We start from the raw sequence: 56834 nt of genomic DNA on the forward strand, positions 1-56834 counted from the left end.
CCACATCGAAGGTTTCAGTGCCGTCGATGCCCAGGGTCTTGCGGTCCGTGCCCGGCTTGAACTCCAGCGGCAGCACGCCCATGCCGACCAGGTTGGTGCGGTGGATACGCTCGAAGCCTTCGGCAGCGATGGCCTCGACACCGGCCAGGCGCACGCCCTTGGCCGCCCAGTCACGGGACGAGCCCTGACCGTAGTCGGCGCCGGCAACGATGATCAGCGGCTGCTTGCGCTCCATGTAAGTTTCGATGGCTTCCCACATGCGGGTGACCTTGCCTTCCGGCTCGATCCGCGCCAGCGAACCCTGCTTGACCTTGCCGTTTTCCTGCACCATTTCGTTGAACAGTTTCGGGTTGGCGAAGGTGGCGCGTTGCGCGGTCAAATGGTCACCCCGGTGAGTCGCGTAAGAGTTGAAGTCCTCTTCCGGCAGACCCATTTTCGCCAGGTATTCACCCGCCGCGCTGTCGAGCATGATGGCGTTGGATGGCGACAAGTGGTCGGTGGTGATGTTGTCCGGCAGCACGGCCAGCGGACGCATACCCTTGAGGGAACGCTCACCGGCCAGCGCACCTTCCCAATACGGCGGACGACGGATGTAGGTACTCTGCTCGCGCCAGTCGTACAGTGGGCTCACTTGTGCGGCTTTCTCGCGGGTGATGTCAAACATCGGGATATAGACCTGGCGGAACTGCTCCGGCTTCACCGACGCCTTGACCACCGCATCGATCTCTTCGTCGCTCGGCCAGATATCCTTGAGGCGGATTTCCTTGCCGTCGACCACGCCCAGCACATCCTTCTCGATATCGAAGCGGATGGTACCGGCGATGGCATAGGCGACCACCAGCGGCGGCGAGGCGAGGAACGCCTGCTTGGCATAGGGATGGATACGCCCGTCGAAGTTCCGGTTACCCGACAGTACGGCGGTGGCGTACAGGTCGCGGTCTATGATTTCCTTCTGGATCACCGGGTCCAGCGCGCCAGACATGCCGTTGCAGGTGGTGCAGGCAAAAGCCACCACGCCGAAGCCCATTTGCTCAAGCTCATGGGTCAGCCCGGCTTCATCCAGGTACAGGGCGACGGTCTTGGAACCCGGGGCCAGGGAGGATTTGACCCATGGCTTGCGAGTCAGCCCCAGCTTGTTGGCATTGCGCGCCAACAGGCCGGCGGCGATGACGTTGCGCGGGTTGCTGGTGTTAGTGCAGCTGGTGATGGCGGCAATGATCACGGCACCGTCGGGCATCTGCCCGGGCACTTCTTCCCATTGGCCGGCAATGCCCTTGGCAGCCAGGTCGCTGGTGGCCACCCGCGCGTGAGGGTTACTTGGGCCGGCCATGTTGCGCACGACCGAAGACAGGTCGAACTGCAGCCCACGCTCATACACGGCGGTCTTGAGGCTGTCGCCCCACAGGCCGGTCAGTTTTGCGTAGTTCTCGACCAGCTGCACTTGCTCGTCTTCACGACCAGTCAGCTTCAGGTAGTCGATGGTTTGCTGGTCGATGTAGAACATCGCCGCAGTGGCGCCGTATTCCGGGGCCATGTTGGAAATGGTGGCGCGGTCGCCCAGGGTCAGGGCCGAGGCACCCTCGCCGAAGAACTCCAGGTAAGCTCCGACTACCTTCTGCTTGCGCAGGAACTCGGTCAGTGCCAGCACCATGTCGGTGGCAGTGATGCCGGGCTGCAGCTTGCCGGTCAGCTCGACACCGACGATTTCCGGCAGGCGCATCCAGGAAGCGCGGCCGAGCATGACGTTCTCGGCTTCCAGGCCGCCGACACCGATGGCGATCACACCCAGCGCGTCGACGTGCGGGGTATGGCTGTCGGTGCCCACGCAAGTGTCGGGGAAGGCCACGCCGTCACGGGCCTGGATGACCGGCGACATCTTCTCCAGGTTGATCTGGTGCATGATGCCGTTGCCCGGCGGGATCACGTCGACGTTCTTGAACGCCTGCTTGGTCCAGTTGATGAAGTGGAAACGGTCTTCGTTGCGACGGTCCTCGATGGCGCGGTTCTTGTCGAACGCATCCGGATCGAAACCGCCACATTCCACGGCCAGCGAGTGGTCGACGATCAATTGGGTCGGTACCACCGGGTTGACCATGGCCGGGTCACCGCCCTGGTCGGCAATGGCGTCACGCAGGCCGGCAAGGTCCACCAGTGCGGTCTGGCCGAGAATGTCGTGGCACACCACCCGGGCCGGGAACCACGGGAAGTCCAGGTCGCTCTTGCGCTCGATGAGCTGGCGCAGTGAAGCATTCAGCGTGGCCGGATCGCAACGGCGTACCAGGTTTTCTGCCAGCACCCGCGAGGTATACGGCAGTGTGTCGTAGGCGCCGGGCGTGATTGCATCGACTGCCGCGCGGGCGTCGAAGTAATCCAGCCGGGTGCCGGGCAGTGGCTTGCGGTTTTCAGTATTCATGGCGCTGGGACTCAATCACGGTAGGGTCGGAGGGGAGCAGGCTTGCCCTCCCCTGTGGGGGCCGGCTTGCCTCTCCTGTGGGAGCTGGCTTGCCAGCGATGGCATCGACGCGGAGCATCAGTCAGACCGCGTCGTCAGCATCGCCGGCAAGCCAGCTCCCACAGTGGAGACAAGCCAGCTCCCACAGGAGTTGACAGCCCCTCCCCCGGCAAATCAGCGTTGTTCGATTGGCACGAACTTGCGCTGTTCGACGCCGGTGTACTCGGCGCTCGGGCGGATGATGCGGTTGTTGGCGCGCTGCTCGAACACGTGAGCGGCCCAGCCGGTCAGGCGCGAACACACGAAGATCGGCGTGAACAGCTTGGTCGGGATGCCCATGAAGTGGTACGCCGATGCATGGTAGAAGTCAGCGTTGGGGAACAGTTTCTTCTGTTCCCACATGGTCTTGTCGATGGCTTCGGAGACCGGGAACAGCACGGTATCGCCAACTTCTTCAGCCAGCTTCTTCGACCAGCCCTTGATCACCTCGTTACGCGGATCGCTGTCTTTGTAGATCGCGTGGCCGAAGCCCATGATCTTGTCCTTGCGCTCAAGCATGCCGAGGGTGCCTTTGATCGCCTCTTCGGGTGAGCTGAAGCGTTCGATCATCTCCATCGCCGCTTCGTTGGCGCCGCCATGCAGCGGGCCGCGCAGCGAACCGATAGCGGCGGTCACGCAGGAGAACAGGTCCGACAGAGTCGATGCGCAAACGCGTGCGGTGAAGGTCGAAGCGTTGAATTCGTGTTCTGCGTAGAGAATCAGCGAAACGTCCATGACCTTGCGGTGCAACTCGCTCGGCTTCTTGTCGTGCAGCAGGTGCAGGAAGTGCCCGCCGATGGACTCTTCGTCGGTCACGCAGTCGATGCGTACGTTGTCGTGACTGAAGCGATACCAGTAGCACATGATCGCCGGGAACGCGGCCAGCATCCGGTCGGTGACGTCGTGCTGACGGGAGAAATCCTGCTCCGGCTCGATATTGCCCAGGAACGACGCGCCAGTGCGCATCACGTCCATCGGGTGCGCATCGGCAGGAATGCGCTCGAGCACTTCCTTCAAGGCTTGCGGCAGGTCGCGCAGGGTGCGCAGCTTGCCCATGTAGCCAGCCAGTTGCGCCTTGCTCGGCAGGTCGCCGTACAGCAGCAGATAAGCGACCTCTTCAAAGCGCGCGTCGGCGGCCAGTTCACGCACGTCATAGCCGCGGTAGGTCAGGCCGGCACCGGCCTGGCCGACTGTCGACAATGCGGTCTGCCCGGCTACCTGGCCACGCAGGCCCGCGCCACTCAAAACTTTTGCTTCGGCCATTGCTTTCTCCAATCTTGAATTTGTTATGGGGAACGGCGCCCGATTTACTTTTTCGACGCGAACAACGCATCGAGCTTCTGCTCGAAGGTGTGGTAGTCGATGCGATCGTAAAGCTCCATGCGCGTCTGCATGGTGTCGATGACGTTCTGCTGGGTGCCATCGCGGCGAATCGCGGTGTAGACGTTTTCCGCTGCCTTGTTCATGGCGCGGAAGGCCGACAATGGGTATAGCACCAGGGAAACGTCGGCAGCCCTGAGCTGATCGACGGTGTACAGCGGGGTCGCGCCGAATTCGGTGATGTTGGCCAGGATCGGCGCACGCACGCGGGCCGCGAACAGCTTGTACATGTCCAGTTCGGTGATGGCTTCCGGGAAGACCATGTCGGCACCGGCTTCGATGCAGGCCTGGGCGCGCTCCAGGGCAGACTCCAGGCCTTCGACCGCCAGGGCGTCGGTACGCGCCATGATCACGAAGCTGTCATCGGTACGGGCGTCGACGGCGGCCTTGATGCGGTCGACCATTTCCTGCTGCGAAACGATTTCCTTGTTCGGACGGTGGCCGCAACGCTTGGCACCCACCTGGTCTTCGATATGGATGGCCGCTGCGCCAAACTTGATCATCGACTTGACGGTACGCGCCACGTTGAAGGCCGAGGATCCGAAACCGGTATCCACGTCGACCAACAGCGGCAGGTCGCAGACATCGGTAATGCGGCGCACATCGGTCAGCACGTCGTCCAGGCCGGTGATGCCCAGGTCCGGCACACCGAGCGAGCCGGCAGCGACGCCGCCACCGGACAGGTAGATAGCCTTGAAACCGGCCCGCTGGGCGAGCAAGGCGTGGTTGGCGTTGATGGCGCCGACTACCTGCAAGGGGTGCTCACTGGCAACTGCATCGCGAAAACGCTGGCCGGGGCTGCTCTTTTGACTCATGACTCACCTCGTGGTCTGGGAAGCGTCCAGGTAATGACGCTCGATATTGCGTTTAGAGGCGCCGATGTGACGGCGCATCAACAGCTCGGCCAGCTCGCCGTCTCGGTCGGCGATGGCATCGAGAATACGGTGGTGTTCGGCAAACGCCTGGCGCGGGCGATTCGGCGTTGCGGAGAACTGGATGCGGTACATGCGCACCAGTTGATAAAGTTCGCCACAAAGCATCTGGGTCAGCGTGCGGTTGCCGCTGCCCTGAATGATCCGGTAGTGGAAGTCGAAATCGCCTTCCTGCTGGTAGTAGCCCAGGCCGGCCTGGAACGTCGCATCGCGCTCATGGGTGTCGAGTACGCGGCGCAGCTCATCGATCTCGGCCGTGGTCATGCGCTCGGCGGCCAGCCGACAGGCCATGCCTTCCAGGGATTCGCGAATCTCGTAGAGCTCGATCAGTTCGGCATGGCTGAGCGAAACCACGCGGGCGCCCACATGCGGCACACGCACCAGCAGGCGCTGGCCTTCCAACCGGTGGATCGCCTCGCGCAGCGGGCCGCGGCTGATACCGTAGGTGCGGGCCAGCTCCGGCTCGGAAATCTTGCTGCCCGGCGCGATCTCACCCTTGACGATGGCCGCCTGAATGCGACGGAAGACGTTTTCGGAAAGGGTTTCCGAATCTTCCTGGCCAGCACTGGTTGCTTGCGCTGCGTCCAACATATTGTCGACACCTTATTTTTCAATGACGCTAAAACTAGCCAAATCCTTTGCAGCAGTCAAAGAAAAAATGAACATTGTCGACAATCGTCTTATAACGAACTTAAAGGGAGCTGCTGTTGTCTGACAGCGCAGCCGCTGGCGTCATAAAGCCAGCGTGATAGAATGCCGCGCCTCTGCCCACGAGGCACCCATACCTTGCCCGTCATCCGTTGATGCCAGGCACCCGAGGAAGCTTGCGCAATACTGCCAGTCGCCTTGCCCAAAAGATCGCACAGCACCGCGCCCAGGATTTATGAGACTCAAGCCCTTTCCACTGCTGCTCTGCCTAGGTTTTCTCTCCAGTGCAAGCATGGCTGCCGACAAGACCGTTTACGGCCTTAATGAATATGCCAGGCTTGCCGATATCGATCTGGAAGTTGCAGCCAAGCTCGACACCGGCGCCAAGACCGCCTCGCTCAGTGCCCGCGACATCAAGCGCTTCAAGCGCAATGGCGAGTCCTGGGTGCGTTTCTACCTGGCAATTGACGCGGCCCACTCCCATCCGATAGAACGGCCCCTGGCACGCGTCAGCAAGATCAAGCGGCGCGCCGGTGACTACAACCCGGAAGAAGGCAAGAACTACACCGCACGCCCCGTGATTGCCCTGGATATTTGCATGGGGACCACATTACGCAGCATCGAAGTGAACCTGACCGACCGCAGCGCCTTCCAATACCCGCTGCTGATTGGCTCCGAAGCCCTGAAGCGCTTCGATGCGCTGGTTGATCCAAGCCTTAAATACGCTGCTGGCAAACCTGCCTGCGCCACTGACGCTCAAATTGCAGAGTAATTCCAATGCGCTCTCTTACCCTTCATCTGAAAGCCCTTATCACCGTCCTGGTGACCCTGGGCATTCTGATCACGGCCTATCAGATTTTCATCCTCGGCATTCCGGTGACCGAAGATGAGACCGACGACTTGTGGAACATCGATGCCAAGGTCGAATTCGTTGCCAGCGCCAAAGACCCGGTCAAGGTGCAGATGTTCGTGCCGCCGTTGAGCCGCGACTATGTCAGCCTGAACGAAAGCTTCATCTCCAACAATTACGGTGTGAGCGTCAATCGCGTCGATGGCAACCGCAAGGTGACCTGGTCGGCGCGCCGCGCCAACGGTAACCAGACCCTCTACTACCGTCTGGTACTGACCAAGCGCTATACCGGCGAGAAGCCGAAGGTCAAGGGCCCGACCTTCCGCGACAGCCTGGCTGTCGAAGGCCCGGACAAGATCGCCGCCGAAGCCTTGATGGCCCCTATTCGCCAGCACTCGGCGGATGTGGAGACCTTCGTCGGCGAAACCATCAAGCGTGTCAACAATCTGAACGACGACAACGTCAAGCTGCTGCTGGCCGGCGACACCACGACCCAGAACAAGGCCAGGGTCATCGACCTGCTGCTGTCCATTGCCCACGTGCCGATCGAGAAAGTCCATACCATCCGCCTGGTCGCCGACCAGCCACAGACACCGGAACTGTGGCTGCGCAGCTTCAACGGCACGGACTGGCTGTACTTCAACCCCGACAACGGCGAACAAGGCCTGCCCGCCGACCGCCTGCTCTGGTGGACCGGCGATGACCCCCTGATCACCGTCGATGGCGGCAAGAAGGCCACCGTCAGCTTCAGCATGAACAACAGCGAAATGAACGCGATTCGCCTGGCCAAGCTGACCGACGAAAACACCGACGCAGACTTCCTCGAATACTCGCTGTACGGCTTGCCCCTGCAAACCCAGCAGACCTTCATGATCATGGTGATGATCCCGATCGGTGTATTGGTGATCCTGGTCCTGCGCAACCTGATCGGCCTGCAGACACTCGGGACCTTTACCCCGGTACTGATCGCCCTGGCCTTCCGCGAAACCCAGCTGGGCTTCGGCATCATCCTGTTCACCATCATTACCGCCCTGGGCCTGTCCCTGCGCTCCTATCTGGAACACCTCAAGCTGCAGATGCTGCCGCGGCTGTCGGTGGTCCTGACGTTCGTGGTGGTGCTGATTGCCGCAATCAGCCTGTTCAGCCACAAGCTGGGACTCGAACGCGGGCTTTCGGTCGCCCTGTTCCCGATGGTGATCCTGACCATGACCATCGAGCGCCTGTCCATCACCTGGGAAGAGCGCGGCGCCAACCATGCCATGAAAGTCGCCGTCGGCACCCTCTTCGCCGCGACCCTGGCACACTTGCTGATGAGCGTCCCGGAAGCGACCTATTTCGTCTTCACCTTCCCGGCCGTGCTGCTGATCCTGGTGGGCTTCATGCTGGCGATGGGGCGCTACCGCGGCTACCGCCTGACGGAGCTTGTGCGCTTCAAGGCTTTCCTGAAGGCTGAATCCTGATGTTTGGCTTCTGGAAGACCTGGAAAGCCCTGGAAGCCCGGGGCATCATGGGGATCAACCGGCGCAATGCGGACTATGTCCTCAAGTACAACAAGCGCCACCTGTACCCCATCGTCGATGACAAGATCATCACCAAGGAGCGCGCGATCAAGGCCGGCATTCATGTGCCGGAGATGTACGGGATCATCTCCACGGAGAAGGAGATCGACAAGCTCGGCGAAATCATCGGCGGGCGCAGCGATTTCGTCATCAAGCCGGCCCAGGGTGCCGGCGGTGACGGCATCCTGGTGGTCGCCGACCGTTTCGAAAGCCGCTACCGCACCGTCTCGGGCAAGATCATCAGCCATGAGGAAATCGAGCATCAGATTTCCAGCATCCTGACCGGCCTGTACTCCCTGGGCGGCCATCGTGACCGGGCGCTGATCGAGTACCGGGTAACGCCCGACCAGATTTTCAAGAGCATCAGCTACGAAGGCGTGCCGGACATCCGCATCATCGTGCTGATGGGCTACCCGGTGATGGCCATGTTGCGCCTGCCGACCCGCCAGTCCGGCGGCAAGGCCAACCTGCACCAGGGCGCCATCGGCGTCGGCGTGGACCTGGCGACCGGGCTGACCCTGCGCGGCACCTGGCTGAACAACATCATCAGCAAGCACCCCGACACCACCAATGCGGTGGACGGCGTGCAACTGCCGAACTGGGACGGCTTCATGAAGCTCGCCGCCGGTTGTTACGAACTGTGCGGCCTGGGCTACATCGGCGTGGACATGGTACTGGACCAGGACAAGGGCCCGTTGATCCTCGAACTCAACGCCCGCCCCGGCCTGAACATCCAGATCGCCAACGACTGCGGCCTGACGCTGCGCACCCATGCGATCGAGGCGCGCCTGGAAGAACTGGCCAGGAACGGCGAGAAAGAAACCGTGGAGCAGCGGGTGAAGTTCACCCAGGAACTGTTTGGGCATGTGCCGGTGCAGTGACCTTTAGGGCCCTATCGCTGGCAAGCCAGCTCCTACAGAGATCGCGCAAAACCTGTAGGAGCTGGCTTGCCAGCGATGAGGCCAGCAGCCATACATAGAATTTGTATGGTCGTTGAATGATGCCCCCCACTAGGAGCATTCCCTACAGAGGACTACAATCGCCCACCTCGCCCTGCTGGCCGACCATTGCCCCAATGTCTACTTGCACCATTCACCCACTGCCCTACCGCGCCAACCCCGTCGACTGGTTCGCGCGCATTCGCCACGCCCCCGGCGCCGTGCTGCTCGACAGCGCCCGCCCGGTCGCCGAGCGCGGCCGCCATGACCTGCTCAGCGCCTGGCCACAGGAAGAACTGGCCGTGGCAGCCAACGAGAGCGGCAACAGCTACCTGCAGCGACTACGCGCCAGCCTCGAGCAGCTCGGCCGGGCCGAGCTCCCGACCGGCCTTGAACTGCCATTCGCCGGCGGCCTGATCGGCTACCTCAGCTACGATTTCGGTCGTCGCCTGGAGCAACTGCCGCAACACGCCACCGACGACCTCGGCCTGCCCGACGCACGCCTGGGCCTGTACGCCTGGGCGCTGATCAGCGATCACCTGCTCGGTACCAGCCAGCTGGTGTTCCATCCGACCCTGGCCGATGCCGAGCGCCAGCGCCTGATCCAGCTGTTCAGCCAGCCTGCGGACGAGTCGACGCAGGCATTTCGCCTGACCACCCCGGTGGCCACCGATATCAGCGCCGATGACTACCGTCAGGCTTTCGAACGTATCCAGCAGTACATCCAGGCCGGCGATTGTTACCAGATCAACTTGACCCAACGCTTCCGCGCGCAATGCCAGGGCGACCCGTGGGCCGCCTACTGCGCCTTGCGCAAGGCCTGCCCTACTCCGTTCTCGGGCTTTCAGCTATTGGCCGACGGCAGCGCTCTGCTGAGTTTCTCTCCGGAGCGGTTTATTCGTGTCTGTGACAATCAGGTCGAGACTCGCCCGATCAAAGGCACCCGCCCACGGGGCAAGAACCCGGCAGAAGATGCAGCCTTTGCCGCCGAACTGCTGGCCAGTGCCAAGGACCGCTCGGAAAACCTGATGATCGTCGACCTGCTGCGCAACGACCTGGGGCGCAGCTGCAGGATCGGCTCGGTCAAGGCACCCGAACTGTTCAGCCTGGAAAGCTACCCAAATGTGCACCATATGGTCAGCAGCGTGACCGGTGAACTGGCACCGGGCAAGGACGCCCTGGACCTGATCGCCGGCAGCTTTCCCGGCGGCTCGATCACCGGCGCACCGAAAATCCGCGCCATGCAGATCATCGACGAACTGGAGCCCAGCCGCCGGGCGCTGTATTGCGGGTCATTGTTGTATGTGGATGTGCGCGGCCAGATGGACAGCTCGATCGCCATCCGTAGCCTGCTGGTCAAGGATGGCCAGGTGTCCTGCTGGGGCGGTGGCGCGATCGTCGCCGATTCGGACTGGCAGGCCGAGTATCAAGAGTCGATCACCAAGGTCAAAGTGCTGCTCGATACCTTGCAGCAACTCTGATCCAACGCCAGCGGACGCCTGTAGCCGCTGCCGAAGGCTGTCGCAGTGGCGCACCAGCTCGACCGTGAAACGGTCGCAGGATTTTAGATCGAATGAAAGTCCTACGGACTTTAGCGCAGCCTGCGGCAGCGGCTACATGTACTTACAGTGCCAGTTCGCGGTTCGAGGCTTTGATGAACTCTTGCTTCAAGGCCTCGAAATCATGCACCGCCGGGAACTGCGGGAATTCGCGGATCACATTCTCCGGCGCATGGAACAGGATGCCCGCATCGGCTTCACCGAGCATGGTGGTGTCGTTGTACGAATCGCCCGCCGCGATCACCCGGTAGTACAGGCTCTTGAACGCCAGCACCGACTGGCGCTTGGGGTCCTTCTGGCGCAACTGATAGCTGACCACCCGCCCGGTCTCGTCGGTGATCAGGCGATGGCACAGCAGCGTCGGGAAGCCCAGCTGGCGCATCAATGGCTGGGAGAACTCGTAGAAGGTGTCGGAGAGGATCACCACCTGGAAGCGCTCGCGCAGCCAGTCGACGAACTCGATGGCGCCCTCCAGGGGCTTGAGGGTGGCGATCACTTCCTGAATGTCAGCGAGCTTGAGGCCGTGCTCATCGAGAATACGCAGGCGCTGCTTCATCAGCACGTCGTAGTCGGGAATATCCCGAGTCGTTGCCCTGAGCGATTCGATTCCGGTTTTCTCTGCAAAGGCGATCCAGATTTCCGGGACCAATACGCCTTCCAGGTCGAGACAGGCAATTTCCACAGCACACTCCTCGAGAACTTTAGAAAGAAGCGGCACTCTAGCGACTGATCCAACAGGGCGCAACGCGGGAAACCGGCCGAAACCGGGCATTTTTTTGATAAGATCCAAGGATACAGAGCGCCAAGCGCCACCATCCAACAGGAAGCCGCCTGATGAGCCACCCCTTCGATGTCGCCGAACTCGCCGCGACATACGCCAACAAGTCTGCCCAGGACATTCTCAAGCTCGCCTTTGCCCACTTCGGCGATGACCTGTGGATCTCCTTCAGCGGCGCTGAAGACGTCGTACTGGTCGACATGGCCTGGAAACTGAACAAGAACGTCAAGGTCTTCAGCCTCGACACCGGGCGCCTGCACCCGGAGACCTATCGCTTCATCGACCAGGTCCGCGAACACTACAAGATCCAGATCGAAGTGATTTCGCCCGACCACAGCAAGCTGGAACCCTTCGTCAAGGAAAAGGGCCTGTTCAGCTTCTACAAGGACGGCCACGGCGAATGCTGCGGCATCCGCAAGATCGAACCGCTGCGTCGTAAACTCTCGACCGTCAAGGCCTGGGCCACCGGCCAGCGTCGCGACCAGAGCCCGGGCACCCGCAGCCAGGTCGCCGTGCTGGAAATCGACAGTGCCTTCTCGACGCCCGAGCACACCCTGTACAAGTTCAACCCCCTGGCACAGATGACCAGCGAGGAGATCTGGGGCTACATCCGCATGCTCGAGCTGCCGTACAACAGCCTGCATGACCGCGGCTTCATCAGCATCGGCTGCGAACCCTGCACCCGTCCGGTCCTGCCCAACCAGCACGAACGCGAAGGCCGCTGGTGGTGGGAAGAAGCCACGCAAAAGGAATGCGGCCTGCATGCCGGCAACCTGATTGCCAGGAAATGATCGGCATTGCCCCATAAAAAAACCGGCTCACAAGGCCGGTTTTTTTGCAGCTGCCAATTGTCAATGGACCGGCAACTCGACACCGTCGAACAGCTCTTCGAGCTCTTGCTTGTTGTGGCACTGGATGGCCTTGGCCATCACTTCACGCGTCAGGTGCGGGGCGAACTTCTCGATGAAGTCGCACATGAACCCACGCAGGAAGGTACCGCGACGGAAGCCGATCTTGGTCACGCTGGACTCGAACAACTCACTCGCATCGAGCACCACCAGGTCGCTGTCGAGCTTCGGATCGACCGCCATTTTGGCGACGATGCCGACACCCAGGCCCAGGCGCACGTAGGTCTTGATCACGTCGGCATCGGCGGCCGTGAAGACAACCTTGGGCGTCAGGCCGCGGTGGCTGAAGGCTTCATCGAGTTTGGAACGCCCGGTAAAACCGAAGACGTAGGTCACGATCGGGTAATCGGCGAGGACTTCCAGGGTCAGCTTCGGCAGCTTGGTCAGCGGGTGCCCCTGGGGCACGACAACACAGCGGTTCCAGCGATAGCACGGCATCATCACCAGATCGCCGAACAGTTCCAGCGCCTCGGTGGCAATGGCGAAATCAACCGTACCGTCGGCGGCCATTTCGGCGATCTGCATGGGCGAGCCCTGATGCATGTGCAGGGCCACGTCCGGGTATTGCTTGATGAAATTGCTGATCACCGGTGGCAGTGCGTAGCGCGCCTGGGTGTGGGTGGTGGCGATCGACAGGGTGCCCTTCTTCTCGTTGGAGAATTCCTGGGCGATTTGCTTGATGCTTTCGACCTTGCGCAGTATTTCGCCGGCGGTGGTAATGATTCGCTCGCCCGCCGGGGTGACTCGGGTCAGGTGTTTGCCGCTTCGTGCAAAGACCTCCACGCCCAGCTCGTCTTCCAACAGGCGAATCTGCTTACTGATCCCGGGCTGGGAGGTATAGAGACTCTGCGCTGTAGCGGAAACGTTGAGGTCATGGTGCGCTACTTCCCAGATGTAGCGCAATTGTTGAAGCTTCATAGGTATCCCTCAAATCAGCTGGACGCCACATGCATCAGCGACGATTTATAACTATATTAATGGTTTGAAGAATAAATCTAGAACTTTTTATAAAATCTTCGCACAACCTCCAGGCTATGCACCTACGCTTTCCTGCGCCCCAAGTGCTGGGAAAGCGGAACCATATACACCGGCACCGTCGACAACTGCAGCACGCGAGCCGCGGTACGCCCAAGAGGCGTTCCCACGCTCGCCCCGCGACTGTGGCTGCCGACGATCAACAGGTCCACGGAAAGGCGCTGGGTCTGATCGAGAATCACGTCCGCCGGATCTCCCTGGCGAACCCTGACCGCGCTGATCAATGCCAGGTCCTGTTGCCCATCGCCCAACTCTTCGCGAAAACCATCGAGCACCCGTCGCTCGATATTGGCCATGACCGTATTGACCCCCTGGCTTTGCAATTCGGTGAGCGTTTGCTCATCCAGGTAGCCTTGCAGCACCGACTCGGCAAACAGCCCCATCGGCTCGACAGCGTGAATAACATACAACTCGGCGTTGAAGGTGCGAGCCAATGCCAAGGCGTGTTGCATGACATAAGGAGCGTACAGACCGAGGTCAGTGGCATACAGCATGGAGCGAATCATACGACCTCCCGGGCTGCCAAAACGGCAGAGCTTGCTTCAGCTTAGCAGCGACATCGGCAATCAGCCGCCGGGCTCATGCCAACCCAAAAGCCCCCTTAACGATTCTGTTCGTTACTGATCCCGTGAGGCACATGGCCAGTCGCGACGAACTCGCGCGCCTTCTCGCAATGGCCGGGCTGGTCATCGAAAAACACGTCGGCGGCGAAGGCTTCGAGGAAGGCGGATTTCTCCAGGCCACCCAGAAACAGCGACTCGTCCAGGCGGATGTCCCACTCGCGCAAGGTTCGAATGACCCGCTCATGGGCCGGCGCCGAGCGCGCTGTCACCAGGGCAGTACGGATGGGGCAGGCGCCCTCGGGAAACTCCTTCTGGAGCAGATTGAGCGCCGCCAGAAAGGGTTTGAATGGCCCGCCACGAAGGGGTTCGCGCGCCGACTCGCGCTCACTGGCCTGGAAGGCTTCCAGCCCGCCCAACTGATAGACTCGCTCGGATTCGTCGGAAAACAGTACGGCGTCACCATCGAAGGCGATCCGCAGTTCGGCACTGGCCGCCCGCCGCGCACCGCCACTGAGAATGGTCGCTGCGGCAAAGCCCGCGTCCAGCGCGCTGCGCACGTCATCGGCGTGGGTGGACAGGAACAAATGGCAGCCAAAAGCCGCCAGGTAGGGGTAAGGGCTGCGCCCGCCGACAAAGGCTGCACGAGAAATACCCAAACCGTAATGCTGGATCGAATTGAAAACGCGCAAACCGGTATCGGCGCTATTGCGCGAGACCAGCACCACCTCGACCCGCGCCTGGCCGAGACTGGCATTGAGGCTCAGTAGCTTCTCCACCAGCAAAAAGGCATCGCCGGGGTCGAGGATCTCCTCCTCGTGCTCGATCTGGTATTGACGATACGCCTCGACGCCCTGATTCAGATAAACCCGGTGGCTCTCACTCAGGTCGAACAGCGCCCGCGAAGAAATCGCCACTACCATTTTGTCGCCCAGTCCTTTCCCCATGCTGCCCTCCAGGCCGTTTCACGCATTGATCACTCGTCATGGCAACTCTTCTGGCCGACGAGCCAACGCCAGGCGCACCCCCTCGCCGGCTTCGGACAGAGTGAGTCTAGCCTGCAATACGCCATGAAAAGCGCCATCGCGCACCACGAACAGCGCTGGCAGGTGGAACACTTCATAACGCTCGACAGCGCCGCCATTGCGGCCTGCATCGATCCAGCAGAGGCGATCGATCGGTAGTCCCATACCCGGTAACCGTTGTCGCGCAAAGCGACAACTGGCACAGCCATCACTGGTGAACACCAGCAAGGAAGTGCCCGGCAAATTGAGCAACGAATGATCCACATTCAAATCAGTGAGTTCCATTTCCCTCACTATACTGGTGGTAGGACTGTCAATTAGTCGACACTCGGAGTCAGTGTTCATGAATCGCTTTCTTCCTCATCCAGCCGATGTTCCGGTAGAGCTGACGGTACGCAAACTCCCCCCCCTCTATCGGCAACGATTGCACACTATCAGCCTGGGGGGCGTGGCATGCAATCACTCACGCGCCTTTCGACGCGGCACCGCCATCGAGATGTACATCCCCACGCTAGGTGAAGACGCACGCTACGCAGGCTATGTCGCCTGGTGCTGCAGACAGGAAAACGGCTACCTGGTCGGCATTGTCTTTACCGACGAGCAGACCCTGTTTGGCGCCCGCATGGGCGAGCAGGTCTGTCAGATCAAGCATTACTGCGAGGAGCACAACGACACCTGCGACAGCATCGATGAACTGGCCCGGGAGTGGGTGGAACAACACGCCACCGAGTTTTCCCATGCCAGCCTCAGCCAGGCACAAGAGCAGCGCTCGGCCCCCTCAGAGCCGCCAAGGCAGTTTTAAGCGCCGCCAGCGCCCGACAATCGCGGCCAACACTCAGGAAATCAGGCCCTGCCCATTGTCGAGCCACGGTGTAACGCGCTAAGGTTCCAATCCCCGCTGCGCTCAATCATGCTGTGCTCCGCCGCACGGGGATCGCTGGCGGCCGGCACCCGTGACCTGACGAGTAACACGATGGCTGATTTACCGATCGACGACTTAAACGTTGCCTCCAACGAGACCTTGATCACTCCCGATCAGCTCAAGAAGGACATTCCACTGAGCGAAGCTGCGCTTCGGACCGTCACCGGCGGCCGCGAAGTGATTCGCAATATCCTCGACGGCAAGGATCACCGCCTGTTCGTCGTGATCGGCCCTTGCTCGATCCATGACATCAAGGCCGCTCACGAATATGCCGAGCGCCTCAAGACCCTCGCTGCAGAAGTCTCGGACACCCTGTATCTGGTGATGCGCGTCTATTTCGAGAAGCCACGCACCACGGTCGGCTGGAAAGGCCTGATCAACGACCCTTACCTGGACGACTCCTTCAAGATCCAGGATGGCCTGCACATCGGTCGCCAGCTGCTGCTCGACCTGGCCGAGATGGGCCTGCCAACCGCCACCGAAGCCCTGGACCCGATCTCGCCGCAGTACCTGCAAGACCTGATCAGCTGGTCGGCAATCGGCGCCCGCACCACCGAATCGCAAACCCATCGGGAAATGGCCTCGGGCCTGTCCTCGGCGGTCGGCTTCAAGAACGGTACCGACGGTGGCCTGACGGTCGCCATCAACGCCCTGCAATCGGTTTCCAGCCCGCATCGCTTCCTGGGCATCAACCAGGAAGGCGGCGTCTCGATCGTGACCACCAAGGGCAATGCCTACGGTCACGTCGTGCTGCGCGGCGGCAATGGCAAGCCCAATTACGATTCGGTCAGCGTCGCCCTGTGCGAGCAAGCCCTGAACAAGGCCAGGATCAAGCCGAACATCATGGTCGACTGCAGCCACGCCAACTCCAACAAGGACCCGGCGCTGCAACCGCTGGTCATGGAGAACGTCGCCAACCAGATCCTCGAAGGCAACCAGTCGATCATCGGCCTGATGGTCGAGAGCCATTTGAAATGGGGCGCCCAGGCCATCCCCAAGGACCTGTCGGAGCTGCAATACGGCGTATCGATCACCGACGCCTGCATCGACTGGGCCAGCACCGAAAACACCTTGCGCAGCATGCATGCCAAGCTCAAGAATGTTTTACCCAAGCGCGTGCGCAACTAACAAACTGCACACACAAAAACGCCGGGCATGTCCCGGCGTTTTTGTGTGTGCGTTTCAAGAGCGGGGAGCGTCTGGCATCGATGGCCCGATTTCAGCCCCCAGCCCTTCAGACCTTTGCCATATGACGCTTGTGCCGTTCCATGTAGCGTTCGACATAAGAGCATGAGGGAATCACGGTGTAGCCCATGCGATCGGCATACTCGAGCGCCTGCTCGGTAAGTGCAGCGGCAATGCCGCGGCCTCGCAGCGCATTGGGCACGAAGGTGCGATAGATATCCAATGTCTGCTTACCCAGATCCATGTAGGTCAGGTAGGCACGATGACCGTCCACATTGGTCTCGAACTGATGACCAGCCTGGTCATGGTGGATGGACAACGCCTCGCTCATCACTACTCCTCGCGGGTCTTGGTTTATGACCCCTACCTTACCGATGTTTTCCCGGCGAAGGAACCTCTACGCCACCTCGTGCCTGATTGGACACCGAGAAGAGCCTGGTCGTTCTCTATCAAATGAGCACGTACCAAATAGTAGGCGCCAATGCCGCTGATGCTCAAGGCATGCGCTCACAAATCGTGCACGAAAGCGTGGCCGAACATCTGGTGAGCGCTCGCCGGAACATTGCAGAATGTTGTAGCGTGAGACGAGCGATGGCACTTCAAGTCACTATTAGTTCACAAAAACTGTAGAAAATTTGTGTACTTCCGTGCTAAGAGCACATCAGGCGAACATCTAAGCCGCAGGCTACGCTGGAGTCTCGGGGCCGACAGTGCTGGCGCTTTAGCTCCGCGGTCGCCAGCACATGACGACTGCACATTTTTTATACAGATGCATGATCGGTAGTGTGCGCTGACTTACAAAAAGGAGATTTTTTTTTGCTTCTTGCGCTATGTCAGTTTACTTACTACAAGTAATGGGTACTATGTACGCCGGCTAGTTTCTCATTCACGAGAGATGGCTATTAATTGAAAGTCCTTGAAGGGGAACACGATGAACAACGTTCTGAAATTCTCTGCTCTGGCTCTGGCCGCAGTTCTGGCTACCGGTTGCAGCAGCGTATCCAAAGAAACCGAAGCTCGTCTGACTGCTACTGAAGACGCAGCAGCTCGTGCACAAGCTCGTGCAGACGAAGCTTATCGTAAAGCTGATGAAGCTCTGGCTGCTGCTCAAAAAGCACAACAGACTGCTGACGAAGCAAACGAGCGCGCTCTGCGTATGCTGGAAAAAGCAAGCCGCAAGTAATAATCCTTCGGGGTTGTTATCAAGCCGATCCATTCTATGGGTCGGCTTTTTTTTACCTGATACAAAGATGATTCCACGTTGTCGGTCTTGCCCTCGACAGGCATCGCCTGCCCGACCATCCCCGCTGCAATAAATTCATACCCATAAAAAAGCCCACCCAGGTCTCCCATGGGCAGGCTTGGCAACCTTGCTGAAACCTACTGCAAATCAAACGGCGGCACGCTGGTCACCATCGGCGCCTGGCTCGGTATGGCTATTTCAATCGGCATCCCGTCCTCGGCCGCGACCACATCGCGAACCGTATCCCAGTTCATGCGCAGGTTATTGTTCAGATCCGCGCGCTTGAGCAACGCATTGATCACCGCAGTGTGCTTGTCCACCACCGACGGATCACCCTTGTCATCCAGCGGCGTATGCGCCTCCAGGTAGACCTTGCCGGCACTCAGGCCGAACTTGTAGGGATCGTTGATGATCCGTACCGGCGTACCCACTGGCGCCATCCCCGCCAGCTCCAGCACGTTGTTGTTGAACATGCGGAAGCAACCGTGGCTGGTACGCATGCCGATACCGAACTTCTTGTTCGAGCCGTGGATCAGGTAACCCGGTACGCCCAGGGTGAACTTGAATGGCCCCAGCGGGTTATCCGGACCTGCCGGCACCACATTGGGCAGCGGATCGCCATCGGCGGCGTGCTCGGCCTTGATCGAGGCTGGCGGCGTCCAGGTCGGGTTCGGCGTCTTGGCAGTGACCTTGGTCTGCGCGATCGGCGAGCCCCAGCCCTCACGGCCGATACCCAGCGGGTACGTATGCACGACGTTCTGCCCCTTGGGGAAGTAGTACATGCGGTATTCGGCCAGGTTGATCACGATGCCTTCACGAGGCCCGGGCGGCAGGATGAAACGCGTCGGCAGGACGATTTCTGTACCCGCCCCCGGCAACCACGGATCGACGCCCGGGTTTGCTGCTACCATTTCCAGGTAGCCCAGGTCATTGGCCGTGCCGATATCGGCGAACGTGTCTTCGTACTTGGCCTTGATCACCTGGACCTGGCCGATGATGTCTTCGCCCGGCGGCGGCAGTGGAAGCTCCAGGGCCGCAACAGGGCCTGTCGTCAGCAGGGCGGCAAGAGGCAGGCAACGGGTGACGGCGGGAAAGCGCGGCAACATCCGGAAAATCCTTTGCAAATTCAATTAAGTCAAGAATCCGATTGTACACCCCTGCCCGCCCGACCGGGAGGCATCCCGGCGGCACAAGCATTGCGAGAGGTGAAAAACCTTGAATGCCAACCGTTCAGAGTTCCGGCCAGACCGGCCGTGTGCCGCGGCGTTGCGCGTCCAGGATCGCCCGGCACAGCGGGCACAGCCGTTTGTCGCGAAATATCGTACGCTCGACGCCCGACCAGCGCGGTTGCGCAGGCAACAGCGTGCCGCACAAGGTGCGGTCCACCGAACCTCCCAGCTCGAGTTGACGCGCGATCAGGTGCACCCGGATCTCCTGACAGGCGAACAGGTCAAGCTGCTCGTCAGGCTCGATCAATTGATAGGCATACAGGGACCAGGCGGGACGCGGCATCGGGGGCTCCAGATCGGGGGCGCCACATTAGCCCAAAGCCCGCCTCTAGAAAAGCGTCAAAGCAGTGGTTTTAGCGTCGGCCAGACATTTTCCAGCAACTTGTCCTGGGCCCCGACCGCCGGGTGGATACCATCGGCCTGCATCAGCTCCGGAATACCCCCTACGCCATCGAGAAAAAATGGCACCAACGGTACATTCTTTTCCTCGGCCAGGTGACTGTAGACTTCGGCGAAAGCCGTGGTATAGCGCACCCCGTAGTTGGGCGGCAGGCGCATCCCCAACAGCAGCACCTTGGCACCCGCTGCCCGGGCGCTGTCGATCATCGACGCAAGATTTTGTTGCAATCCCTACCTGAGGACAGGAACCCAATAAACTCAAGGGTTCCGACTAATGACCATCTCCAAACATCCTCAAAGTGGGACAAACCTGTTACAAACCGCCCTCGCCAAGCCGTACCACTATCGTCGGTCCGGTCGCTATTACCTTCGCCTTCGCCCTCAAGGCAGCACTAAGGGCTTCTTCACGCTATCGCTCAGGACCACCGACAAGGCCACCGCTATGACCATCTCCCAAGAAATCCTCAAGACCCTCAAGGCGTACCACTTCGACAACCCTGAGGCCACTTGGGACGTACTCCGTGAGCGCCTAATAGACATCGCTGAGTCCTACCTGACGATGGCCCATGGGGATAGCTCGCTGGTGGCCTATGAGATGATCCACGATGAACACCATGTTGCCCTCCGTGAGGCGAGCGCCAAGCTACCGCTGAGCGTCAATCAGCAACGGGCAGTGAGCAAGGCATTGGAGATCCTTGAGGCCGCTCAAGAGCGCTTGGAGGGCAGGCCGGGGAAGTTGGTCGAGATCGTAAGGGACCTCAAGGGTGAGCCTTGTGGCACGCCAGTAGCCCTATCGCCGTCTCTATCTGTATTACGGTCTGATGGTCCTCTCACTTGGGACTACCTGTCCAACCAGTACCTGACTGAGCACAGCGTCAACATCAAGGAATCCACGAAGGGCAACATTCTGACGACCTACAAGGCCATCAAGGGCGCCTTCGAAGAAATCGGATTGACTGACCTACGGACCCACACTCGTGACCATATGGTGGCGCTCAGGTCCGCTCTATTGGTGGGTCGTCAACACTCAACCGTGAATAACATCCTCACAAAGATGATGACGGTCATGGACTGGGCTGTTAACAACGACTACCTGACCAAGGCCTACACCTCAAACCTCAAGCTGACCAAGGGAACCGATAGCAAGCGCGAAGGCTTCACTAAGGATCAAGTGGTTGCCCTGATGAACCATTCCGCAGAACTGCCAGCCAACTCATGGGAACGCTGGGGTCTATCCCTTTTGGCAATCACTGGGGCTCGTGTCGGGGAGATCGCATACCTGACCAAGCAGGACATCAAGCAGGTCGATGGCCTCTGGTGCATTCACATCAATGAAGATGGACCCAACAAGTCGATCAAGAACAAACACAGCGACCGGACCATTCCTCTGATTGACGGAGCGTTCAATAAGTTCGACTTGAAGGAGTTCCTACAGGCAGCCGAGTCGGGCGCTCTACCCTCTGACCATAACGTCAATCCAGTGAAGGCCAGCAAGAACCTTGGCATTCTCATGAAGAAAATCCTTGTGGAGACCCGTGAGGAGAACCAGACGCTGCATTCGCTGAGGCACTTCATGGCGTCCTCACTGCAAGCTGAAGGGGTTCCTGTGGCTTACGCTCAGGCCATCACAGGGCATTCATCGCGTACCGTCACCTTCGGGACCTATGGCTCAGCCATACCTGTAGGGAAGCTCGCTGAGGAACTGACCAAGGTGCTCAAATCGTAGCTTAAGGGGGTGAGCCTGCCAGATGCTGATAGCTGCGCCATTCTTTCCTGAACACTTTCTCGGCTTATAGCCTATTGCTTTAAGCAGTCCAAAACTGAGAAGAGTGTCGTCTGTCGGATTATGGATAAGTAAAGGGCCATCAGTCGATTCCACATTGACATCATGGATATGCGTCAGCGAAACTCACTGCAAAACCCCAAAAGCGATAGGGATATCCTGTGATGAAAAAACGCTCCTTTCTCGTACCGATGGCCACGCTCGCTGCAGCGGTAGCTACCGAACAAGCTTCAGCGGTAGCCACCCATGAAGTTATCGAACCCAGCACCGACACTACGAACACATTCCAAGCTGAAGCCCCAAGCGAAAACCTATCGGTTCGCGGTGGCAATGATATGTTTGCTTTTGTTCTGAAACGTGGGGATCAAGGTCAATTGATGGCTTACCACAGCTCTCATAGCTCCCACGCTTCACACAGCTCCCACCGCTCCCACTACTCAGGCTCGTAATGGCACTCTCGGATACCCTCGCCTTTGATGAGCGGCTTTATGACGTGCAGGTTCTGCAGAAAGCCGCTTATCGCTCGATCAATTCGCTGACGGTTGATATCACACCCTCTGGGGGGCAGTTTATCTGCGTCGTATCCTCGAATATTGGTGTTGACGAGCCTTCCTTTCGGTCTGCCGTTCAAGAGTTCAAGAAGGACGTACTCGACTACCAGCTGCGCCATCGGCTGAACGCTGAGACACAGCCGATCAAGAACCTGATCCTTGGACTGGCCTTTTCAAAAACCGGGCTGATCAGTGAGTAAATTCCAAAAGCTGGAGTTCTACGCGCAGCAACGACCCTACGAGTTGCTGCCCTTCAAGTTTGACCGCCTGAATGACGATGAGTACGTAATCACCAACATGGCAGGTGAGTTTCACGTCATACCGGTGCCGATGCTTGAGCCGATCATCAGCAGAACGCTTCCGCTCTCATCAGAGCTGATCCCTACGCTCCGATCCAAGCAGTTTATTCGCTTTGCGGATGAACAGGCACCGCTTCAGCTCCTTGCACTCAAGATCCGTACGCGATTGTCCCGGCTGGCCCAGTTCACTAATCTGCATATCTTTGTGGTGACCCTTCGCTGCGACCATAGCTGCCCGTATTGCCAGGTATCGAGGCAGTCGGAGAGCAAAGGCGAATTCGACATGACCACGGAGATGGCAGACAAGTCGTTGGATTTCGTTTTTAGGTCTCCGAATCCAGCCATCAAAATTGAATTTCAGGGTGGCGAGCCGCTGCTGAATTTCGAGATGGTGAAGTACGTCGTCCTTGAGGCAAAAAAACGCAACCTGCAGGAAGGTCGTGACCTGCAGTTCGTCATTGCGACCACGCTATCGCTCCTGAACGATGACGTGCTCGATTTCTGTAAGCAGCACAACATTGTGCTTTCATCCTCGCTCGATGGGCCAATGGATCTGCATAATGCAAATCGCCCACGGCCAGGCCGAGATAGTCACCAGCGTTTCGAGGAAGGCTTGAAGAAAGCCCGTGCAGTCCTCGGTTATGACCAAGTGTCAGCCCTGATGACAACCACAGATAAGAGCCTGCCACGAGCACGCGACATCATTGATGAATACTTGCGCCTGGGCTTTGATGGCATCTTCCTCCGCACGCTCTCCCCTTACGGCTTTGCGATCAAGACCAAGAAATTCATGTCGTATGACACCGAGCGCTGGCTGGAGTTTTACAAGGAAGGTCTTGAGTACATCATTGAACTGAACAAGTCTGGCATACGATTTGTAGAGCAGTATTCCGCGCTCGTACTGACAAAAATGCTGACATCCGGGGACCCTGGGTTTGTTGATTTGATGAACCCTGCCGGTGCTGGTATCGCAGCCATCGTGTTCAACTACGACGGATCGGTCTATGCCTCGGATGAAAGCCGTATGCTTGCCGAAATGGGTGACCATACGTTCCGGCTGGGCAACATTCTTGAGCATTCATATGAGGAGGTCATCCTCTCTGATCAGCTTCTGGACGCACTGGAAAATTCGTTCACCTTAAGCGTGCCAATGTGCTCTGACTGTGCATTTGAACCTTACTGTGGCGCTGAGCCCGTCTACCATCACGCCATCCACAAGGACGTGGTGGCAAGAAAACCTGAGTCCTCTTTCTGCAAGCGAAATATGGCGATTTTCAAGCATCTCATTGAGCTGATGGAAAGCGATGAGCAAACGAAACGGATTTTTATGGGTTGGGCCAACCGATGCTGAAACTCGGCGGAAAGATTATCCGCATCCATGCGGTGGATGTTCACAAGGACCTCACCTTGGTCAAGGTGTCGACCAGCCGGAATCTGCCTGAAGTCTTGCGACGGGAAATGGCCTATCTGGTTTCCGATCACCAGATCCCCCGAGGATTCGCGCACTATCTTCTGCTTGAAAAGCATCGGCAGTTGGTTGAGATGCTGCCTTCCGACTCTGATTACTCAGTCCTACCGAATGACTACAGCTACATCGGCGATAGCGACGTTGTCCGGCTTTCAGCAGATCGTCAAAGCATCCGCGTGCTGTTTCGGGCATCGTCGCCGCACAACAGCATCCTGGTCACCGAGCAGTGCAATCATTACTGCCTTATGTGTTCGCAACCGCCTAAGGCAGCTGATGATTCGTGGATACTTGACGAAGTCGAGAGCCTGATTCCGCTCATTCCAAAATGATACCCGCGAGCTGGGGTTTACTGGGGGCGAGCCGACGACCAACCGGGAACGTTTCCTTAAGATCATCAGCCTGACAAAAAGTTATCTGCCAAGGACCGCAATCCACATTCTCTCGAACGGGCGCAGCTTTAAGGACCCAGCGTTCGCTGAAAAGTATGCGCAGATTGAATTGCCCGACGCGATGATCGGAATACCTGTCTATTCGGACGATCCGACGCTGCATGACTACATCGTCCAGGTCCAAGGCGCATTCGATGAAACCATTCAGGGCATTCTCAATCTGAAGCGCTTGGGCCAGAAGGTTGAGATCCGAGTCGTCATTCACAAGCTATCTGTGCAGCGCCTGCCTGAACTGTGTGAGTTCATCGCACGCAATCTGCTGTTTGTTGACCATGTGGCGCTGATGGGCCTTGAGATGATGGGCTTCACCAGGGCCAATCTCGATGAGCTGTGGATCGACCCAATCGAGTACAAAGACACACTCAGCAAATCAGTTGGCATTCTGGCCAAGTACGGCATGAATATCTCGGTCTACAATCATCAGCTGTGCTTGGTGAATCCGGACATTCAACCCTACTACCGCAAATCAATCAGCGACTGGAAGAATGAGTACGCGCCTGAGTGCCAGAGCTGCACAAAACAGCGCGAATGCGGGGGCTTTTTCGCATCAGGTGTTAAATTCGGCTACAGCAAGCACCTAATCCCATTCTGACTTTGGCTTCAAATCTGTCAGCCGCAGAACGTCCTCGATGCAAGCGGCTGGCTTACCCATAGCGTTCGCGCAGGCGATTTTGGGGCATGCTTTGCCGTTGAGAAGACCAACGGGGCCATTTCCCCAGCCCTGCGCTGACTGCCAGAAAAATCGACCTCGAATAACGCTCGCCACGCGACGATCCTCACCCAGGCAATGCCAATGGGTGGGATTCCAGTTGCATCGAACCTGCGCAATCTGACGGGCTTCGAAAAACCCTCACTATGTCAGTCGTTCCGAGCTTTACCTGACCACCCAGCGCGGTCTTTCCTCCGATCACCCGAAAAATCGACCTTCTGTGACGCTCACCACGCGACGATTCCAACTCAGGTAATGCCGATGGGATGGGGTCGCGCTTGCACCTCTCCTGCGGTCCTCTGCTGGGCTTCCAAAAACCCTCACTGTATCCGGCTGTGCAAAACCCCTCACTATGGCAACAGGCACTCCCGCTTGTTGATCAGCCAGCAGGAGGGGCCAGTCATGACAATCACGCTACTCACACTCAAACAGCTTGCCGAACTGGACCAGCGAATTGCAGCCCGAGCCGATGCTTTGATTGCAGCCCGAACGGGGCGCATCCAGATCCAGCCCAAGCCATCCAAGGAAATCACCACCAGCAACCGAGGCAGACCGCCCAAGTCAATCGCCAATCCTTTCTATTTATTCATCGGTGCAACCACCAATTATGGTCGTTATCCCTTGTTCGCAATGGACATTATTGTGGGCATCGCACGGCTGGACTGGCATGACCGGCGAATTGGTACTGGCGGGAAATCCATGCCGTTGTCAGTTCGGAATCTCGTGGTCATTCTTGAGATGCTCGAAAAGGTGACATCGGAATCTGTCTGCCAGACTCTACGCTTAGCGGAAAGACACGCCCAAAGATATGTCAAGGCAATCGAACTAATCATCCCGCACATGATGAGGGCCAGACCCAAATCGCTGATTCTCGACATGGAGGAAATCCACGAACCTGGCAACCACGACCACGACTGGGAAGACATCGACGAACTGATCCAGCCGGACCCCGATGAGTTAGCCAAGTTGCATCACGACCTTCGGACTTTGGGAGTCGATTGAATTACCGCCGCATATATAAAGAACCTTGAAGATGAACCCTTGCGGACCAGTTCGATCAACTTGGAGACCCCTTGATGCAAAGCATCGTAAGGAGGGAGGTTGTGATGAATATCACCTCCCCTCGATAAGGACATCTTGAAGGAACCTATCCGCTTCACCTCAACGAGCCCAAGTCTGGGCCGATGAACCCTCTCGCCCGTCGCTGGGCAATTGTCAGCTTGATACTGGCAGTCAACCAAACAGAGTCTTTCTGATTGTTCCCTGTGCCACTCGCCAGAACCCTTGTCGTGGGTCTCTGTGCTGGCCCGTGGGAGCGAACTCAGGGAGCAATCAAAAGGAGAACCGACACTATGTTAACCAACACCCAAACCGAGCTGCTGCCTATCGTTATCGAAGGGCACACCTTCAAGCCGAACGCTGAGGGCCAGTGGGACCATAACGAAATCCACCGTGGATTGGGACTGCCTGAATCCAAACGACCGTCCGAGTGGCGCAACGCTATTGCCGCTGAGTTACGAACCTCCGGAGATTTGCGGAGCTTTGACGGTAGCGGGACCTTTGGTACTGAGGCCGGGACCATCGCCTACGCTATGTGGGTCTCAACCGAGTTCTACCGGATGGTCATACACGCTTTCGTGACCATGCGTAACGACTCCATCCTGAGCGCCCGTATGGCCCTGCTGGCCGCCGCTGAGGCAGACACCAAGCTCGCCAAGGCCGTCCCTAAGGCTGACCTGATCGACACCCGCCTGACTGGCCTCGGGATCACCTGGAGCCAAGCCTGCAAGCTGGCCGGAGTGACCAAGCCTCAACTGGCTAAGCAGTATCTGGTCTACATCGAGCGGTTCATCTCCAAGGATCACCCGACCGAATACCGCAAGATCCTCAAACCGTCCCCTACAGGCTTCTCGCTGGGCTACTTCAAGTCCTGCTCCCTGAGCTTCGGTAATGAAGATGGCTACCGTGTCACCGCCAAAGGTCTTGCATGGCTCCAAGGGAAAGCTCAAGAGATCAATACGGCTATCGCTGAGAGGGCTCGTAGAGAGGCCGCTGTGCGCCGCAAGAAGTAACCCCAACAGGAGAACCCAATGGACAAGCTACAGGCTGTCTATTGGGTCCTGTGGCTGTGGACGCATAGGCGCCATCGACCACCGTAAGGACCCCCAATGGGAAAATGCAGAAAATTTGGGGATGACCATCTCATTAAGAAATCCCGCGCGGGTTCCCCCGTATGCCCTCGCGCAGGCCCTCACAGGCGCCATAAGGCCCCCTCGCAGGTGCGCGATAAGGACCCCTGACATATGGGACAAAGGTGGGCCAAAGCTGTTACAAAACGCTCTGGACAGGCTCAACGACTGCTCCCTACAATTGAGTCTTCCTGATCCTCTCAGGGATTACTTCAAAGCAGCGGCTTCAGCATCGGCCACACGTTATCCAGTAGTCGGGGCTGAGCTTCAGCGGTAGGGTGAATTCCATCACTCTGATTCATGGAAGGCACGCCACCTATTCCCTCCAGCAAGAAAGGCACCAAGGGAATGTCATTCTCTTTGGCTACTTTAGGGAACACTTCAGCGAAAGCCGTTGTGTAGCGAACACCGTAATTTGGCGGTAAGCGCATACCCAAAAGCAGCACCTTGGCCCCTGCCTTCTTCGACTGCTGAATCATCGACGCAAGATTTTGTTGCAATTGCGTGGGAAGCTGCCCACGCAGCCCGTCGTTACCGCCCAGCTCCAGGATCACCAGTGCCGGCTTGTGCGCTGCAAGCAGCGCCGGCAGCCGCGCCTGGCCCCCGGCACTGGTGTCGCCACTGATCGAGGCATTGACCACCTTGTCGTCGAAACCCTCGCGCTCAAGGCGTTGCTGCAGCAGCGATACCCACCCTTGCCGGGTATCCAGGCCGAAAGCCGCGCTGATACTATCGCCAACGACCAGGACAGTACCCGCCGCTGCGCCTTGAGCCATGCACATCAATGCCAGGCCAGCACTTATCAACCACACTCGCATCGGACTCTCCATGGCAATTCTGTCAGCGCGCAACCTTAGCAAAGTGGTCCCCAGCGCGGAAGGTGAACTGACCATCCTGCACCGGTTGTCCCTTGAGCTCAAACAAGGCGACAGCCTGGCCATCGTCGGCGCCTCGGGCTCGGGCAAGTCGACCCTGCTCGGCCTGCTCGCCGGGCTGGACCTGCCCAGCGCCGGGAGCGTGACCCTGGCCGGCCAGGACCTCGGCAGCCTGGACGAGGACCAGCGCGCACGGGTACGCGCCGAACACGTAGGCTTTGTGTTCCAGTCCTTTCAGCTGCTCGACAGCCTCAACGCCCTGGAAAACGTCATGCTGCCGCTTGAACTCGACGGTCGCAAGGATGCCCGCGAGCATGCCCGCAGCCTGCTCGAGCGAGTCGGCCTGGGCCAGCGCCTGAGTCACTCGCCACGCCAGCTTTCCGGGGGCGAGCAACAGCGGGTGGCCATTGCCCGGGCATTCGCCGCCGAGCCGGCGGTGCTGTTCGCCGACGAGCCGACCGGCAACCTGGACAGCCACACCGGTGAGCGCATCAGCGACCTGCTGTTCGAGCTCAACCAGGAACGTGGTACCACCCTGGTACTGGTGACCCACGACGTGCGCCTGGCCCATCGCTGCCGGCGCCAGATTCGCCTGGATGCCGGCCATCTGGTCGCCCCGCTGGAGGCCTGATGGCACGCTTGCCGCTGTTGCGCCTGTTGAGTCTCGCCCTGCGTCAGCTGCTGCGCGATGCCCGCGCCGGCGAATTACGGGTTCTGTTCTTCGCCCTGCTGGTGGCGGTCGCTGCAAGCACCGCCATCGGCTACTTCGGCGCCCGCCTCAATGGTGCGATGCTGCTGCGGGCCACCGAATTCCTCGGCGCCGACCTGCTGTTGCAGGGCTCCTCGCCTGCCCGCCCGGAACAACTGCAGGCCGGTCGAGACCTGGGCCTGGAGCATGCTCGCGTGGTCGAGTTCTCCAGCGTGGTGGCCGGCGACAATGGCATCCAGCTTTCCAGCATCAAGGCCGCCGATGCGGCCTACCCGTTGCGCGGGGAGCTCAAGAGCGCCGCGCAACCGTATGGCAGCGAAGGGAGCGGCGGCGGCCCCGGGCCAGGCGAGGCCTGGGTCGAACCGCGCCTGCTGGCGGCGCTGAACCTGAAAATCGGCGACAGCATCGACGTCGGCATGAAGACCCTGCGCATGACCCGGGTGCTGACCTACGAGCCCGATCGCACCGGCAACTTCTATAGCCTCACCCCCAGAGTACTGATCAACTTCGCCGACCTGGACGCCACCGGCGTAGTCCAGCCCGGCAGCCGGGTGACCTACCGCGAGCTCTGGCGGGGCACTTCCGAAGCACTGGCCGACTATCAGAAGGCGGTGAAACCCAGCCTTGAGGCCAACCAGAGCCTGCAGGACTCGCGCGATGGCAACCGCCAGATCGGCGGCGCCCTGGGCAAGGCCGAGCGCTACTTGAACATGGCCAGCCTGGTGGCGGTGCTGCTGTCCGGTGTTGCCGTCGCCCTGTCGGCCAGTCGTTTCGCCAGCCGACGCTTCGACGCCAGCGCCTTGCTGCGCTGCCTGGGCCTCTCGCGCCGGCAAGCCTTGCTGCTGTTCAGTTTGCAACTGGCCATGCTCGGGCTGCTGGCCAGCCTCAGTGGCGCACTCCTGGGCTGGCTGGCGCAGTTGGGGCTGTTTTACCTGCTCGCCGGGCTGCTGCCGACAGTGGTCCCGGCCGGTGGCGTAATGCCAGCCCTTGCCGGGATCGGCACCGGCCTGGTCGCGCTCGCCGGGTTCGCCCTGCCGCCCCTGGCGGCGCTCGGCCGGGTACCGCCGCTGCGGGTGCTGCGTCGCGACCTGCTGCCCGTGCCGCCCAGCAGCTGGCTGGTCTATGGGGCCGCGCTGCTGGCGCTGGCCCTGATCATGTGGCGCTTGAGCCTGGACCTGTTGTTGACCTTCGCCCTGCTCAGCGGCGGCCTGCTCGCGGCGCTGCTGCTCGGCGGCTTGCTCCTGCTCGGCTTGCAAAGCCTGCGCCGGCTGCTGGCCGGGGCCAGCCTGCCGTGGCGCCTGGGTCTGGGCCAATTGCTCCGGCACCCCCTGGCAGCAGCCGGCCAATCGCTGGCATTCGGCCTGATCCTGCTGTCCATGGCCTTGATCGCACTGCTGCGCGGCGAGCTGCTCGACACTTGGCAGAACCAACTGCCCAAGGATGCGCCCAACTATTTCGCCCTGAACATCCTGCCCGCCGACAAAGCCGCCTTCGCCGATCGCCTCAAGGACTTCTCGGTACTCGGCGCCCCGCTCTACCCGGTCATCCCCGGCCGCTTGACCCACATCAATGGCGAGCCGGTGCGCCAGATCGTCAGCAAGGACTCCAGCGGCGACCGCGCGATCCAGCGCGATCTGAGCCTGACCTGGGCCGCAGAGCTGCCAGCAGGCAATACGCTGACGGCCGGCAGCTGGTGGAGCGAGCAACCGGCAGATGCGCTGCCGGCCGTTTCGGTAGAAGCCAAAGTGGCCGAAAGCCTGAAGCTCAAGCTCGGCGACCGACTGCTCTTCAGCGTTGGCGGCATGAACCGCGAAGTGCGAGTCACCAGCTTGCGCGCGGTCAACTGGGACAACTTCCAGCCCAACTTCTTCATGATCTTCGAACCCGGCACACTCAAGGACCTGCCGACCACCTACCTGACCAGCTTCTACCTGGCGCCCGGCCACGACCAACAGATCGTCGAGCTGTCGCGGGCCTTCCCGGCCGTAACCATACTGCAGGTCGAGGCATTGCTCGCCCAACTGCGCAGCATCCTCGCCCAGGTCACCCTCGCGGTTGAATACGTCCTGCTGTTCGTCCTTGCCGCCGGCCTGGCTGTGTTGTTTTCCGGCCTGCAGGCGACCCTGGACGAACGCATCCATCAGGGGGCGCTGCTGCGGGCACTGGGGGCCGAACGCAGGTTGCTGGTCAAGACCCGGCGTATCGAGTTCGGCCTGCTGGGCGCCGCCAGCGGCCTGCTCGCGGCACTTGGCTGTGAACTGGTCAGCCTGGTGCTCTACCGGTATGCCTTCGACCTCGCCTGGAGCCCGCATCCGTGGCTGTTGATCTTGCCGGTCGTAGGCGCAGTGCTGGTTGGGGGTGCCGGGATCTTCGGCACGCGCCGGGCCTTGAACGCCACCCCGCTGACAGTGCTTCGCGAAGGCTGATAGACTCCATGCTCCATCGCCCGAGACCTGTATGAGCCGTTATCGCCCACCTCGCACCGCCGGCACCGCCTTGATCACCCCCGAAGGCGAAGCGCGGATGCGTGCCGAACTGCATGAGTTATGGCATGTGCGCAGGCCCCAGGTAACCCAGTCGGTCAGCGAAGCCGCCGCGCAAGGCGACCGTTCGGAAAACGCCGAATACACCTATGGCAAGAAGATGCTGCGAGAAATCGACAGCCGCGTGCGCTTCCTGACCAAGCGCCTGGAAAATCTCAAGGTGGTCAGCGAACGCCCGAGCGACCCGAACAAGGTCTATTTTGGTGCCTGGGTCACGGTAGAAAACGAAGCAGGCGACCCGTCGCGCTATCGCATCGTCGGGCCTGACGAGCTGGACCTGAAGCTGGGCCTGATCAGCATCGACTCACCCCTGGCCCGCGCCTTGATCGGCAAGGCACTGGATGCCGAAGTACGGGTACAGACGCCCACCGGCGAACAACTGGTTTATATCGTCGAGATAGCATACCCCTGAGCCACTGCCAGGCCGATCCTCAACGCTTAACACCCCGCAATAACATCAGCGCTTTTACTTCCTTAGTTAGTCAATCAGCATTCAATTAACATGGCGTCGAGGCGACACACCGCCCCGACCATTCTATTGATTGTCAAGGAAGACACTAAGATGAAGATCAACCCGGAAACATACCCTCATAGCTGGATGGGACAAAACTCCACTATCGGCAACTTGCGCATTGACGAACTGATACTCCCCGGCTCACATGACTCGGGCATGGACAAGAACTCGCCCAATACAAATATTCTTTCAGAGATCACCCAAGATGTTTCCGCCATCGAGCAGATTCAGGGAGGCATCAGAGTGTTGGATCTCCGGGTCTGGTTCTATGAAAACTACCCAGTCGGTGACCCGAGGCGCTTCCAGCTTTTCCACCTGAACTCGTCAGGCAGGACCGTCACCACCGACATTCTGGAAGCCCTGGATCGCTTTTACCTAGGGATGATCACACCAAACGATACCCGCAGGGAAATTGTCATTCTCAATTTCCATCAACTCGAGAATTTCAACTATGAAGCCCACCGCGAACTCCAGGAACTTATTACCCTCCGATTGGGCCATCGATTGATAACCTACGATCTCAAGGACAAACCTCTTATCTATCTATGGCTTAGTCACCCCGGGAAAACAGTGGTCGTTTCTTACAACTGGGGAATTGACGGCTATACATTCTGGAATGGCGTCAATCAACGCTGGAGCGGAAAGAATCTCAACACGACTACCCAACTCAAGGTATTCATGGACCAGGTTTCCCTGGAAAAAAAACCTGACCATGAACTTCGCTCCATACAATGCGCCAAGTATGTCCTGCCCTTTTTTGTACCCGACGACTTCAGCGACAAGATCGATGAATGGTTCAAGTCCGAAGATGAAAACAGCTACATCCAGAAATTTTTCATCATCAACACGGACTGGTCGCTCAGAAGCGATATCGTGAGAAATTGCATCCATGCCAGTTGCGTCAAAGCCCTCATCAAGTAAATGACAGACTCAGCGTCGTGTGATCAGGCCCTGGCGTGCAATACGCGTCATGTGGCCGATCACTTCTTCGGCGCTTTCGGCACTCGGCGCCTGAAAAACGGCCAGGTCGAAACGGTCATTGGAAAACTGTGCGAGGGCGCCGACTTCGTCGACAAACTGGATCAGGAACGCCGTGGCCTTGCCCTTGCGTCGGGGCCAGCCGTCGAGATGACGCAACAAGGTGGGTTGATGCTGGCCGCCGAGCAGAATTCGGGGGTTGCGCACTGTCGGGTTCGCAGCGACAGGGGCCAGACAGACACTGATGCGTGGACAACTCATGGTGTATTTCTCCGCCTCCAGATCCCGCTGGGCTGCGGTGGGAGGCGTCACCGAACCAGCGCTTTAGCGGTATTTAGGTGACGATGAAGTCCCCGGCGCCCCGCAAGTAGCTGTTTAAATCGGCGCATGCGGGCATCCTAGAGAAGCCGGACACAAATTGTCAATAACACAAGATCGCAGGGGGAGCCCTGCGGACTCCAGCGCAGCCTGGCGGCAGCGGCTACATGGTTCGGCGTAGCCGCTGCCGTAGGCTGCGCTGAGGTCCGCAGGACCTCCCCAGCAACAATTCAAATAGTTGATTATTTACGCGAGACAACTTTCCGGACTTTCGGCTCCAGCGACTCTCTTTCCCGGTCGAACGCCAGGTAGTATTTGTTCACGCTATTAACATAGCTGACCACCCCCATGCCCACTTGCTCCATGGCAATGCGCTCGACCTGGAAGAACCACTGATTGGGGTTCAGGCCGCGTCGCCGCGCTTCGGCACGCATGCCCTGGACGCGCTCCGGACCCATGTTGTAGGCCGCCAGGACAAACGCCATGCGCTCACGCTCGTTGAGTTGGGTACTGGCGAAGAACTTGCGCCGGATCATCGACAGATAGCGGGCCCCTGCCTGCACGCTGTTATCGACATTCTGCAGGTTACTCACGCCCACTCGCTGCGCTGCCGCGGGTGTGATCTGCAGCAGGCCCATGGCGCCGCTGGCGCCCCGGGCATTGGGGTTCAGGGTCGATTCCTTGAACGCCAGTGCGGCCAGGCTCAACCAATCCAGGCCCTGTTCAGTGGCGTGGCGCTGCAACACCGGGCGGATTTTCTCCAGGCGCTTGCGGTCCGCCCTTCCTAAGGGGTTGTGCACCTTGTACAGGCGCCGATATACACGCTCGAAGGCGGCATCCTGATCGGCAGGCGGCCGGTAGCCCGTGATGAAGCGGTCGACGCTGGCCAGCAACATCGACGCATCGCGGCGCACATACCAGTGCATCTGCTGCGGCGCACTGATCTGCGGCTGGCGGTCGATGCGCAGCTTGGGCATGACCCTGGCCCAGCGTTCGGCGATAGGCTGCTCGACCACGGTCAGGTGAAAGATCCCGGCCTGGACCATTTCCAGCACATCCTCGACGGCCAAGCTCGGATCGACCCATTCGACCGTGATCGGCGGCAACTTGCGCAACGCCAGTTTCTGGTTGATCTCATGGATGGCGTCGCCTGCGGCGCTGCCGGTGGGCAAGGCCAGCGTTCGCCCGGCCAACTGCTCGACACGCTGGAAGCGGCGCTCACCCTTGCGCCCTACCAACAGCAGGGGAACATTGCTGACAATCGGGTTACTGGCGCTGACGGCATGGGTCGGCGCCAGGTCGACCAACTCTCCGGGCGCCACCAGATCCCCTTCCCCGCGCTGCAAGGCGCCGAGCAATTGCTCCTTGGCCTTGGGGATGATTTTCAGGTGCAGCTCCTGGCCGTCACGGGCGCGGCCGTTGAGGTACTGCTCGAAGGCCCGCAGCCGATGGTATTCGACACCAATGGGCTGGCCCCGGACCTCACCCGAACTGTTGCGGCTCTGGTTGACCAGCACCCGCAGCACACGGCTGCTACGGATCTCGGCCAGGTCGCGGACCTTGCCCGGCTGCCGGGCCTCCGGCGGCCCGGCCAGGCGCGCAGTCGCCGGCCACGACGCGAGCAGCCCCAGGCACAGCACGATCAGCAGTGAGGCTCGCGTCATCCGCTCTCCAGGTTAAGGGCGCGCGAACACGGGCACGGCTCCCCGTGCATCCATGCCCAACGCTACAATTCACCGCAACAGACAGTCACAACTCATTGAAGTTCTTGGCTTTATTGAATTTTCTTCAGCTCTGGTATGCTTTCCGGCCTCTGTTCTGAGGTAGCACCATGCAACTCATCGACATCGGCGTCAATCTCACCAACGCAAGCTTTGCCCAGCAACTGCCCTCGATTCTCGAGCGGGCCGAGGCTGCCGGGGTCTGCCAGATGATGGTCACCGGCACCAGCGTGGAGGGCAGCGAACACGCCCTGGAGCTGTGCCAGCAGCTCGACGAGACGGGCCTGCGCCTGTTCGCCACGGCCGGTATCCATCCCCATTGCGCCAGTGACTGGAATGCCGATACCGCCCAGAGCCTGCGTGCACTGCTCAAGGAGCCACGCGTGCGCGCGGTGGGTGAATGCGGCCTGGACTTCAACCGCGACTTTTCGCCCCGCCCGCAGCAGGAAAAAGTGCTGGAGGAGCATCTGGCAATGGCCGTTGACCTGCAGTTGCCGGTGTTCCTGCATGAACGCGATGCCAGCCAACGCCTGCTGGAAATCCTGGCGGACTATCGCGACCGCCTGCCCGCGGCCGTGGTGCATTGCTTTACCGGCGAGCAACGAGCGCTGTTCGGTTACCTGGACATGGACCTGCACATCGGCATCACCGGCTGGATCTGTGACGAGCGCCGTGGCACCCACCTGCACCCGCTGGTGCACAACATCCCCCAGGGCCGTCTGATGCTCGAAAGCGATGCCCCCTACCTGCTGCCGCGCACCCTGCGGCCCAAGCCGAAGAACGGGCGCAACGAACCGGCGTTTCTGCCCGAGGTCCTGCGCGAAGTGGCCCTGCACCGGGGCGAGAGCCCGGAACAACTGGCCGCGCACACCACCGCCTGCGCCCGGGCCTTTTTCAACCTGCCTGAGATTACTTGACGCCGTAACTGTCTATGGCTGCGATAGCCGCGCTCGATTCGCCGCCAGCCTGCCTGCGAACTATTCTTCAACTAAGGGTGAACGCACCACTTTGGAGAATTGCGCAATGAACAAACGCTTGCCCAACCTTCATGCCTGGCAATGGCGCAGCTACTACGACAATCATCGCCACCCGACCAATCTGGTGCTGCACATGATTGCCGTGCCATTGTTCATCGTGGCGGTGCTATTGATCCTCTCGGGCCTGTTTGGCTTCGATTTCAGCGAGCTTGCCGTAGGTGTCATCGGCCTGATCGCCGCCCTTGGCCTGCAGCGCCAGGGGCATCGGCTCGAAGCGCAACAGCCCGAGCCATTCAGCGGCCGCAAGGACGCCTTGCAGCGCCTGCTGGTGGAGCAATTCATCACCTTTCCACGCTTTGTCCTGAGCGGCGCCTGGTGGCGCGCCTGGCGCGAGCGCCACCGTCGCAATCGTCGCCACTAGGCTGCCAGCGGGCTAGGCGAAAACCGTCACGGTCTGTCGGCTGATGGCCAGCAACTCACCTTCGGCGGTCCAGAGGGCAGCTGCCGTATGGCCGTAACCATCGCGCGAATACTCGATCGTCGCGCAATAGCGGCACCAGTCCAGCGTGCTGACTTTCGGTGTTGGCTGCACGAACTCAATGGTCCAGGTCAATGTGCTCCCGGCTGCCGGCTTGTTCAGGTACGGCAGTGTTGCCGGTGGCCAGGCATCGACCAGCGCCAGCAAGTGCGCCTCGGTAACCGGCTCTTCAACCACATCGCCGCGCAGCTGCACCCAGCCGCCCATGCTGCGGGAGGGTGTGTTGGTGAACGGCATGCCGCCCACGCCCCAGCGCATGGCCAGGTAGCGGATGAACTCGGGGGTCGCGCCCTCGATGTAAGGCAACTCTGGTGAATCCTCCAGGCTTTTCATCGGGGCGGCCAGCAAGGCCGGAACATCGATGACCGAGCTGCGCGGCGCACCGAAGCTGCCCTGGATCAGGGTCACCACCGCCCCCTTCTGCACAGCCCGGCCCAGCAGCGAACTGACTGCCCCGCCCTGGCGCAGCACTTCGACCTCGAAACTGATCGGCACCTCGGGCTCGGCCGGGCCGACGAAGGTGATGGCCAGCGAGCGAACCGGCCGCTCTGGCGCCACCCTGGCGCGCATCGCCTCGAATAGCAGCGCAGCCATCAACCCGCCGAAGCAGGCGCGACCCTGGGACCACTGACTTGGAATTGTCACCGCCTCTGGGTGGCGGCGTACCGCGCCGAGCAGCTCGGAAAAATTCATGCGAACCTCAGGTCGAAGAAACGGACCTGAATCTTAACCAGCAAGCCCCGGCTAGACAGCGCCTATTTGCGCCAATCTAGCGGCCTGGCGCGGCTTATTGTTTTGCGCAGGCTGCCAGAAGCTTGTCCAGAACCTGGTCGGACCGCTGCTCGGCCTGCTCCATCGACGCTTGCCAACGCGCCACGCAAGGAACCAGATCCACCTCCTGTTCGGCCTTGAGCAGCCACTGCAGATGATCATGCCAGTCGCCCAGCGCGCCTTGTGCCTGTTTCAGGCAGCGGGTGATTCTGGCCGGCGAGCGATCGAGTTGCGGATAGGTTTCGGCCGCATAGCGCACGCGCTTGATCAACAAGCGCAGGCGATGGCGGTCATGGGCCGGATCGCGCAATGCCTCGTCGAGTTGCTTCCACTGTTTGGCCAGGCGCTTCTCTACCCGCCGACGCAAGCCACGCAACAGCCACTGGCGCTGCGCCGCTCGCAGAAACATTGGAAAGGCGTCGAGGACTGCCAGCAGACGACTCAGTTCGGCACTGGCGGCGACGGCGACGAACACGCCCTCCATCTCGGCGATTCTTTTCATTGCCGCTTCCGCCTGTTGATAAGCCAGCAGGTGCGCGGCCAGGACTTCCTTGTCGCGATACGGCGTGGTCAGATCCCCGACCTGTGACGCGGCAGCCTCCAGTTGATCGACACCGGGCAGCCCGCGCAAAGGCCTCAGCAGGCTGCGCAAGCGTCGCACGGTGGTACGCAGATCGTGCAGCGCTTCACTGTCGGTCTGCGCCGCCAGACGCGCCTGGCAAGCCAGCAGCCTGACGTACAACCGTACAATCTGAGCGATTACATGATCGACCATCGCCGACATGGAGGTTCTCCTGTCAATTACCGCCCGGCCCGCGACTCACGGATATAGAAACGCGCTTTCTGGGCCTTTTTCGAGCAGCCCTCGAAGGCCTCGAACTGCTGCTGGGTTTTCGCGCCGGTGAGCAACGACAACGCCTTGGAATAGCTCACAGTACCAGCAAAACCTTCGACTTTCGCCAGGTCGAGCTCTTTCCAGGCCGCATCCAGCTGGCTTGCGCAACTGTCGCGATAGGCGGTCTTGCCCGCACAACCGGACAGAACAAGAGCAAGCAACGGCAGGCAGATCCAGGCTTTCATCGGTGACACCTCAATAATAATGAACGAACGTGCAACTAAGACGACCCGGAACGGGAAAAGTGCCCTGGCTCGCCGCTTCCAAGCGTAGCGCAGCCATGCACGATAGCGAAGCGCCAGCAACTTTTTCAGCCCGATCGACGCAAGTGCGCCCATCAATCAATGCAATGTTGGTGCATACTCAAATGACAGCAATCAGAGCCCCTGCCATGAAGAAACGAGTCGCGTTGGTGCTGGGGTCGGGCGGCGCCCGGGGCTATGCCCATATCGGAGTCATCGAGGAAATCGAACGACGCGGGTACGACATCGCCTGCATCGCCGGCTGCTCCATGGGCGCCGTGGTGGGCGGCATCTACGCCGCCGGCAAGCTCGACGAATACCGCAACTGGATCGAAAGCCTGGATTACCTGGACGTGCTGCGCCTGGTGGATGTCAGTTTCCGTCTGGGGGCCATCCGCGGCGAGAAGATCTTCGGGCAGATTCGCAAGATCGTCGGCGAGATCAACATCGAAGACTTGCCCATCCCCTACACCGCTGTCTGCACGGACCTGACCAACCAGCAGGAAATCTGGTTCCAGGAAGGCTGCCTGCACCAGGCCATGCGCGCTTCGGCGGCCATCCCCAGCCTGTTCACCCCGGTCGTGCAGGGCAACCGCATGCTGGTCGATGGCGGCATCCTCAATCCGTTGCCGATCGTGCCGGTAGTGTCCAGCCATTGCGACCTGATCATCGCGGTCAACCTCAACTCCACCAACCAGAAGCACTACCAACTGCCGGTGATCGAACGGCCCGCTGCCTTCAAGCTGCGCTTTGACAGCCTGATCAGCTCACTGGGCTCGCACCTGCCGTTTCGGCGCAAGCCGGCCGAGGAACTCATACGCCTGGAACAGGAAGCCTTCAACTCGAACTCGACAATAGACCCCAACCCCTGGCTCAGCGATGTGGCCAACCCCGCGGCCCAGCAACCGGCAGCGGCACCCGAGAACCCCGGTGCGCCAAAGTCCGCCACCGGTTCGTTCATCATCGACAACGTCGGCCCGGCATCGTTGCTGGATTTGATCAACCAGAGTTTCGAGGTAATGCAGACGTCGCTGGCGCAGTACAAGATCGCCGGCTATCCACCGGACATCCTGATCAACGTGCCCAAGCGGGTGTGTCGGTTTTTCGAGTTTTACAAGGCGCAGGAGTTGATCGCGCTGGGGCGGGAGATTGCTCGGGATACGCTGGAGAATTATGAGAGTGAGCGGCGGTAAGGGCGGCCACTTGGCTGCCGATCGCGGGCAAGCCCGCTCCCACAGAGGATCTGCACCGCATTTGTGGGAGCTGGCTTGCCAGCGATAAGCGCCGAAGGCGCTTCAAAGATCCCCGGCATCCACTAACCGATACCCCACCCCAGGCTCGGTCACGATAAACCGCGGCGCCGTCGGATCATCCCCCAGCTTCTGCCGCACATGCGCCACCACAATGCGCAGGTAATGGCTGTCCTCGGCATGGGTGGGCCCCCAGATGTCCTTGAGCAGTTGCTGCTGGGTCACCACGCGTCCCGGATAGCGCGCCAGTTGCGCCAGCACCGCGTATTCCTTGCGGGTCAGGGCGACCTCCACACCGTCGAGCGTAACCCGGCGGTAAGCCTGGTCCACCGTCAATGGGCCGAGGCTGACGGAGGTTGCCTGCGCTTCACCTTGCGGTGCCTGGCGCAACAAGGCGCGCACGCGGGCGAGAAACTCCTGAATACCGAAGGGCTTGGTCACATAATCGTTGGCTCCGCCGTCCAGTGCCTCGACCTTGTGGCCTTCACTGGCACGCACCGACAACACCAACACCGGCACCTGCGACCATTCGCGAAACTCGCGCAACACCTGCTGGCCGTCCATGTCCGGCAGGCCCAGGTCGAGCACCACCAGGTCGGGCTGCGCCAACGCGGCCTGGCTCAATCCTTCACCACCGCTGGCGGCCTCCACCACCTTGTAGCCCTGGGACACCAGGCTGATGCGCAGGAACTTGCGAATCTGCGGTTCGTCGTCAATGACCAGGATGGTCGCTGTCTGGCTCATGCTCAAGTTTCACTCTCAAAATCAGGCTGCGTTTGCAGCGGCAAGAATAGAGTGATGCAGGTGCCTTGGCCATCGATACCCTCGCCCACGGCGATGCGCCCGCCGTGAGCGCCGATCATGCCCTGGCAAATCGCCAGGCCCAGGCCCGTGCCCTGGCCGCCGCGATCGCCGCGCGCGGCGGTGTAAAACATGTCGAAAATCTTCTCGCGCTCCTGCGGTGGAATACCCGGCCCCTGATCGCTGACGGCAAAGAACAACTCACTGTCATTGACCCCGACCGCCACTTGCAGACGACCCTGCGCCGGCGAAAAGCGCGCGGCGTTTTCCAGCACGTTGATCAGCGCCTGCTCGATCAAGGCGGCATGCACATGAAGCAGGGGCAGGTCCGGCGCCACGTCGGTGTGAACCTCATAGGGCGACAACAGCACCCGCAACCGGTTGAGGGCACTACCGACGATGTCTGCCGGCGCGACCCAGTCACGGGAGAGTTTAAGTGCACCATGGCCCAGGCGAGTCATGTCCAGCAGGTTCTGGATATAGCGATCCAGGCGCTCGGCCTCATCGCGCGTGCCTTCGAGCAGCTCGCGCCGATCCTCGCGGCCGATGGCATCGCCCAGCGCCAACAGGCTGTCGATACTGCCGCGCATGGCCGTCAATGGCGTGCGCAAGTCATGGGAAACCGACGCCAGCAAGGCGCTGCGCAACTGCTCGGTTTCGCCGTGCAGGCGCGCCGCTTCCAGGTCCTCGGCCAACCGGGCCCGGGCCAGGGCCTGGGCAAGGGGCTGGCTGAGTGCGGTCAACAGACGCCGCCGCTGGGCCGTCAAGGCCTGGCCTTCACGCGGTCGCACCCCCAACACGGCCAATGGCCCCTCCTCCAACGACAGCGGCCACCACCACCAACGGCCCATCGGCAATGTGCCGGTGCCATGGCCCGCTGCCTGATCGTGCTGCCAGGCCCAATCGGCGGCCGCCCGTTCGGCTTCGGAGAATTGCAGCGCCCCGCCGCTGGCGACCTTCCAGCCGCCCTGGCCATCGCGGTCGAGAAGGCACAACTGCAACTCCTTCCAGCCTTCCAGGTGCTGGCCCGCTGCATTGAACACGGCCTGGCGATCGGTGGCGGCGGTGAGCTTGCGCGACAGGTCGAGCAACTCGCTGGTTTCCTCCTGGGTGTCGCGCAGGGCCTGCACTTGCCGACGTTGCCGGGCCGCGAGGTTGCCAGTCAGCGCCGCCATCAGCAGGAAGAATACTAGCGTCAACACATCCTCTTCACGTTGAATACGCAAGGAGAAAGTCGGCGGTATGAACAAAAAGTCGTACACCAGAAACGACAGCACCGCACACGCCAGCGCCGGTCCCAGACTGCTGCGCACCGCGACCAGCAATACCGCTGCAAGAAACACCAGCGAGATATTCGGCAGCGCCAGAACACTGGACACCGCCCAGGCCAGCGCACTGGCCAGCACTGTTGCCAACAATGCCAGCGCATAGTCGAACCAGACCCACTCCCCCGCCACCGCCAAGCGCGTTGCCGGGGGCGCGTCATCGCGGTCCAGCACGTTGATCTCCAGGCCATGGGCGTGACGCAACAAGCGCGCCGCAACCCCCGCGCCGAACCAGCGCCGGCGCAACCGCTCACGCGACTGGCCAACCAGCACCAGGCTGGCACGGCGCTCGGCGGCGTGCTGGATCAAGGTCCGCGCCACCTCCCCTGCACGCAGCACCACCACTTCGCCACCGAGGCGCTCAGCCAATTGCTGGGCACTCTGCAAGCGCAGCCGCGATTGTTCGTCGCGCACTGCGCCGTTGTCCACGTGCACCAGGCTCCAGGGCAAGTGCCGACGCTGGGCGACCCGGCTGGCATGGCGTACCAGCCGTTCGGCCTGGGCATCGCCATCGACACCGACCAGCAAGCGCCCGCGCAAGGCCGGTGCCGACTGCCCCCGTTGCCGATAACCCTGGGCCAGATCGGCATCGACCTGGGCCGCTGCCGTCTGCATGGCCAACTCGCGCAAGGCGGTCAGGTTGGTCTGGGTAAAAAACGCATCGATGGCCGCCCGCGCCTGCTCCGGGACATAGACCTTGCCCTCGCGCAGTCGCTCGAGCAGTTCACGCGGCGGCAGGTCGATCAGCACCAGCTCGAAGGCTTCCTGCAGGACCCAGTCCGGCAGGGTTTCGCGCACCTGCACCCCGGTGATACCGCGCACCTGATCGTTCAGGCTCTCCAGGTGCTGGACGTTGACCGTGGTGAACACATCAATGCCCGCGGCCAGCAACTCCTGCACATCCTGCCAGCGCTTGGCATGCCGGCTGCCGGGGGCGTTGCTGTGGGCCAGCTCATCGACCAGGGCCAGCTGCGGTGCGGCCTTGAGCAGGCCATCGAGGTCCACTTCCTCAAGCATCACCCCACGGTACTCCGAACGCACCTGCGGCTGCTGCGGCAAGCCACTGAGCAGCGCCTCGGTTTCCGCCCGGCCATGGGTCTCGACCACGGCCGCCAGCACCTTGACGCCCTGGCGTTGCTGGGCATGGGCGGCCTGGAGCATGGCGTAGGTCTTGCCCACACCGGGCGCGGCACCGAGAAACACCTTGAGCCGGCCGCGACCTTCGCGGGGCAGTTCGGCGAGTAGCGCGTCGGCGCGGTCGGAATCACTCATGGACGGTTCTCAGGCTCAGTGGGGAGAAGTTGAAAGCTGATCGAGGGCGCTGTTCAACGCCAGCACATTGACCACTGGTGGGCCGACCAACGGTTGCAGGGTGTACTGCAAAACCAATTGTTGCAAGGTCGCCAACGGCAACTGCCGGGCCGCAGCGACCCGCGCCAGTTGATAGTCGACGGCGGCAGGCGGCAAGTGCGGGTCCAGTCCGCTGCCGGAGGTGGTCAACAGCGCCAGCGGTACGGGCCCCTGCTGCGGCACATATTGCCGAGCAGCGTCTTCGTTGACCCGTGTCGCCAGAGCCGGGTTGCTCGGGGCCAGGTTGCTGGCGCTACTGGATACCGTGGCAAAGGCACCGGCCGACGGCCGCGAATGGAACCAGCCATCGCCACTGAAGTCCTGGGCGATCAGGGTCGAACCGCGCACCTTGCCGTCGGCATCGCGCAGCAAGCTGCCATTGGCTTGTTCGGGGAAGGCCACCTGAGCAATCCCGGTGACCGCCAGCGGATAGGCCACGCCTGTGATCAGGGTCATCAACACGATCAGGCTCATGGCCGGGCGAAAGAAAGTAGACATGTTCAGCTCCTTGATTCAGTTACACCAGGTGCACAGCATTGAGCAGCAGGTCGATCAACTTGATGCCCACAAAGGGCACGACAATGCCGCCCACGCCATAGATCAGCAGGTTGCGACGCAACAGGTGCGCCGCGCTCGCTGCCCGTACTCGCACGCCGCGCAGGGCCAGCGGGATCAGCACCACGATGATCAGGGCGTTGAAGACGATCGCCGACACGATCGCACTCTGCGGGCTGGCCAGGTGCATCACGTTGAGCACGCCCAGCTGCGGGTAGATCGCCGCGAACAACGCCGGGAGAATGGCGAAGTACTTGGCCACGTCGTTGGCGATGGAGAAAGTCGTCAGCGCGCCGCGGGTAACCAACAGCTCCTTGCCGACCTGCACCACATCCAGCAACTTGGTCGGGTCGCTGTCCAGGTCGACCATGTTCGCCGCCTCGCGCGCCGCCTGGGTGCCATCGTTCATGGCCATGCCGACGTCGGCCTGGGCAAGGGCCGGGGCGTCGTTGGCGCCGTCGCCGCACATCGCCACCAGACGACCGTCATTCTGCTCCTGGCGAATGCGCGCCAGTTTCTTCTCGGGCGTGGCTTCGGCCAGTACATCGTCGACACCCGCTTCTGCTGCAATCGCCGCCGCCGTCAGCGGGTTGTCGCCGGTCACCATCACCGTGCGAATGCCCAGCTTGCGCAACTCGGCAAAGCGTTCGCGGATGCCCGGCTTGACCACGTCCTTGAGGTGAATCACGCCCAGCAGGCGCCCTTCGGCACATACCAGCAAAGGCGTGCCGCCACTCTGGGCAATCTTGTCGACTTCGCGTGACAGGCTGGCCGGCATTTCCAGGCGCTGCATGCCAATGAAGGCCAGCACCGAATCAACCGCACCCTTGCGGTACACGCGGCCCTGGTAGTCGACACCGGACAGGCGCGTCTCGGCGCTGAAGGCCACTGGGGTGAGCAGCGCTGCATCCGGCTCGGCAAAGCTGTGCAACTGGCGCAGGTAATCGACGATGGATTTGCCTTCGGCGGTGTCGTCGGCCAGCGACGCCAGCAACGCGCCTTCGGCCAGCTCCTTGCTGCTCACGCCCGGCGCGGCCAGCACCGCCGTGCAACGACGGTTGCCGAAGGTGATGGTGCCGGTCTTGTCCAGCATCAGCACGTGCACATCCCCCGCCGCTTCCACGGCCCGCCCGGACTTGGCGATCACGTTCAGGCGCACCAGCCGGTCCATGCCGGCGATGCCGATGGCCGACAACAGGCCGCCAATGGTGGTCGGAATCAGCGTGACCAACAGCGCCACCAGAAACACCAGCGGCAGGTTGCCGTTGGCGAAATGGGCGAACGGCTGCAGCGTGACCACCACCAACAGGAAGATCAGGGTCAGGCCGATCAGCAGGATATCCAGCGCGATCTCGTTGGGGGTTTTCTGCCGCTTGGCGCCTTCGACCAGGGCGATCATCCGGTCCAGGGTCGACTCGCCCGGGTTGGCGGTGATTTTCACCAGCAGCCAGTCGGACACCAGCCGGGTATTGCCGGTCACGGCCGAACGATCGCCGCCGGACTCACGGATCACCGGCGCCGATTCACCGGTGATCGCCGCCTCGTTGACCGCGGCAATGCCCTCAATCACCTCGCCATCGCCAGGGATCATTTCCCCGGCCACCACCCGCACCACATCGCCCTTGCGCAAGCTGCTCGCCGGGACGACCTCGTACTCACCCGACGTTGTGCGGCGCATCGCATTGAGCCCCTGGCTGCCCGCCTTGAGGCTGTCGGCGCGGGCCTTGCCGCGGCCTTCGGCCAGGGCTTCGGCGAAGTTGGCGAACAGCACGGTGAACCACAGCCACAGAGCGATCTGCACGGCCACCCCGGTCGGCACCGCCGGGTCTGGCAGCAGGCACAGCAGCGTGGTCAATATCGCCGTCAGCTCCACCACCAGCATCACCGGCGAGCGCTTGAGCTGACGTGGGTCGAGCTTGACGAAGGCCTGCACCAGCGCCGGTCGCCACAGGGCGGCAATCGCGGTGGCGGGTTGTTCTTTCACGTCCGCCGAACGCTTATTGTCAGCGGGTTTTGCAACGGGAATCGGCATGTTCATGATGGCTATCCTTAGAAACTCTGTCTTCAAAAGCCAAGGCTCAAATGTTCGGCAATCGGCCCCAGGGCCAACGTCGGCAGGAAGGTCAGGCCGCCCACCAGCAAAATGGTCACGGTCAGTAGCGTGACAAACAGCGGGCCATGGGTCGGGAAACTGTTAAGCCCCACCGGCGCGGACTTCTTCAGCGCCAGGCTGCCAGCCAGCGCCAACACCGGCAGGATGTAGCCGAAGCGGCCGATCAACATGCCCAGGCCCAGCATCAGGTTGTGGAACGCGGTGTTAGCACCGAAGCCGGCGAAGGCCGAACCGTTGTTGGCGCTGGCCGAGGTGTAGGCGTAGAGCAACTGGCTGAAACCGTGTGGGCCGGGGTTGCTCACAGCGGCCACAGGCCCCGGCAGGCTGGCGGCGATGGCGCTGAGCACCAGCACGCCCACCGGCATCACCAGCAAGGTCGCCACCAGCAACTGGACTTCGCGGGCCTGCAGTTTCTTGCCCAGGTATTCCGGCGTGCGGCCAATCATCAGGCCGGCCAGGAACACGGCGATCAGCACGTTGAGCAGCATGCCGTAGAGCCCGGCGCCGACACCGCCGAAGATCACTTCGCCGACCATCATATTCACCAGCGCGACCATGCCCGACAGCGGGTTGAGGCTGTCATGCATGGCATTGACCGAACCGTTGGAGGCGGCGGTGGTGGTTACCGACCAGAGCACCGTGGCCGTAGTGCCGAAACGGCTTTCCTTGCCTTCGAGCGGCGCGGTCTGTTCGACCATGGGGTTGTTCAGGCTCGGGTTGGGCTGATACTCGGCCCACAACGCGGTACCGCCACCGATCAGGAACAACGCCAGCATGCAGGCGACGATGGCCCGGCTCTGACGCAGGTCCTTGACGTAGTGGCCGAAGGTGAACACCAGCGCTACCGGAATCAGGATGATCGACGCCAGCTCGAACAAGTTGCTCCAGGCCGTGGGGTTTTCGAACGGGTGCGCCGAGTTGACGCCGAAGAATCCACCGCCGTTGGTGCCCAGTTGCTTGATCGCAATCTGGCTGGCGGCCGGTCCGAGCGGGATGACTTGATCGGCACCCTGCAAGGTCACGGCATGGGCATATTGGGCCAATGTTTGCGGCACACCCTGCCACACCAGAAACAGCGCCAGCAGCAGGCACAGGGGTAGCAATCCATAGAGAGTGGCACGGGTCATGTCGACCCAGAAGTTGCCCTGGGTGCTGGCCGAACGCCGGGAGATACCACGGCACAAGGCAACCAATACGGCGAGGCCCGTGGCCGCACTGACGAAGTTCTGCACGGTCAGGCCGATCATCTGGCTCAGGTAGCTGACCGAAGCTTCACCGCTGTAGGCCTGCCAGTTGGTATTGGTGACGAAGCTCACGGCGGTGTTGAACGCCAGGGTCCACTCCTGCCCCGGCAACTGCGCCGGGTTGAGGGGCAGGTAGCCCTGCAACAACAGCACCGCGAACACCAGTGCAAACCCTGCGAGGTTGAACGCCAACAACGCCAGGGTGTACTTCTGCCAGCTTTGTTCCTGCTGCGCATCGACCCCGGCCAGCCGGTAGCAGCCACGCTCCACCGGCCCCAGCACAGGCGTCAGCCAGGTGCGCTGGCCTTCCATCACCTTGTAATAGAACCGCCCCAGCCAGGGCGCGGGCAGCAGCACCAGCGCGAAAAAGGCCAGGATCACGGCATAGTCATAACTGTGCATGGCGCCCCCTAGCTGCGGTCGGCGCGCAACAGCGCAACCAGTAGATAGATGAACAGCCCTGCTGCCAGCAGCAGTGACACCCCGTCCAGAATGCTCATTGAAAATCTCCGTCGTACGGCACGTGCCGCTGATGGATATTGTCGGCAAGGGGGGTGTAAAGGGACGAGACCGAGGGTAGGCCTGGGGTATAAAGAAGCTGTAAAAAATTTGGCAGCCTGACGGCAGCGGATACACCGCGGTCCCTGTAGCCGCTGCCGCAGGCTGCGCTGGAGGCCCGCAGGGACTCCCCCGGCTACCTCTACTTCTTCGGTCCTGGCGCCTGCGCCCCATCGAGCAACGCATCGACCAGCGCCTTGGCCGTTTCGATCGAATGGAGGGTGGACCAGAGCAGCCCGCTGACTCTCACGCCTTCGTGTTCACAAGCCACATGGGCGATGTCCATGGCGCACTTGAGCGACAACGAGGCGTGCACCAGGGCATCTTCGGCATGAATCCCGGCGCGTACGGCGAACAACGGTGCATGGCCGGCATCGCAGCTGCCGAAGGGGGTGGTGACGGTTTTTTCAATAAAAGTGTGGGGTGGATCGGGGACGATTTTCATCATGGAGTAGCTCCTATCGTTATGGAGCTGCCAGATTCGTTCTCAGGCGAATGGGTGGCAGCTGTACGCAGGCTGAGAAACCGGGACAATAGGAACCCGGCAGACACTAAGGTCTCCCGCGCACAGCCGCCATAGACGGTAATGCAGGCACAAAAATAGCGCCAGCAATCGTTATGGAGGCGCCTATGCGCCTATTGTTTGTCGGATTCTCAGGCCCGGTCGCTGAATTGGCAGCGACGCGCAAAGATTAGCGTCGCTGCCCGGTGCATGCAAGCCGTGTCTCACCTCGCGTTACATTTGAGGTGAGCCGTTTTTTACCACTGCTCCACGGTCCCCTCGAATATTTCCCGGGTCAAGGTCCTCATCAAAGCCAGGTTGTCGACGTCGAACTGTGTTCTCAATCGATTTGCCTCGGTCACGTACGCACCCTCGTTGAACGTGGTTTCGGCACGTTCCAACTGATCATCAAGTGCCTGGCGCAGTTGCTCGAAACGTGCCTGATAGCGCTCGCGCAAACGCTCCCTCCAAAATCCCAACAAGGGCTCGTCGTCTGCGTTGACCGCAAACAGGGCATCAAGCCCTTGCTGCGACCCCGCATTCAGGGTCAACAAGCGAAGGCGCAGCTGGTCGAACCATTGCGGTGTCAAAAGCTCGATCGAGCCGGCACTCGCCTGGTCGACATTGACCTCCTCCCCGGCAGCGGGCGCTTGCATCAACGCAAGGGCAGGTTCCGTGGCGAGCTGTTTGAAGCACAGCTGGCCCAATATTTCGAAGGTTTCGTCGTCAATGTCCTGGGCATCTTGAGTCAACAATTGCAGTTGCGTATCGATCCTAGTCACACGAATGCAGTTGGTTGCCACTGCCAGCAGCTGCTCGGTCTGTTGCCGTGGTTCGGCGGCCAGGTTGGCGCGCTGGATCAGCACCGTCAGCTCCAGATCGAATAGATCCTTGGGCATATAGCCCAGTGCCTGCTGCCGGAACTCTTCGTTACTGTCCATCCATTCCAGGATGGTCCAGAGGCGTCGACGGGATGTCGTGGGTACGATATCGAATACATCATTTTCGACGATATAGCGCAGGTCCCGAAAAAACTGCAGGTTGGCAGGCGTGCGCAAGCGCTGCCAGACAGCCAGTTGTGCAGGGGTGGCGTCCTGGAGCAAGAAGCGGTAATCCACGTCGGACACCAGCAGGTCGATCGAGTGATCGGCGAAATATTGTTCGATCAGGCGCTGGCTGGCTTCGCTCAACGGATTCGCTTCCAGGTGCAGCGCCCCGGCGACCGCAGGCGGCAGGTTGGAAACGCTGTCGGGTAATGTTTCGATCGCGTTGCGGGCCAGGTCGACAAGGCTTGGCGCCTGGAGTACCTCGAGCCCCGAAGGCAATTCGCTGAATGCCCCACTGCTCAAACGAATGACCCTCAATCGGGTGAGTGCCGCCAGGTCAGGGGGCGTAAACAACGGATTGTTACTCAGTTCGAGCGTCTCGAGGCGCGTATAGTCGGCCAGTGCAGTCTGGGCAGCGTCGTCCCATTCGATCTCATTGTCCGAGAGGTCCAGGGCCGTCAAACGCTCGCGGTTCAATCCCGTCGGAACGCTTCGCAGTCTATTTTGATTGGCGCTGACGCGCTGCAGCGCTGGGAAGTTGCGGGTGAAGGCAACCGGGATTTCCGTCAGGGCATTGACGTCCAGCCACAGTTCGTCCACGTGCGCGAAATCGGCAGTGAGTAGCGGAAAGTCCACCAGATCCTGGGTTTGCAACGCTCGACCGTCCAGAAGCAGCAGCGTCGTTGACTCGCCTGTCGCGGTAAACCCCGTTGAAACCCGCTGCCAGGCCTCAATAATACGGGTCTTGGCGTTCTCGCGATAAATGCTCCCGGCCGCCCATCTGGCCAGATCGCTCTCGAGGCGATGGAGTTCGCCTTCCAGGCGAAGCACTTCCAGCCTCGGCGCCAGGCCCTGTTCGCCCCAACGAGCGAACTGCGCCTGTACCTCCGTGTCCGATGCCTGAGGATAAAGCTCACGGTAGCTCTGTTGGTGGCGTGAAGCCGCTGCACCGGCAGGTGGATAGCCGCCGGCACCTTGCTGATGACTCTGATTCCCGCCACCTCCGCGCAGGCGCCCGCTTTCGCCCCAGCCGCTGACGCGGTAAGACCATAGCCATTTGCCGGCCTCGCCTCGGGCGCCTGCGGCGATGCTCAACACGCGGGCCTTGAGCAGTACGCTGTCGTGCAGGCCGAGCTTGAGTGCATCGCGTTGGGCGTCAGGCAAGGCATGCAGGATGGCCTTGTACAGGTCGTTGTCGATACTCGCCGGCGCCAGGCTGTGCAATTTGTCGTACCCGTCATAGGCGCGAAAGCCTTTGCTGCTTTTGACCAGCACGCGCTTGATCGGCGCGCCAGGCGAACCCAGCCGCTCCAGCAGCGGCCCTGTCGGTTGCCCACCACGCAGGTCCAGGCACACCTGGCTCGACCAATCCGGCAACCGCCCCAGGCACGCCAGCAGCAGGCGATCGCTGTCGCCCTGCGCGAGCGTGGGCAGATGGAGGCCTTCGTAGGCACGTGCCAGTGGCAGTTCATCGTAGAGCTGGGTCGCCAGGCTCACCAGCCGTGCGGGCATGATTGTACTGTTTGTCCATTGCGTGCGCTCGACCGCGGTCACCGTGCCGAGCAGCCGTTGTGCCAAAGGGCCATTCAAACGCGGGAAACGTTCACGCAACATCGTCAACTGTGGGTCTGGCACCGACGCAGGGCCGTTATAGACACTCTCAAAAATGGCGGTTCGACGCTGCTCGGCATAATCGGCCAGTCGATCACGCAGGGCCTGCACACGCATATTGTGCTGACTCCCTACCCCGTCACCTAACAGCCGAATGATCTGCGCTTCGGTCATCTGGTCGATCAGCCGTTGTGCCAGCTCGCCGCGCAGCAGCTGGGCGTGGCTGACCTTCAGCCGTGGGCCATCGCCAGTCAATGCATTGCCGTATTCAGCCCGCAACTCTGCCTGATGGAACACCTGCAACACACCGTCGACCGGCCAACCGGGCAACGCCACCACCAGCGCCGCCGGGTGGGTCATGTTCGCGGGAATCGGCTCCCCGCGGCGGATCTGCCCGATCAAGCGCTCCACCTGCCGGTCGATCTGCATACGCTCAAGCGTATCGGCCAACAAGGGCGGGACCGGCTCGCCCTCGACGTGCATGCGCCGCAGCACATTCTCATGGATTGCGCTGATCTGCAGGGCTTGCTCGAGCTCTGTATCGCTCAAGCCGTCGACACTATGGCCGATGCGCCGCAACAGCCGGGTTCGCGACCACTGCAACGGCCGTTCGTGGGCATGACGCCAGGCGCCCTGGCCATTGTGTTCCAACGCCGGTTGATAAGCCTGGGCATCGCTGGGATGACGCACGCGCCAGCGATCGATACCCGGATCGTTGTACTGCTCATAAAGCCCGCCTTCCACGCGGATGTAATACTTGCCCTCGAACGCATACTGGCCCAGGGCATTGGGTTGCAGTGTGGCCGGCAGCTCAATGGCCTGCCGGTACTCCCCCAGGTCCGGCTTCCACAGGCGTGCCCGGCCATCGGGCAGCTCAACGCGCTCCAGCCCTTCGATAAATGCCGTGGGCTTGAGCGCCGCCGCCACATGGCTGCCGACAATGCCCAGGCCCGCCGCGAATGCAATGTTCAACGACAGCGACTGCATATAGCCAGCGGCTTCGTCCAACTCGCCCGCCTCCCAGGCTTCGATGCCATGGAAGACATCGCTCATCAATTGCGCCCCCATGACCCCCATCATCACCTCACCCAGCCCGGGCACGAAAAACGCGGCGACGTTCACCACGTTCAGGCCCATGGCGAGGTAATGCGTCACCTGCTCGAGCCAGACCTCATGATCCACGTCGGCGGTGGGTACCACCAGCACGCGAGCATCGTCCTTTGCTTTTCTCACACTGCGCTCGTGCAACGCGCGAAACAGCTCGCCGGTGATGGGCCTCTCCACCAGCACATCGATCCCTTTCGGCAAATCGGACTCGGGCACTCTGTAGCGGCGGCAAACCCGCGCCTGCTCGCGCCTGGGCACAAAACGCAGGAAAAACTTCAGGTACTCGGGGCGATACAACTGCTGCCGCAGGTAGACCGTTACGCCGCGCCGCGAGGCGTACTCCTTGAGGGGGTGGTTTGGATCGCTCGGTATATAAACGATGCAGCGTTGCTCGGTGTCGCTGCCGTCGGGGTCCGGGCCGATCAGCAGCACATCGCCGAGGGCGACGCCCAGCAGTTCCAGACCGCTGCAACGCACGGGCTGACTATCGAGCGTGACCGTGCCCTGGCCCGCGATCAACGCCAACAGCATGCCGTGGGCCGAATCGCTGATGTGCCCTTGCGACCTCGCGAGATGCGCTTGCTCCGCCAGGGCGTCCTTGTTGGCCTGGATCATGGCTGGGGCCACGCCGCAGCGGGCGAAGACCTGGTCCAGATGCCGCTGATACGCCTGGCCCAGGTCCAGCTCGCGACACAGGCTGGCGAACTGCCCGGGGGCGACCCCCAACTTTTCACTGTAGATGATATCGGTGCTGACTGTACCGGTGCTAACTCTATTGGTATCGAGGATGACTAAATCACTATCGGTGTTGACGATTTCAGCCCTTATCGATATCGCGCCCTTCGGCGCCAGCCCGCAGTTGGCGGTGAATACCTCCTTGCCCGTGAAATTGCGCAACGCGGCCTGCATCATGGATTGCCGAGACAGCAGCTGTACCTTGCTGACATCACCGCTATAGGGCGGCGCCGCGGAGAAATGCGCCAGTTCATGGCGGTTGACATCCACCTCCAGGCCGAACCGGCTTTTCAAGCCCGCCAGGAGCAAGGGTTCCACGAACTCGACGATGCCCTTGAAACCGTCGAGTGCTCGCGCCGCTGCGAGGCGCGAGCGCTTGCTGCGCGCTTGTGCGGCGAGCAGAGTGCCGTCGGCGCCATCGACCAGGCGTGGGACCTGGCTTCGATGCAAGGCCTCGATTGCATCGGGATGGGCCTGGCTGAACCAGGCGGGAATTTTACTTTTGATGAAGGCCTCATGAACGCCTTCGTCGGTCATCGGTAGTTGCTCAGTCATTTTGGGTTACCTGCTGTGTTAAGACAGCGACAGCAGACCCGATTGCAACGACCCAGATGCGGTACATATAGCCATACATCTACACAGAGTCAGGGCCTCTGCCGCCCCGCTGCTTCGCTGCGGCTCCAGTCCAGCAACAGGCTGTAGGCCACCGCCAGCAGGGTCGGACCGATGAACAGGCCAATGAAGCCAAACGCCAGCAACCCGCCAAAAACCCCCAGCAACACGATCACCAAGGGCAAGTTGCCGCCCCGGCTGATCAGGTAGGGCTTGAGCACGTTATCCACACCGCTGATGATGAACGTGCCCCAGCACCCGAGAAAAACCGCCAGTCCATACTCGCCTTTCCAGGCCAGCCAGGCCGTGGCCGGAATCCACACCAGCGGCGGCCCCATGGGGATCAGGCTGAGCAGGAAGGTCACGATGCCCAGCACCAACGCCCCCGGCACCCCGGCAATCAGAAAACCGATCAGGGCCAGCACCGCCTGGGCAGCCGCCGTGCCGATCACGCCATTGACCACCCGCTGCACGGTGCCAGCCACCAGGTCCAGGTAATAACCGGCCCGCTCGCCAATCAGCCGCTCGAGCAGACGCAGGACAAACGCAGCCAGCCGCGGGCCGTCGCGATAGAAAAAGAACACGAACACCAGGCTCAGGGTCAGCTCCAGGATGCCGCCGCCGATCTGTGCGCTACGGGCCAGGAGCCAGTTGCCGACCTGTCCCAGGTGAGGTCTGACGCTGGCCATCAAGGCCGCGCCGCGCTGGTCGATGGTGTTCCAGACTTCCACCAGCCGGGGGCCGACAATGGGAATGCCGCCCAGCCAGGTCGGGGCTTCGGGCAGGCCGTCGACCTGCACATCGCGGATAAAGGCGGTCGCATCGCGGACATGGTCAGCCAGGTTGAACCCCAGCCAGACCAGCGGCAGCGCCACCAGCAACATCCACAATGCCGTGAGCAAACCGGCCGCCAGCGCTTCGCGGCCATTGAGCCAACGGGTCAGCAGGCGCATCAACGGCCAACTGGCAAAGGCCAGGATCGCCCCCCACAGCAATGCCGAAATGAACGGCGCCATGACCCAAAGGCCGGCGCCGAGCAATGCCAGGAGCAGTATTTGCACCAACAGGCGATCATTCGTGATCATCGAAAATACCAGCAATGTTTCAAGGTGCGAGCCACTCTCAGCGTATCAGTTCGATATGCAGTCCGGGCACATCCTGGTTGCCCGCCTCCAGCCGCGCCTCCCGCACGCCCGCCGCCACCAGTGCCTGGCGCCAGGCCTCGCCCTGTTTACCGGACAGGCTCACCCGCAGGGTGCTGTCCAGGTTCAGGCTACGGCTCAACAGGGTGACCCAGGCCTTGGGCGGCTCGCCGTCGAGGTCCGGATAGTCCAGTTCGCGGGTGCTGCGCAATTCGCGCAAGATCGTCGCTGCAGTGGGCAAGAGATCCCCCAGCGGCGCATCGGCGACAAACTCTTCGGCGTGCAGGTATGCCTTACGGTTGCCACGGGTGATGCTGTACAAGGCGACCAGGGTGTTGTGCGCAGGCTCGGCCTTGCGCAACAGCAGGAAGGCCTGCTGCTCATCGCCACCGGACAGGCGTGGGATGTTGAATATCTCGTTGATCCACAGGCTGCTTTCGCCGCACTCTCGCGCCTGGCACCAGAACAGGACATAGCCGCCCCGGGCCTGCAGCGCTTCGCGAGCGGCAGTAAAAGCATCGTTGGCCTTTAGTTCGGGCGGCAGTTCATACGTGATCGAGCTGACCTGGCCACGGCTGTCGATCTGCCCTTCCATGCGCAACTGGCCGCTGATCTTGCGCAGCGAACCCAGCGGATAGAGGCGCTCGTGCGGCGCAGGCCCGCGCTGATCGACGACCTTGGCATCCAGGGGGCGCAACAGGTCGAGGTCGCCCTCGGCAGCACTGAGTGCGGGGCTGGCCAGCAACAGGCCCAGGACGGTCATGCGCAAGGCGCCGGATACTCCGATGAATGCACTCATCGGTTCGGCAGTGCCTTGGCGCCGGCAAAGGCGATATGGGTTGCAGCGGTGTAGCGCTTGTTCATGGTTGTCTCCCTTTCAACCCGCCAAGCCTCGACAGTTGACCGCTGCAAGTCAAGGCATGGCAAAGAAGCGATTGAAACAGTCTGCAACAAGGGCTGCGCCGCACTCATCGTTCAAGTGCAAATGATGCCCGCCTGGCAGTGTTTCCAGGCTCAAGGGTAGCTGTTCGAGCAACGCTGTGTGGCTGGCCAGCATGCCGTCCCGGGCAACCACCAGTTGCGTGGGGCAGGCGATGCGCTGGACGAAGGTCAACGCCTGCTCCTGGCTCAGGCGCAACGGCGAAGGCAGGGTCAGGCGGCTGTCGCTGCGCCAGGTGAAGCCACCCGGCACGGGCATCAACCCGCGTTGGGCCAACAGCTCGGCCGCCTCGCGACTGACGGCGACCACGCCCTTCATACGCGCCTCGACCGCGCGTTCAAGGGTGGCATAGACCGGCTTGCGCTTGCCGTAGTGGAGCATCTGCGCCTCCAGCGCCATGCCCATGCGCTGCGCAGTGTTCTCTTCGCTTGCGGTCGGCGGGATAACGCCGTCAATCAACGCCAGGCGGTCGATCCGCTGCGGCAACGCCCCGGCCAGCACCACCGAGACAATCGCCCCCAGCGAATGCCCGAGCAGGGAAAAGCGCTTCCAGCCCAGTTGCTCGGCCACCTGCAGCACATCATGGACGTAGTCCCACAGTGCATAGCCGGCGCCCGCCGGGCGATGGTCTGAATAGCCATGCCCGGCCATGTCCAGGGCGACGATGCGCAGCCCGGTCAACTTCGGCGCCAGTCGGGCAAAGCTGTTGGCGTTGTCCAGCCAGCCGTGCAAGGCAATCACCGGCTGGCCATCGACAGGGCCGAACAGGTGCGCGGCCAGTTCGATATGCGGCAAGCTCAGGCGGACTTCTTCGACGGTAGTGCTCATGCGCAGACCCTTGACGATTGACGCTGTTGCCAGCGGCCGAACAGCTCCTTGAGCAACATGGCCGTTTCCAGCGGGCGCTCCAGTGGGAACATATGACCACCCGGCAAGGTGTGGAATTCACCTTGCGGCAGGCGCTTGGCCGCACTGGCGTGATGGCGCATGACCACCTCGCTGTGACTGCCGCGCACCAGCGCCAGCGGCAACTGCAACTGCCGGACTCGCCCTGGGCTTGTGTGCGGCACGCAGCGGTAAATGCTGATTTCGGTGGCCGGGTCGAAACGCAGGCGCAGCTTGTCGCCGTCGGCCTGCAGCCCGTGCTGCAGATAGGCTTCGAAGCAGTCGGGATCGAAACCACGAAACAATGTCTTGCCGGCAAAGTAGGTACGCGCCGCCTCAAAATCGGCGAATTGCTCGCGCCGCCCGAGGGTGCGCCCGGCCGGTGTCAATCTGTCGATGAGGCCCAGACGCTTGGCAGCGCGGATGACCCACTCGTCCGTGCGCGTCAGCAACGGCGAATCGAGCATCACCACGCCTCGGTAATACTGCGGGCAGCGCAGCGCCGCATGCAGGTGCAGGACTCCACCGAAGGAATGACCGACACCCCAGACCGGCTCTGGCTGTTGCTCGAGGTGGTGAATCAACTCATCGACCAGATTCAGCCAATTGTCGTCCACCGGGAAGCGTGGGTCATGGGCATGCTGCGGCAAATGACTGACGCTGTAGTCCGGCGCGAGGGCGTCGAACAATTTGCCGTAGGTGCCCGAGGGAAATCCGTTTGCATGGGCGAAAAAAACCGGTTGCGACATACCCGCTAAACCCTTAAGGAAACGTTGCTCGATTGTCCGCAACGCCGCAGGCCCGTGCAATGGCCGTAACTGCCATCGGCCATGACAGGCCGGTCATGGCTTCATGGGTTGTTCGAAAGAGCGCTGCAGGCAGGCTTGC

General features: G+C 61.1%; 52 protein-coding genes and 2 pseudogenes (2 of these 54 cut by a window edge). 22 read left to right on the plus strand and 32 right to left on the minus strand.

Features of this window, described 5'->3' with window-relative positions:
- The 4 genes from acnD to NVV94_RS17440 form a co-directional block, all read right to left on the minus strand.
- Positions 1 to 2413 carry the 5' portion of a Fe/S-dependent 2-methylisocitrate dehydratase AcnD gene (gene acnD, locus NVV94_RS17425; protein WP_258443636.1) on the minus strand. Its footprint begins 179 nt before the window's first position, so 2413 of the gene's 2592 nt are visible here — the first part of the coding sequence; the start codon lies at positions 2411 to 2413; its stop codon lies off the left edge, out of view.
- Between the two features lie 213 nt (positions 2414 to 2626).
- The gene (gene prpC / locus NVV94_RS17430) at positions 2627 to 3754 is read right to left on the minus strand and encodes a 2-methylcitrate synthase (RefSeq protein ID WP_258443637.1); all 1128 of its coding nucleotides are present in this window, start codon (positions 3752 to 3754) and stop codon (positions 2627 to 2629) included.
- A gap of 44 nt (positions 3755 to 3798) precedes the next feature.
- Positions 3799 to 4686 carry a methylisocitrate lyase gene (gene prpB / locus NVV94_RS17435; protein WP_258443638.1) on the minus strand — a complete coding sequence of 296 codons (888 nt, stop codon included), beginning with the start codon at positions 4684 to 4686 and terminating at the stop codon, positions 3799 to 3801.
- Between the two features lie 3 nt (positions 4687 to 4689).
- Positions 4690 to 5394: a GntR family transcriptional regulator gene (locus NVV94_RS17440; RefSeq protein ID WP_258443639.1), complete on the minus strand. Its 705-nt coding sequence runs from the start codon at positions 5392 to 5394 to the stop codon at positions 4690 to 4692.
- 292 nt (positions 5395 to 5686) lie between these two features.
- On the opposite strand from NVV94_RS17440, the gene NVV94_RS17445 reads away from it, so the two are divergent.
- The 4 genes from NVV94_RS17445 to pabB all read left to right on the plus strand — a co-directional run bounded on the left by NVV94_RS17445 (position 5687) and on the right by pabB (position 10279).
- Positions 5687 to 6223, plus strand: a complete 537-nt coding sequence (locus tag NVV94_RS17445; protein WP_258443640.1) for an ATP-dependent zinc protease — start codon at positions 5687 to 5689, stop codon at positions 6221 to 6223.
- A gap of 5 nt (positions 6224 to 6228) precedes the next feature.
- Positions 6229 to 7761 carry an inactive transglutaminase family protein gene (locus NVV94_RS17450; protein WP_258443641.1) on the plus strand — a complete coding sequence of 511 codons (1533 nt, stop codon included), beginning with the start codon at positions 6229 to 6231 and terminating at the stop codon, positions 7759 to 7761.
- On the plus strand, positions 7761 to 8741 hold the full coding sequence (locus tag NVV94_RS17455; protein ID WP_258443642.1) for an alpha-L-glutamate ligase-like protein: 981 nt from the start codon (positions 7761 to 7763) through the stop codon (positions 8739 to 8741). Before NVV94_RS17450 ends, NVV94_RS17455 begins: the two co-directional genes overlap by 1 nt.
- Before the next feature lie 194 nt (positions 8742 to 8935).
- Positions 8936 to 10279, plus strand: a complete 1344-nt coding sequence (gene pabB / locus NVV94_RS17460; RefSeq protein WP_258443643.1) for an aminodeoxychorismate synthase component I — start codon at positions 8936 to 8938, stop codon at positions 10277 to 10279.
- Between the two features lie 142 nt (positions 10280 to 10421).
- On the opposite strand, the gene thrH is transcribed toward pabB, so the two are convergent.
- Positions 10422 to 11039, minus strand: a complete 618-nt coding sequence (gene thrH / locus NVV94_RS17465; protein ID WP_258443644.1) for a bifunctional phosphoserine phosphatase/homoserine phosphotransferase ThrH — start codon at positions 11037 to 11039, stop codon at positions 10422 to 10424.
- 152 nt (positions 11040 to 11191) lie between these two features.
- On the opposite strand from thrH, the gene NVV94_RS17470 reads away from it, so the two are divergent.
- The gene (locus tag NVV94_RS17470; RefSeq protein WP_258443645.1) at positions 11192 to 11926 is read left to right on the plus strand and encodes a phosphoadenylyl-sulfate reductase; all 735 of its coding nucleotides are present in this window, start codon (positions 11192 to 11194) and stop codon (positions 11924 to 11926) included.
- 60 nt (positions 11927 to 11986) lie between these two features.
- Here NVV94_RS17470 and cysB read toward each other — a convergent pair whose 3' ends face one another.
- From cysB to NVV94_RS17490, 4 genes are all read right to left on the minus strand, one after another.
- Positions 11987 to 12961 (minus strand): HTH-type transcriptional regulator CysB, encoded by a 975-nt coding sequence (gene cysB, locus NVV94_RS17475; protein ID WP_258443646.1) that lies wholly within the window; start codon positions 12959 to 12961, stop codon positions 11987 to 11989.
- A 122-nt stretch (positions 12962 to 13083) separates the two neighbouring features.
- Entirely contained in the window at positions 13084 to 13584 is a 501-nt protein-coding gene (locus NVV94_RS17480) for a universal stress protein (RefSeq protein ID WP_258443647.1), read from the minus strand.
- A gap of 95 nt (positions 13585 to 13679) precedes the next feature.
- Entirely contained in the window at positions 13680 to 14585 is a 906-nt protein-coding gene (locus NVV94_RS17485; RefSeq protein WP_258443648.1) for a 5'-nucleotidase, read from the minus strand.
- Positions 14586 to 14621: 36 nt separating this feature from the next.
- Positions 14622 to 15008 (minus strand): thioredoxin, encoded by a 387-nt coding sequence (locus NVV94_RS17490; RefSeq protein WP_258443649.1) that lies wholly within the window; start codon positions 15006 to 15008, stop codon positions 14622 to 14624.
- Here NVV94_RS17490 and NVV94_RS17495 point away from each other — a divergent pair.
- Both NVV94_RS17495 and NVV94_RS17500 read left to right on the plus strand, forming a co-directional pair.
- The gene (locus NVV94_RS17495) at positions 15007 to 15465 is read left to right on the plus strand and encodes a PilZ domain-containing protein (protein WP_258443650.1); all 459 of its coding nucleotides are present in this window, start codon (positions 15007 to 15009) and stop codon (positions 15463 to 15465) included. The two genes, NVV94_RS17490 and NVV94_RS17495, sit on opposite strands and share 2 nt — an antisense overlap.
- Positions 15466 to 15636: 171 nt before the next feature.
- Positions 15637 to 16713: a 3-deoxy-7-phosphoheptulonate synthase gene (locus NVV94_RS17500; protein WP_258443651.1), complete on the plus strand. Its 1077-nt coding sequence runs from the start codon at positions 15637 to 15639 to the stop codon at positions 16711 to 16713.
- Between the two features lie 106 nt (positions 16714 to 16819).
- Here the strand turns inward: NVV94_RS17500 and NVV94_RS17505 are convergent, their stop codons facing one another.
- Positions 16820 to 17101 carry a GNAT family N-acetyltransferase gene (locus tag NVV94_RS17505; protein ID WP_258443652.1) on the minus strand — a complete coding sequence of 94 codons (282 nt, stop codon included), beginning with the start codon at positions 17099 to 17101 and terminating at the stop codon, positions 16820 to 16822.
- 600 nt (positions 17102 to 17701) lie between these two features.
- Here NVV94_RS17505 and oprI point away from each other — a divergent pair.
- Entirely contained in the window at positions 17702 to 17953 is a 252-nt protein-coding gene (gene oprI, locus NVV94_RS17510) for an outer membrane lipoprotei OprI (RefSeq protein ID WP_003448337.1), read from the plus strand.
- Between the two features lie 197 nt (positions 17954 to 18150).
- Here the strand turns inward: oprI and NVV94_RS17515 are convergent, their stop codons facing one another.
- The 3 genes and pseudogenes from NVV94_RS17515 to NVV94_RS17525 form a co-directional block, all read right to left on the minus strand.
- The gene (locus tag NVV94_RS17515) at positions 18151 to 19119 is read right to left on the minus strand and encodes a L,D-transpeptidase family protein (protein WP_258443654.1); all 969 of its coding nucleotides are present in this window, start codon (positions 19117 to 19119) and stop codon (positions 18151 to 18153) included.
- A gap of 124 nt (positions 19120 to 19243) precedes the next feature.
- Positions 19244 to 19525 (minus strand): hypothetical protein, encoded by a 282-nt coding sequence (locus NVV94_RS17520; RefSeq protein ID WP_258443655.1) that lies wholly within the window; start codon positions 19523 to 19525, stop codon positions 19244 to 19246.
- 56 nt (positions 19526 to 19581) lie between these two features.
- Positions 19582 to 19869: pseudogene (locus tag NVV94_RS17525) on the minus strand (GDSL-type esterase/lipase family protein); the annotation flags it as partial.
- 46 nt (positions 19870 to 19915) lie between these two features.
- Between NVV94_RS17525 and NVV94_RS17530 the strand changes: the two are divergent.
- The 7 genes and pseudogenes from NVV94_RS17530 to NVV94_RS17560 all read left to right on the plus strand — a co-directional run bounded on the left by NVV94_RS17530 (position 19916) and on the right by NVV94_RS17560 (position 26972).
- Positions 19916 to 21367: a tyrosine-type recombinase/integrase gene (locus NVV94_RS17530; RefSeq protein ID WP_258443656.1), complete on the plus strand. Its 1452-nt coding sequence runs from the start codon at positions 19916 to 19918 to the stop codon at positions 21365 to 21367.
- A 248-nt stretch (positions 21368 to 21615) separates the two neighbouring features.
- Positions 21616 to 21873 (plus strand): His-Xaa-Ser repeat protein HxsA2, encoded by a 258-nt coding sequence (gene hxsA2, locus NVV94_RS26980; RefSeq protein WP_258447736.1) that lies wholly within the window; start codon positions 21616 to 21618, stop codon positions 21871 to 21873.
- Positions 21873 to 22175 (plus strand): His-Xaa-Ser system protein HxsD, encoded by a 303-nt coding sequence (hxsD, locus tag NVV94_RS17540; RefSeq protein ID WP_258443657.1) that lies wholly within the window; start codon positions 21873 to 21875, stop codon positions 22173 to 22175. Before hxsA2 ends, hxsD begins: the two co-directional genes overlap by 1 nt.
- Positions 22168 to 23625 (plus strand): His-Xaa-Ser system radical SAM maturase HxsB, encoded by a 1458-nt coding sequence (gene hxsB, locus NVV94_RS17545; protein WP_258443658.1) that lies wholly within the window; start codon positions 22168 to 22170, stop codon positions 23623 to 23625. The genes hxsD and hxsB overlap by 8 nt, the downstream gene beginning before the upstream one ends.
- Positions 23619 to 24783: pseudogene (gene hxsC, locus NVV94_RS17550) on the plus strand (His-Xaa-Ser system radical SAM maturase HxsC). Before hxsB ends, hxsC begins: the two are co-directional and overlap by 7 nt.
- A gap of 519 nt (positions 24784 to 25302) precedes the next feature.
- Positions 25303 to 25902, plus strand: coding sequence for a hypothetical protein (locus NVV94_RS17555; RefSeq protein WP_258443659.1), 600 nt, complete (start codon positions 25303 to 25305; stop codon positions 25900 to 25902).
- A gap of 350 nt (positions 25903 to 26252) precedes the next feature.
- A complete protein-coding gene (locus NVV94_RS17560; protein ID WP_258443661.1) occupies positions 26253 to 26972 on the plus strand; it encodes a hypothetical protein in 720 nt (239 codons plus the stop codon).
- Positions 26973 to 27301: 329 nt separating this feature from the next.
- On the opposite strand, the gene NVV94_RS17565 is transcribed toward NVV94_RS17560, so the two are convergent.
- Positions 27302 to 27907 carry an arylesterase gene (locus NVV94_RS17565; RefSeq protein ID WP_258443662.1) on the minus strand — a complete coding sequence of 202 codons (606 nt, stop codon included), beginning with the start codon at positions 27905 to 27907 and terminating at the stop codon, positions 27302 to 27304.
- Between NVV94_RS17565 and NVV94_RS17570 the strand changes: the two genes are divergently transcribed.
- The 4 genes from NVV94_RS17570 (at position 27864) to NVV94_RS17585 (ending at position 32651) form a co-directional block, all read left to right on the plus strand.
- Positions 27864 to 28595, plus strand: coding sequence for an ABC transporter ATP-binding protein (locus tag NVV94_RS17570; protein ID WP_258443663.1), 732 nt, complete (start codon positions 27864 to 27866; stop codon positions 28593 to 28595). The two genes, NVV94_RS17565 and NVV94_RS17570, sit on opposite strands and share 44 nt — an antisense overlap.
- Positions 28595 to 31099: an ABC transporter permease gene (locus tag NVV94_RS17575; protein ID WP_258443664.1), complete on the plus strand. Its 2505-nt coding sequence runs from the start codon at positions 28595 to 28597 to the stop codon at positions 31097 to 31099. Before NVV94_RS17570 ends, NVV94_RS17575 begins: the two co-directional genes overlap by 1 nt.
- A 31-nt stretch (positions 31100 to 31130) precedes the next feature.
- Positions 31131 to 31628, plus strand: a complete 498-nt coding sequence (greB, locus tag NVV94_RS17580) for a transcription elongation factor GreB (protein WP_258443665.1) — start codon at positions 31131 to 31133, stop codon at positions 31626 to 31628.
- Positions 31629 to 31778: 150 nt separating this feature from the next.
- Entirely contained in the window at positions 31779 to 32651 is an 873-nt protein-coding gene (locus NVV94_RS17585) for a hypothetical protein (protein ID WP_258443666.1), read from the plus strand.
- Between the two features lie 9 nt (positions 32652 to 32660).
- Here NVV94_RS17585 and NVV94_RS17590 read toward each other — a convergent pair whose 3' ends face one another.
- Together NVV94_RS17590 and NVV94_RS17595 are read right to left on the minus strand one after the other, a co-directional pair.
- The gene (locus NVV94_RS17590; protein WP_258443667.1) at positions 32661 to 32969 is read right to left on the minus strand and encodes a hypothetical protein; all 309 of its coding nucleotides are present in this window, start codon (positions 32967 to 32969) and stop codon (positions 32661 to 32663) included.
- A gap of 299 nt (positions 32970 to 33268) precedes the next feature.
- Positions 33269 to 34690, minus strand: a complete 1422-nt coding sequence (locus tag NVV94_RS17595; RefSeq protein ID WP_258443668.1) for a transglycosylase SLT domain-containing protein — start codon at positions 34688 to 34690, stop codon at positions 33269 to 33271.
- A 167-nt stretch (positions 34691 to 34857) separates the two neighbouring features.
- Between NVV94_RS17595 and NVV94_RS17600 the strand changes: the two genes are divergently transcribed.
- A complete protein-coding gene (locus NVV94_RS17600; RefSeq protein ID WP_258443669.1) occupies positions 34858 to 35664 on the plus strand; it encodes a TatD family hydrolase in 807 nt (268 codons plus the stop codon).
- A 106-nt stretch (positions 35665 to 35770) separates the two neighbouring features.
- Positions 35771 to 36145, plus strand: coding sequence for an Mpo1-like protein (locus tag NVV94_RS17605; RefSeq protein WP_258443670.1), 375 nt, complete (start codon positions 35771 to 35773; stop codon positions 36143 to 36145).
- Positions 36146 to 36157: 12 nt separating this feature from the next.
- On the opposite strand, the gene NVV94_RS17610 is transcribed toward NVV94_RS17605, so the two are convergent.
- The 3 genes from NVV94_RS17610 to NVV94_RS17620 form a co-directional block, all read right to left on the minus strand.
- Positions 36158 to 36955, minus strand: a complete 798-nt coding sequence (locus NVV94_RS17610; protein ID WP_258443671.1) for an acyl-CoA thioesterase II — start codon at positions 36953 to 36955, stop codon at positions 36158 to 36160.
- Positions 36956 to 37049: 94 nt separating this feature from the next.
- Positions 37050 to 37817: a CHAD domain-containing protein gene (locus NVV94_RS17615; protein WP_258443672.1), complete on the minus strand. Its 768-nt coding sequence runs from the start codon at positions 37815 to 37817 to the stop codon at positions 37050 to 37052.
- A gap of 17 nt (positions 37818 to 37834) precedes the next feature.
- The gene (locus NVV94_RS17620) at positions 37835 to 38113 is read right to left on the minus strand and encodes a hypothetical protein (protein ID WP_258447737.1); all 279 of its coding nucleotides are present in this window, start codon (positions 38111 to 38113) and stop codon (positions 37835 to 37837) included.
- 206 nt (positions 38114 to 38319) lie between these two features.
- Here NVV94_RS17620 and NVV94_RS17625 point away from each other — a divergent pair, with 206 nt between their 5' ends.
- On the plus strand, positions 38320 to 39363 hold the full coding sequence (locus NVV94_RS17625) for a patatin-like phospholipase family protein (protein ID WP_258443673.1): 1044 nt from the start codon (positions 38320 to 38322) through the stop codon (positions 39361 to 39363).
- 102 nt (positions 39364 to 39465) lie between these two features.
- On the opposite strand, the gene NVV94_RS17630 is transcribed toward NVV94_RS17625, so the two are convergent.
- The 13 genes from NVV94_RS17630 to NVV94_RS17690 all read right to left on the minus strand — a co-directional run.
- Complete coding sequence (locus NVV94_RS17630) at positions 39466 to 40164, minus strand: response regulator (RefSeq protein WP_258443674.1); 699 nt, start codon at positions 40162 to 40164, stop codon at positions 39466 to 39468.
- A 2-nt stretch (positions 40165 to 40166) separates the two neighbouring features.
- Complete coding sequence (locus tag NVV94_RS17635; RefSeq protein ID WP_258443675.1) at positions 40167 to 42818, minus strand: sensor histidine kinase KdpD; 2652 nt, start codon at positions 42816 to 42818, stop codon at positions 40167 to 40169.
- Between the two features lie 15 nt (positions 42819 to 42833).
- On the minus strand, positions 42834 to 43394 hold the full coding sequence (gene kdpC / locus NVV94_RS17640; RefSeq protein WP_258443677.1) for a potassium-transporting ATPase subunit KdpC: 561 nt from the start codon (positions 43392 to 43394) through the stop codon (positions 42834 to 42836).
- 19 nt (positions 43395 to 43413) lie between these two features.
- Positions 43414 to 45489: a potassium-transporting ATPase subunit KdpB gene (kdpB, locus tag NVV94_RS17645; RefSeq protein WP_258443679.1), complete on the minus strand. Its 2076-nt coding sequence runs from the start codon at positions 45487 to 45489 to the stop codon at positions 43414 to 43416.
- 26 nt (positions 45490 to 45515) lie between these two features.
- Positions 45516 to 47210, minus strand: a complete 1695-nt coding sequence (gene kdpA, locus NVV94_RS17650) for a potassium-transporting ATPase subunit KdpA (protein ID WP_258443680.1) — start codon at positions 47208 to 47210, stop codon at positions 45516 to 45518.
- An 8-nt stretch (positions 47211 to 47218) separates the two neighbouring features.
- Positions 47219 to 47308, minus strand: coding sequence for a K(+)-transporting ATPase subunit F (gene kdpF, locus NVV94_RS17655; protein WP_258443681.1), 90 nt, complete (start codon positions 47306 to 47308; stop codon positions 47219 to 47221).
- Positions 47309 to 47508: 200 nt separating this feature from the next.
- Positions 47509 to 47814: a DUF3077 domain-containing protein gene (locus tag NVV94_RS17660; RefSeq protein ID WP_258443682.1), complete on the minus strand. Its 306-nt coding sequence runs from the start codon at positions 47812 to 47814 to the stop codon at positions 47509 to 47511.
- Between the two features lie 311 nt (positions 47815 to 48125).
- Positions 48126 to 52922, minus strand: coding sequence for a dermonecrotic toxin domain-containing protein (locus NVV94_RS17665; RefSeq protein ID WP_258443683.1), 4797 nt, complete (start codon positions 52920 to 52922; stop codon positions 48126 to 48128).
- Positions 52923 to 53011: 89 nt separating this feature from the next.
- On the minus strand, positions 53012 to 54064 hold the full coding sequence (locus NVV94_RS17670) for an AI-2E family transporter (protein WP_258443684.1): 1053 nt from the start codon (positions 54062 to 54064) through the stop codon (positions 53012 to 53014).
- A 37-nt stretch (positions 54065 to 54101) separates the two neighbouring features.
- Positions 54102 to 54920, minus strand: a complete 819-nt coding sequence (locus tag NVV94_RS17675; RefSeq protein WP_258443685.1) for a DUF4892 domain-containing protein — start codon at positions 54918 to 54920, stop codon at positions 54102 to 54104.
- A gap of 114 nt (positions 54921 to 55034) precedes the next feature.
- Complete coding sequence (locus tag NVV94_RS17680) at positions 55035 to 55889, minus strand: alpha/beta hydrolase (protein WP_258443686.1); 855 nt, start codon at positions 55887 to 55889, stop codon at positions 55035 to 55037.
- Positions 55886 to 56695: an alpha/beta fold hydrolase gene (locus tag NVV94_RS17685; RefSeq protein WP_258443687.1), complete on the minus strand. Its 810-nt coding sequence runs from the start codon at positions 56693 to 56695 to the stop codon at positions 55886 to 55888. The genes NVV94_RS17680 and NVV94_RS17685 overlap by 4 nt, the downstream gene beginning before the upstream one ends.
- 93 nt (positions 56696 to 56788) lie before the next feature.
- Positions 56789 to 56834, minus strand: the final stretch of a protein-coding gene (locus NVV94_RS17690; RefSeq protein WP_258443688.1) for a hypothetical protein. It continues 302 nt past the right edge of the window; the window shows 46 of its 348 coding nt (coding positions 303-348); its start codon lies beyond the right edge, outside the window; it ends in the stop codon at positions 56789 to 56791.

The organism is Pseudomonas sp. LS1212, assembly GCF_024741815.1.
Lineage (GTDB): Bacteria > Pseudomonadota > Gammaproteobacteria > Pseudomonadales > Pseudomonadaceae > Aquipseudomonas.

Bases quoted from the DNA above. Each gene is read 5' to 3' on its own strand.
- prpC (WP_258443637.1), bottom strand. From the start codon at position 3,754: ATGGCCGAAGCAAAAGTTTTGAGTGGCGCGGGCCTGCGTGGCCAGGTA.
- prpB (WP_258443638.1), bottom strand. From the start codon at position 4,686: ATGAGTCAAAAGAGCAGCCCCGGCCAGCGTTTTCGCGATGCAGTTGCC.
- NVV94_RS17440 (WP_258443639.1), bottom strand. From the start codon at position 5,394: ATGTTGGACGCAGCGCAAGCAACCAGTGCTGGCCAGGAAGATTCGGAA.
- NVV94_RS17445 (WP_258443640.1), top strand. From the start codon at position 5,687: ATGAGACTCAAGCCCTTTCCACTGCTGCTCTGCCTAGGTTTTCTCTCC.
- NVV94_RS17450 (WP_258443641.1), top strand. From the start codon at position 6,229: ATGCGCTCTCTTACCCTTCATCTGAAAGCCCTTATCACCGTCCTGGTG.
- NVV94_RS17455 (WP_258443642.1), top strand. From the start codon at position 7,761: ATGTTTGGCTTCTGGAAGACCTGGAAAGCCCTGGAAGCCCGGGGCATC.
- pabB (WP_258443643.1), top strand. From the start codon at position 8,936: ATGTCTACTTGCACCATTCACCCACTGCCCTACCGCGCCAACCCCGTC.
- NVV94_RS17470 (WP_258443645.1), top strand. From the start codon at position 11,192: ATGAGCCACCCCTTCGATGTCGCCGAACTCGCCGCGACATACGCCAAC.
- cysB (WP_258443646.1), bottom strand. From the start codon at position 12,961: ATGAAGCTTCAACAATTGCGCTACATCTGGGAAGTAGCGCACCATGAC.
- NVV94_RS17480 (WP_258443647.1), bottom strand. From the start codon at position 13,584: ATGATTCGCTCCATGCTGTATGCCACTGACCTCGGTCTGTACGCTCCT.
- NVV94_RS17485 (WP_258443648.1), bottom strand. From the start codon at position 14,585: ATGGGGAAAGGACTGGGCGACAAAATGGTAGTGGCGATTTCTTCGCGG.
- NVV94_RS17495 (WP_258443650.1), top strand. From the start codon at position 15,007: ATGAATCGCTTTCTTCCTCATCCAGCCGATGTTCCGGTAGAGCTGACG.
- NVV94_RS17490 (WP_258443649.1), bottom strand. From the start codon at position 15,008: ATGAACACTGACTCCGAGTGTCGACTAATTGACAGTCCTACCACCAGT.
- NVV94_RS17500 (WP_258443651.1), top strand. From the start codon at position 15,637: ATGGCTGATTTACCGATCGACGACTTAAACGTTGCCTCCAACGAGACC.
- NVV94_RS17505 (WP_258443652.1), bottom strand. From the start codon at position 17,101: ATGAGCGAGGCGTTGTCCATCCACCATGACCAGGCTGGTCATCAGTTC.
- oprI (WP_003448337.1), top strand. From the start codon at position 17,702: ATGAACAACGTTCTGAAATTCTCTGCTCTGGCTCTGGCCGCAGTTCTG.
- NVV94_RS17515 (WP_258443654.1), bottom strand. From the start codon at position 19,119: ATGTTGCCGCGCTTTCCCGCCGTCACCCGTTGCCTGCCTCTTGCCGCC.
- NVV94_RS17520 (WP_258443655.1), bottom strand. From the start codon at position 19,525: ATGCCGCGTCCCGCCTGGTCCCTGTATGCCTATCAATTGATCGAGCCT.
- NVV94_RS17530 (WP_258443656.1), top strand. From the start codon at position 19,916: ATGACCATCTCCAAACATCCTCAAAGTGGGACAAACCTGTTACAAACC.
- hxsA2 (WP_258447736.1), top strand. From the start codon at position 21,616: ATGGCCACGCTCGCTGCAGCGGTAGCTACCGAACAAGCTTCAGCGGTA.
- hxsD (WP_258443657.1), top strand. From the start codon at position 21,873: ATGGCACTCTCGGATACCCTCGCCTTTGATGAGCGGCTTTATGACGTG.
- NVV94_RS17555 (WP_258443659.1), top strand. From the start codon at position 25,303: ATGACAATCACGCTACTCACACTCAAACAGCTTGCCGAACTGGACCAG.
- NVV94_RS17560 (WP_258443661.1), top strand. From the start codon at position 26,253: ATGTTAACCAACACCCAAACCGAGCTGCTGCCTATCGTTATCGAAGGG.
- NVV94_RS17570 (WP_258443663.1), top strand. From the start codon at position 27,864: ATGCACATCAATGCCAGGCCAGCACTTATCAACCACACTCGCATCGGA.
- NVV94_RS17565 (WP_258443662.1), bottom strand. From the start codon at position 27,907: ATGCGAGTGTGGTTGATAAGTGCTGGCCTGGCATTGATGTGCATGGCT.
- NVV94_RS17575 (WP_258443664.1), top strand. From the start codon at position 28,595: ATGGCACGCTTGCCGCTGTTGCGCCTGTTGAGTCTCGCCCTGCGTCAG.
- greB (WP_258443665.1), top strand. From the start codon at position 31,131: ATGAGCCGTTATCGCCCACCTCGCACCGCCGGCACCGCCTTGATCACC.
- NVV94_RS17585 (WP_258443666.1), top strand. From the start codon at position 31,779: ATGAAGATCAACCCGGAAACATACCCTCATAGCTGGATGGGACAAAAC.
- NVV94_RS17590 (WP_258443667.1), bottom strand. From the start codon at position 32,969: ATGAGTTGTCCACGCATCAGTGTCTGTCTGGCCCCTGTCGCTGCGAAC.
- NVV94_RS17595 (WP_258443668.1), bottom strand. From the start codon at position 34,690: ATGACGCGAGCCTCACTGCTGATCGTGCTGTGCCTGGGGCTGCTCGCG.
- NVV94_RS17600 (WP_258443669.1), top strand. From the start codon at position 34,858: ATGCAACTCATCGACATCGGCGTCAATCTCACCAACGCAAGCTTTGCC.
- NVV94_RS17605 (WP_258443670.1), top strand. From the start codon at position 35,771: ATGAACAAACGCTTGCCCAACCTTCATGCCTGGCAATGGCGCAGCTAC.
- NVV94_RS17610 (WP_258443671.1), bottom strand. From the start codon at position 36,955: ATGAATTTTTCCGAGCTGCTCGGCGCGGTACGCCGCCACCCAGAGGCG.
- NVV94_RS17615 (WP_258443672.1), bottom strand. From the start codon at position 37,817: ATGTCGGCGATGGTCGATCATGTAATCGCTCAGATTGTACGGTTGTAC.
- NVV94_RS17620 (WP_258447737.1), bottom strand. From the start codon at position 38,113: ATGAAAGCCTGGATCTGCCTGCCGTTGCTTGCTCTTGTTCTGTCCGGT.
- NVV94_RS17625 (WP_258443673.1), top strand. From the start codon at position 38,320: ATGAAGAAACGAGTCGCGTTGGTGCTGGGGTCGGGCGGCGCCCGGGGC.
- NVV94_RS17630 (WP_258443674.1), bottom strand. From the start codon at position 40,164: ATGAGCCAGACAGCGACCATCCTGGTCATTGACGACGAACCGCAGATT.
- NVV94_RS17635 (WP_258443675.1), bottom strand. From the start codon at position 42,818: ATGAGTGATTCCGACCGCGCCGACGCGCTACTCGCCGAACTGCCCCGC.
- kdpC (WP_258443677.1), bottom strand. From the start codon at position 43,394: ATGTCTACTTTCTTTCGCCCGGCCATGAGCCTGATCGTGTTGATGACC.
- kdpB (WP_258443679.1), bottom strand. From the start codon at position 45,489: ATGAACATGCCGATTCCCGTTGCAAAACCCGCTGACAATAAGCGTTCG.
- kdpA (WP_258443680.1), bottom strand. From the start codon at position 47,210: ATGCACAGTTATGACTATGCCGTGATCCTGGCCTTTTTCGCGCTGGTG.
- kdpF (WP_258443681.1), bottom strand. From the start codon at position 47,308: ATGAGCATTCTGGACGGGGTGTCACTGCTGCTGGCAGCAGGGCTGTTC.
- NVV94_RS17660 (WP_258443682.1), bottom strand. From the start codon at position 47,814: ATGATGAAAATCGTCCCCGATCCACCCCACACTTTTATTGAAAAAACC.
- NVV94_RS17665 (WP_258443683.1), bottom strand. From the start codon at position 52,922: ATGACTGAGCAACTACCGATGACCGACGAAGGCGTTCATGAGGCCTTC.
- NVV94_RS17670 (WP_258443684.1), bottom strand. From the start codon at position 54,064: ATGATCACGAATGATCGCCTGTTGGTGCAAATACTGCTCCTGGCATTG.
- NVV94_RS17675 (WP_258443685.1), bottom strand. From the start codon at position 54,920: ATGAGTGCATTCATCGGAGTATCCGGCGCCTTGCGCATGACCGTCCTG.
- NVV94_RS17680 (WP_258443686.1), bottom strand. From the start codon at position 55,889: ATGAGCACTACCGTCGAAGAAGTCCGCCTGAGCTTGCCGCATATCGAA.
- NVV94_RS17685 (WP_258443687.1), bottom strand. From the start codon at position 56,695: ATGTCGCAACCGGTTTTTTTCGCCCATGCAAACGGATTTCCCTCGGGC.